Below are 56,605 nucleotides of genomic sequence, written 5' to 3'. Positions count from 1 at the left end.
CCGCGCGGGCAGCCGAGACCGCCCGGGCAGCCGTGGCGTTCCGGCTCCGTACGGCTGGGCCTCGTACGGCCGCGGCGTCCCGTACCGCCGTGGCATTCCGTACCGCAGCGGCATCCCGCGCCGTGGCGTCCCGCATTGTGGCGCTCTCCGGGATGGCACCTTGCGCGGTGGTGGCCGGCAGGGCTGCCACGGGCAGCGCGGCCAGGAGTGCCACCGCGAGTGCGCGTGGCAGACGTCTGGGGTGCGGCATCGGTGCTTCTCCAATGACGACGGGGAGGACGGGGACAACGGGGACGACGGGGAGGAGGGCGGGACTGGTGCGTGCGGCCGGGGACGGCAGGGACGAACGGGGCCGGCACGGGCTAGCGATTTAGGTAAGGCTAACCTAAGCTAATCGCGACTCATGCGGAACCCCCCGGTTCCGGCATTCCACGTGAAAGGCGCAGACGTGCATCAACGACCCCGCGTTCTCGGGGCGTTCGCCGCCGCACTCGCGCTGGCGCTCGCCCTCACCGGCTGCGGCGGCTCAGGAGAGGACGCCAGTACGGGAACCCCTGCGGGCGGGCAGCCCGGGGCGCGTTCGGCCGCGACCGCCGACCGCGCCGAGCCCCTGGCCGGCGCTGCGCCCCGGCCGCGACTGCCCGCGCACTTCACCTCGGCCGACGGGCACAAGGTCACGGTCAGCGACGCCAGGAGAATCGTGCCGCTCACCGGTTCGCTCTCGGAGATCGTCTACAGCCTCGGCCTCGGGAAGCGCGTCGTGGCCCGCGACATCACCACCACGTTCACGCAGGCCGAGAAGCTGCCCGTCGTCACGCGCGCGCACGATGTCTCGGCCGAGAGCGTCCTCTCCCTCAAGCCGGACGTCGTCCTCGCCGAGACCACCACGGGGCCGGCGGAGGCCATCGACCAGATACGCGAGGCGGGCGTCCCGCTCGTCGTCCTGGACCCCGCACGGAAGCTGTCCGATGTCGACACCCGAATCACCGCCGTCGCCACGGCACTTGGTGTACGGGAAGCGGGCGACCGGCTGCGGAAACGGACGGACGACAGAATCGGCGCCGTGCGCGAAGAGTTGCCCTCCGGCCGCGAGCGGCCACGCGTCGCCTTCCTCTATCTGCGCGGCTCCGCCTCCGTCTACCTCCTGGGCGGGGCACGTTCCGGCGCCTCCTCCCTCATCGAGGCGGCGGGCGGCATCGACGCGGGCAAGGAATCCGGGCTCAAGAAGGACTTCACCGCCATCACCAGCGAGTCCCTCGCCAAGGCGGCGCCCGACGTCATCCTCGTCATGTCCAAGGGCCTGGAGTCCGTCGACGGCGTCGACGGACTCCTCAAGATCCCCGGCGTCGCCGAGACCCCGGCCGGCCAGGACCGCCGCATCGCCTCGATCGACGACGGCATCCTCCTCAACTACGGCCCCCGCACGGACCAGGTGCTCAAGGACCTCGCCCGGCAGCTCCACAAGGGCCCCGCCTCATGACGGCCCCCATCAAGGCCGCCGCCAAGGCCCCCGTCAAGACCCCCGTCAAGGCGTCTGCCTCCGCGCCCGACGACGGTGCCAGGACCGGTCCGCCGCGCGCCGCCGACGGCGGCAACGCGGGTCCCGCGCCGGGCGGGAGCCCCGGCCGTTCCGTGCCCCGTGTCCGGCGCGGTGCCGCCGCGCTGCTCACCGCCGGGCTCGTCGCCGCGCTGGTGCTGCTCGCGTTGGTCTCGGCCGGGATCGGGGCCTACGAGATCCCGGTCACCGATGTGCTGGGGTCCGTCGCGCACCGTGCGGGGCTGGGGGGCTCGGCGCTGGACCGGGTCGCGGAGAGCGTGCTGTGGAACGTACGGCTGCCGCGCGTCGTCCTCGCCCTCCTCGTCGGTGCCTCGCTCGGCTGTGCGGGCGCGCTGATGCAGGGGGTGTTCGGCAACCCGCTCGCCGAACCCGGTGTCATCGGCATCTCCTCGGGCGCGGCCGTGGGTGCCGTCGCCTCCATCGCGTTCGGGCTGAGCTTCTTCGGCAACTGGACGGTCACCGCCTGCGCGTTCGCCGCCGGGCTCGCCACCGTCGTGCTCGTCTACGCGCTCTCGCGCTCCGGCGGGCGTACGGAGGTCGTGACGCTCATCCTCACCGGCATCGCCGTGAACGCGTTCGCGGGCGCGCTCATCGGGCTGTTCCTCTTCTTCGCCGACAACGCCCAGGTCACCCAGATCACCTTCTGGCAGCTCGGTTCGCTGGCCCAGGCCACCTGGCCCAAGGTGCTGGCCGTGCTGCCCTGCGCACTGCTGGGCCTGGCCTTCGCACCGTTCTCCGCACGCAAACTGGACCTGCTCGCACTCGGCGAACGGCCTGCGCGGCACCTCGGCGTCGATGTCGAACGGCTGCGCCTCGCGCTCGTACTGGTCGTCGCGCTGCTCACGGCAGCCGCCGTCGCGGTCGCCGGCATCATCACCTTCGTCGGCCTGCTCGTACCGCACCTGCTGCGCATGGCCGCGGGGCCAGGCCACCGCTTCCTCGTACCGGGCAGCGCACTCGGCGGCGCCGTCGTCCTCGTCGCCGCCGACCTGTGCGCCCGTACGGTGGCCCAGCCCGCCGAACTCCCGCTCGGGGTCCTCACCGCGCTGCTCGGCAGCCCCTTCTTCTTCTGGCTGCTGCGCAGGACACGGCGCCGCCAGGGCGGCTGGGCGTAGGACCTCTCCTCGGCCGGATCGCGGCGCACCCTGTCCTCACTCGCGGCACCCCGCCGTAACGCGGCACCCGTCCGCGACCGCGGCACCCTCCCTCACCCGACGACCTCACCCGACGCACTCAACGGAAGGGACATCCCCCCTCTCATGTCACGGCTTCTCCCCCGTCTGCGCGGGCCCCTTCTGCGGCCCTTGCTGCGCGGGCCGCTTCTGGGTGGGCGGCGCGACGACCCGCCCGCGCACCCGTTGCCCGCGGGTACGCCGGCCGCCGAGGCGCGCGGGGCGAGTGTGCGGCTCGGGGCGCGTACGGTGCTCGACGGCGTCGACCTGGCCCTCCTGCCCGGTGAAGTCCTCGCGCTCGTCGGGCCCAACGGCGCCGGCAAATCCACCCTCCTCGGCGCGCTGGCCGCCGACACACCGCTGACCTCCGGCGCCGTCCACCTCGCTGGGCGCCCCGCGACCGACTGGAGCCCGCGCGAACTCGCCGCACGCCGCGCCGTCCTGCCGCAGGCCGCCGGGCTGGCCTTCCCGTTCACCGTGGAGGAGGTCGTACGGATGGGCCGTGCGCCCTGGGCCCGCACCCCGCGTGAGGAGGACGACGAGGACGCCGTCGCCGAGGCGATGGCCGCCACCGAGGTCGCCGGCTTCGCCGCCCGCCGCTTCTCCGCGCTCTCCGGCGGCGAACGCGCCCGGGTCGCGCTGGCGCGTGTACTGGCCCAACGCGCGCCCGTACTGCTTCTCGACGAGCCCACGGCCGCGCTCGATCTGCGCCACCAGGAACTCGTCCTGCGCCTGTGCCGGGAACGGGCCGCAGCGGGCGATGCCGTGGCGATCGTCCTGCACGACCTGGGCCTCGCCGCCGCCTACGCCCACCGGATCGCGCTCCTGGACACCGGTCGCCTCACCTCGTACGGCCCGCCCTCCGAGGTCCTCACCCCCGAGACCCTCACCCGCGTCTACCACCACCCGGTGGAGGTACTCGCCCACCCCGCCACAGGCGCCCACCTCGTCCTCCCGGTACGCCCGCCCCAAGGCTGACCCGGCCGCCCCCCGCCTTCCGGTTCGCCCCCTGTCCTTGGCCCTTCCCCCCTCGGCGGCCCCTGGCTCTCGCCGCGCCTTCGCTCTCGCCGCGCCTTCGCCCTCGCGGGCCCTTCGTCCCTCGCGGACCCTTCGTCCCTCGCCGGTCCTTCGCCCTCTCGCCCCTGCGCCCTCTCCGACGCTTCTTGGAACGTGGTTCCGCTATGTCAGGATGGTGCGCATGGGGACCAAGAGGCAGCGGGCCGAGCGGCGTACGGACGCGCTCTCGAAGGAGCGCATCGTCGAGGCGGCGATCGGGATCCTCGACACCGAGGGCGAGAGCGCGCTGACGTTCCGCGCGCTCACCACACGCCTGGCCACCGGGGCCGGAGCGATCTACTGGCACGTCGCCAACAAGAACGAGCTGCTCACCGCGGCCACCGACGACGTGATGGCGCGCGTCATGACCGAGGTGGTCGGGGATACGGAGCCGCGGGAGGCGATCCGGGCCGTCGCACTCGGTGTGTTCGACGCGATCGACGCACACCCCTGGGTGGGCACCCAGCTCACGCGTGACCCGTCGCAGTCCGCGATGCTGCAGTTCTTCGAGAGCATCGGCGGCCGGCTCCAGGCGCTCGGCGTCCCCGAACAGGCACAGTTCGACTCCGCGACCGCGCTCACGAACTACGTACTCGGCGTGGCAGGACAGAACGCCGCGAACGCCCGCCAGGCCCAGGAGACCGATCGGTCCGCCTTCCTCGCGACGGCAGCGGCGCGGTGGGCGCGACTCGACCCGGAGGAGTACCCGTTCCTGCGCCGGATGACGACGCAGCTGCGCGAGCACGACGACCGCGAACAATTCCTCGCCGGAATCGACCTCATCCTCGCCGGAATCGCCACCGTCCGATAGGCGGTGTCCCGGAAACCCGCAGCTCGATACGGCCTTCGTGTTCGCCGCTTTCCGGCCAACCCCCTGCGGGTTCAAGGATCTTGAAGAGAGTCCGGGTTCACACAGTCGCGCCCAGGAGAGCGACCATTTCTGATCCGGAATCAACACTGAAGATGCAGCTCCGCGGCCTGAACACGGGGTAGGCGCCGCGCAAGGGGCGGGCGATCTTCCGTTTCGAATCGCCCGCAATATACGCGCGCTGAGATACAACCCTCACCACACTCACCGCACTTCGGCCGGGAAAGTGAACGGAACACAACAATGTTGGCCCGCATGTCTTAAGGTTCGGTGAATGTCAGCGCAGTCCCGTGGGGGCGGTTTTGGGTGCGCTGTGGGGGGATTCCGCGTACCTGGGGGGGTTCATGCGGCGCGGCTCTGTGTTCGTGTCCGACCGGGGTAGACCCGCAAAAGTCGAGGTGGGGGGCGTCTGTGCGGCGCCGGCCGGGAAAGTGGAGGCGGGAAACAGGAGGCGGCACGCGGTGCCTCGGCGGAGCCGTACGGACAAGTCACGGTGGTATCGCCCCGTCGCGCTGGTGACGGACATGCTGGGTGCCGGTGTACCCGTGGCCTTCCTGTTCCAGGACGCGCGGCAGCCGCATACGCCGCTGGCGACGCTCACCGTCTGCGTGGCGTGGTTATGCGTGCTCACCGTCCATCAGCGCTACGGGCTGCGCCGGCTCGGTGAGACCCGGGGGCTGCTCCCGACCCTGCACGACTGGCTGACCCTCGTCGGACTGCTCGCCATGCTGCGCGTGGTGACGGGTGAGAGCTCGCCGCCCGCCGTCGCGCTGCTCGCGGTGACCCCGGCGCCCGTACTGACCGCGCTGTGCCGCTCCCTGACTCACCGTCACCTAGTGGCTCAGCGCCGCCAGGCACACGCCGTGCACCGGGCACTGGTCGTCGGCGAGGCGGGCCCGGTCGACCGGGTGGTCGCGCAGTTGGCGAGCCGTACGGACCATCCGTATGTCGTGATCGGTGCCGTGCATGTCGGCGAGGTCCCTTCGCACAGCGGCGTTCCCGAGGCGGGCCAGCTGGAGGCAGCGCCCAGCGGCGGGGACGGCGACGGGCAGGCCGTGCTGGCCGCGGCCCGCAGCCACAGCGCGGGCACGGTGCTCGTCGTGCCGGGCTCGCTGCTGTGCGGCGAGCGGCTGCGCGCCCTGTCGTGGGCGGTGCAGGACGCGGGGCTGCCGCTGGTCATCGCCTCGGGGCTCGCCGATGTGGCGCTGCGCAGGGTGCGGCCTGCGACGGCCGCCGGGCTGCACCTGCTGCATGTCGAGCCGCCCGTGCGGCGCGGGCCGCAGATGGTGGTCAAGTCGGCGCTGGACCGGCTGGGTGCCGCGCTCGGACTGGTGGCCCTCGCCCCGCTGTTGGGCCTGATCGCGCTCGTGGTGCGGCTGGATTCGGCAGGCCCGGCGCTCTACCGGCAGACCCGCGTCGGCCACCGCGGCGTGCCCTTCACCATGTGGAAGTTCCGCTCCATGGCGCCAGGGGCCGATCTGCTGCGCGCCGGGCTGGATGCGGTGAACGAGGTGGACGGGCCGCTGTTCAAGATGCGCGCCGATCCGCGTGTGACGCGGGTCGGCAGGGTGCTGCGGCGTACGTCGCTGGACGAGCTGCCGCAGCTCGTGAACGTACTGCGCGGCGAGATGTCGCTGGTGGGGCCGCGTCCGCCGTTGCCCGCCGAGGTCGCGGCCTACGAGAGGCCCGCGTTACGGCGCCTCCTGGTGAAGCCGGGGCTCACGGGGCCCTGGCAGGTGAGCGGGCGTTCGGACCTGTCGTGGGACGAGACCCTCGCACTGGACCTGCGCTACGCCGACAACTGGTCGCTGACCGGCGACCTCGACCTGCTCGCCCGTACGATGCGGGCCGTCGTGGACGGGCGCGGGGCCTACTGATGACGCGCACCGTGTGCGCCGGCCCGGCCGGCCGGTCGGGGAACCGCAGGTGCCCGGGCCGGCAAGGCCCCCTACTGCCGGCGCAGCCACCACTCGTACGTGGAGCGGATGCCCTCGGCGAGCCCGATGACGGGGCTGAAGCCGAGCTTCGTCAGGCGGCTCACATCGAGGAGCTTGCGGGGCGTGCCGTCGGGGCGGGAGGTGTCCCAGACGATGTCGCCGGAGAAGCCGACCACCTCGCGTACCGTCTCGGCGAGCGCGGCGATCGTCAGGTCCTCGCCGCAGCCGACATTGACCGGCGAGGCGTCGTCGTACTCGCGCAGGAGCAGCAGACAGGCCCGCGCCAGGTCGTCGACGTGCAGGAACTCGCGCCGCGGCGTTCCGGAGCCCCACAGCACGACCCGTTCGGCGCCGTCCCGCTTCGCCTCGTGGAAGCGGCGGACGAGGGCCGGGAGTACGTGCGAGGTCTCCAGGTCGAAGTTGTCGCCAGGGCCGTAGAGGTTCGTGGGCATGGCCGAGATGTACGAGGCGCCGTGCTGCTCGCGGTAGGCGCGCACCTGCGCGATTCCGGCGATCTTCGCGAGCGCGTACGGCTCGTTCGTGGGCTCCAGTGGCCCGGTCAGCAGCGCGTCCTCGCCGATGGGCTGGGGCGCGTGCTTGGGGTAGATGCACGAGGAGCCCAGGAAGAGCAGGCGGGGCACGCCTGCTGCGTGCGCGCCGGCGATGACGCTGAGCTGGATGCGGAGGTTGTCCTCCAGGAAGGGCACGGGGAAGGTCTTGTTGGCCATGATCCCGCCCACCTTGGCAGCGGCGAGCACGACCGCGTCGGGGCGCTCCTGGCGCAGCAGGTGCTCGGTGGCCGCCGCGTCCCGCAGGTCGAGCGCGGCACGGTCGCGCGTCAGCACCTCGTATCCCTCGGCCGTCAGCCTGCGGGTGACGGCGGAGCCGACGAGGCCGCGGTGGCCCGCGACGAACACGCGGGCGTGGGGCGGCAGAAGCGGCGAGGTGTCCGGGGGAGGCGTCATGTCTCCGGATTCTGCCAGCGCGATCGCACTGATGTGCAGATTGCCGACATAAGAACACAACGAACCCAACCGGCCGCATGTTTCACTCACCGAGTAGCACGGCGCCAACTCATCGAGCAGCACGGCCCTTTCACGAGCGAGGACAGCCCATGGGCAAGAGCGCACTGATCACCGGCATCACCGGCCAGGACGGCTCGTATCTGACCGAACTGCTGCTGGAGAAGGGCTATACGGTGCACGGCCTGCTGCGCCGCTCCTCGTCCTTCAACACGGCGCGCATCGACCACCTCTACGAGGACCCGCACGACGAGGGCCGTTCCTTAGTCCTCCACCACGCGGACCTCGCCGACGGTGTGGCACTCGTCAATCTGCTGCGTGACCTGCGGCCCGACGAGGTCTACAACCTGGGCGCCCAGTCGCATGTGCGGGTGTCGTTCGACGCGCCGCTCTACACCGGGGACGTCACCGGCATGGGCACGATGCGGCTGCTGGAGGCGATACGGGCCAGCGGTGTCGACACCCGCATCTACCAGGCGTCCTCCTCGGAGATGTTCGGCTCGGCGCCGCCTCCGCAGAACGAGGCGACCGGCTTCCATCCGCGCAGCCCCTACGGCTGCGCGAAGGTGTACGGGTACTGGTCCACGGTCAACTACCGCGAGGCGTACGGCCTGTTCGCGGTCAACGGCGTCCTCTTCAACCATGAGTCGCCCCGCCGCGGCGAGACCTTCGTGACCCGCAAGATCACCCGGGCCGTCGCCCGGATCAGGGCGGGCCTCCAGGAGCATCTGTACCTCGGCAACATCGACGCCGTACGCGACTGGGGCTACGCGCCCGAGTACGTCGAGGCCATGTGGCGGATGCTCCAGCACGACACCCCTGACGACTATGTCGTCGCCACCGGGGTCGCCGCCACCGTGCGGGACTTCCTGGGCGAGGCGTTCTCCGCCGCCGATCTCGACTGGACCGAGCATGTGCGGTTCGACCCCAAGTACGAGCGGCCCAGCGAGGTGGACGCGCTCATCGGGGACGCGGGAAAGGCGGAGTCCGTACTGGGCTGGAAGCCGCGCGTCCAGTGGGCCGAGCTGGCCCGGATCATGGTCGGCGCTGATGTCGCCTCGCTGGAGGCGGAGTTGGCGGGCGCCACCGTCCGTGTCGACCGCCGCTAGGCGCCCCGAAGGGGCGCGGGGAACGGCGCGACCAGCCACGAAGCACCCGCGGCCCGCGACGCACGGACACGGACACCGGCACGGACACGGGCACCCACGCGACGCACGCCTCCGGGCCGCGGCCGAGAACGCGGGGTCACACAACAGCGAAGTGGGGGAAGCAATGGAAAGAAGCAGGTCCCGGCGCGGAGTGCGCCGGGTGGGTGTGGTGGTGACGGCGCTCGCCTTGGGCGTCGTGGCATGGGGCGGGGCAGCGCTGACGCAGAGCGCCCCGCAGGCGCACGCGCTGACGGCGCCCGTCGGAATCACGGCGGACGACCTGCCGACGTGGCAGACCAACGGGGTCGTATGGGCGGTGGCCCAGTCCAAGGGTGTCGTCTTCGCGGGCGGCACCTGGTCCTCGATCCGGCCGCCGGGCGCCTCGCCGGGCACCGGTGAACAGCGGGCGGTGAACTTCGCCGCCTTCAACGCGGCGACCGGTGAACCCACCGACTGCGGCCTGGACTTCACGGTCGGCAGCGGTACGGCGACGGTCCGCGCGCTGGCGGTCTCCCCCGACGGGGACACCCTCTACGCGGGCGGCAACTTCGCCGCCGTCAACGGCACCCCGGTCAGCAGGGTCGCCGCGATCGACATCGCCTCGTGCACGGTGAAGACGGGGTTCAGCCTGTCCGTCTCCGCCCCGGTGCACGCGCTCGCCGTGACCGGCGACACCGTCTACATGGGCGGTGACTTCACCAGCGTGGAGGGCGAGAGCCGGGGCAAGTTCGCCGCGGTCACCACGGGCGGCGCGCTCAAGCCCTGGCAGGCGGACGCCGACGACGTCGGCCGCGCCGTCGAGGTCACCCCCGACGGGCAGAGCGTGGTACTCGGCGGGGACTTCGACTACGTACGGGGCAGCAATTCGCACGCGCTGGCCGTGGTCAACGCGTCGGACGGCGCGATCAAGCGCGCGTACCCCTCGGGGTTCATCCACCGCAACTCCGTGATCCGCGGCATCCACGTCGACAGTACGGGGATCTACACCGCGCACGAGGGCACGGGCGGCGGTGTCTTCGACGGCCGGCTCGCGCTCAACCTGTCGGACTTCGGGCAGCGCTGGCGTGACACCTGCCTGGGGGCCACGCAGGACGTGACGGTGTACAAGGACGTGCTCTACAGCAGCTCGCACGCGCACAACTGCCGCAGCATGGGGCAGTTCGGCGAGCTGTACGAGCGCCAGCACCTGCTGGCACAGTCCGTCACCTCGCCCACGCCGCTGCTCGGTTGGTTCCCCGACACGGACGACGGGCCTGCGGGCGTCGAGCAGGTGGGGCCGCGCGCGATGGTCGTCGCACCGCGTGACGGCACCGACTACATGTGGGTGGGCGGCTCGTTCTCCCGCATCCAGAGCAGCGGGAACAAGCCGCAGCAGGGCCTGGTGCGGTTCGCCAACGGGCCCGACACACGCGCGCCGACCGTCCCCGACCAGGTGACAGCGGCGAACGTGACGAACGGTGTGCAGGTGAGCTGGCCCGCGAGCACCGACCTGGACGACAGCGAGCTGACCTACCGCGTGTACCGCAACGGCGAGACGCACCCGGTGCACACCACCACGGTCGACTCGGTCTTCTGGCGCAGGCCGACGATCACGTTCACCGACACGGACACGCGCCCGGGGACGGTGTACTCGTACCGCATCACGGCCAGTGACGCGGGCGGCGCGAACACCAGCTCCCGTTCGGAAGCGGCGGCGGTCACCACACCCGGAACGCCTACGGAGACCACCGTGGAACGTGAGGCCACGGCTGACGCGTACGTCAACGGGGCCTCGACAGGCTCCACCTACGGAACGCATCAGCAGCTCGCGGTGCGCGGCTCGGCCGCCTACGAGAGCTACCTGCGCTTCAGCCTGCCCCCCGCACCCAGCGGGATGGTGCTGAAGAACGCGCGGCTGACCGTCCGTACGAGCAGCGACCCCAACGCGAACACGGCCGACACCATCAGCGCCGTTCCCGTGACGGGCGACTGGTCGGAGTCGGCGGTGACGTTCGCCGACCGCCCGTCGCTCGGCTCCACACCGCTCGGCACCCTTGCCGGGGCACCGGAGGCCCAGACGGACTACGCGATCCCGCTCAGCACCAGCGGTGTGAACGGCTCGCTCGGCGGCACCTTCGATGTGGCGCTGACGAGTGCGGGCACGGACAGCCTGTGGCTGTGGGCGCGGGAGACCGGGGGCACGGGCCCCAAGCTCACGCTGACCTTCAGGAAGCCATGAACGCGCGTAAGGCCGGAACCACCGTGGCGGCCGTCGTTCTGACGGCCGTCACGGCCCTCACGGCCGGATGCGGGGGCGGCGGATGCGGGGCCGGCGACAACCGGACCTCCCGGCCCGAGCCCCGGGAGCAGAGTCAGGAACGGCGTCAGGAACAGCGCCGGGACAAGGAAGCGGGCGTCAGTACCCCCGCGCCGAAGGGCGGCGGAGACCAGAAGTCCAGGGCGAAACCGAAGGTGCCCGAGGCCCGACTGACGCCCGCGACAGGCTCGTTCACCAAGAAGCAGCGCAGGTACCTGGTCGGCCGGGTCCCCGAAGGGCTGGAGCCCGCAGCCGTGCTGGAGGCGGGCGAGGCCGCGTGCGCGCGGATCAGGTCAACGGCCGACGCGAGCGAGAAGGACGCGATCAGCGCGCTCGGAGCGGGCGAGATCGACAACGCCGTACCCGCTGTCAGGCATCTGTGCCCGACGTACGCACCGCTGCTCAAGAAGGCGGGAAAAGGAGAGTGAGCGTGAAGAAGCTGCCCGTGGTGGTCGCGATACCGACCAAGAACGAGGCCGAGAACATCGCGACGACCGTACGGTCCGTCATCGGCCACTTCGAGAAGGTGGTGGTGGTCGACTCGGACAGTACGGACGACACCCGCGCGCTCGCCAAGGCGGAGGGCGCCGAGGTGATGCCCTACACCTGGGACGGCACGTACCCGAAGAAGAAGCAGTGGTGTCTGGAGCACGTGTACCCGGACATGGACTGGCTGTTCTTCCTCGACGGGGACGAGACGCCCAGCGACGAACTCCTCGCCGAGATGCGGCGGTTGTTCGCGGGGGCCACCGAGGGCAGGACGTTACGGCCTGCTGCCTTCGACATCCCGCTGGGCTACTGGTTCGCCGGACGCCGGCTGCGGCACGGCTACACCATCGTCAAGCGGGTGCTGCTGGACCGTACGCGCTGCCGGTTCCCCGAGCCGGACGACCTGGCCGCGCCCGGCATGGGCGAGCAGGAGGGCCACTACCAGCCGCTCGCCGAGCCGGTGGTGGCCCTCTCCTCGCCCATCGAGCACCGGGACCTGGACCCCGTACGCACCTGGTTCGAGCGGCACAACCGCTACTCGGACTGGGAGGCGTGGCTGGAGCGGCACCCTGCCGTCCGGGAGCAGATCCGGATGGCCAAGACCCGGCAGGGGCGCCTCTTCCACAAGGCGCCCTTCAAGCCGCTGGTGTCCTTCGGCTACGCCTACGTCTACAAGCGGGGCTTCCTCGACGGCAGGGCCGGCTTCGACTACGCGCTCGCGATGAGCTTCTACCGCTGGCAGATCGGGCTCAAGACGCGGGAGTCGAGGGACCTGGAGCGACAGGCCCGGCAGGCCCGGCAGGGCCCGCAGCGTCGGGACCACTTGGGGAGGGACGAGCGCTGACCACGCGCGTAGCCTGTTCGTACACCCCGCGCAGCGTGTCCACGACCGCTTCGATGCTGAAGCTGTCCTGGACGAGCCGCCACGCCGCCTCGGACGCCGCGGCGTTGGCCGCGGGCTCCAGCAGCTCCAGCACCGCCTGTCCGACCCGCTCGCCGTTGTCGGCGCCGGGGTCGCTGTCCACCAGGCGCCCTGCGCCCGCCGCCGCCACGTCGGGGGCCAGTCCGCTCGTGCGGGTCACCACCACGGGCAGGCCGACCGACATCGACTCCAGCACCGAGACGGAGAACGCGTCCTTGACCGAGGGCAGTACGTACACATCGCTGGTGCGCAGCCGCTCCAGCACACCCGCGTGGTCCAGCGCTCCGACGTACTCCACCGCGTGCCCCACGCCCAGCGAACGGGCCAGCGCCAGCATGTCGTCGGCCAGCGCGCCCGTGTCGGGTCCTGCCAGCACGAACCGTGCCTCCGGGTGCTTGGCCAGCACGGTCGGCATCGCCGCGATGAAGTCGCGCGGGCGCTTGCCCTCCTGGACGCGCGCGCAGTACAGCACCGTCGGCGGCCTGCCGGGTGCGGCTGCGGCCCGCATGGACTGCGGCTCGACCCCGTTGACCAGCCGGTGCGCGGGGGCCATCCGGCCGGGTTCCGCCACGGCTGCCGTCAACTCCCGCTCCTTCGCGGTCAGATGGAGCACCGCGTCCGCCTTGCCCAGCACCCAGCGCAGCCCCAGCACGTCCACGGCCCTGGCGACCCGCTTCTCCGTCGGGTCGATCATCCCGTGCGTCTGGAGCACGAGCGGCCGGCCCATCCGTGCCGCGATCAGCGCCATCGGCAGGGTCACCAGGTCGCGCATCAGATGGACGTGCACGACGTCGGCCGAGCGCATCATGCGGCGTGCGCCCGCCAGCATCGCGGGCGAGGTGATGCCGCTCACCTCGAACCTCGGCAGCACATGGCGGGCCTGGAACAGGCGCACGGGCACACCGTCGACCTCGCGCGGCAGCTCCCCCTCGAAGCCGTCGCCCAGCGCGACGAGCACGGCCTTGTCGCCTCGCGCGCGCAACCCCCTGCACAGGTTGAGCGCGACCCGCGTCGGCCCCCCGAAGTCGTGCGTCGGTGTGTGCAGCGTGACGACGTGCAGAACCTTCACCGTGAGCCCCCCTCACAACGGCGCCCGGCACGGGCGCGTGAGGGAGAGAGTAGCGCAAACCATGAAATATGCCCCCGCCGGTCGCACGGGGCCCACCGGGTACACCGGGTACGGGCGGGCAGCCGCATGACCACCACACAGGCGTGGATACGCCGTACGGCGCCGCGCGCCGTGCTGTCGCGCGCCCTCACGGTGCCGCTGGTGCTCGCGCTGGTCGCGGTGCTCCCAGGCGCCGTTGCCGTCCAGCCGGGGCCCGGCACGCACGACGCCGCCTACTGGCTCCAGATCGTCATCTGCTGCTACTCGGGCACCCGCCTGGCCGCCATGGTGCTCAGTCCCCGACGCCGCCTGGTCCAGGGCTCGTTCTGGCTGTTCATCTACATCGCGATGGGGGTGGCGCCGCTGGCCCAGGCCGTACTGGAGCGCACCCCCACACCGGTGGTGGGCCCGAGGTCGGACACGGTGCTGGCGGCTGCGCTGGTGCTGGCCGGCATCGTCGCCTTCGACCTGGGCGCCGTGCTGGCGCGGCACAGACCGTCGCTGCGTACCAGGATGGGCGGCAACCAACGGCCCCCCGCGACGGTGCACAGGACGCGCCTGTACCTGCTGGTCCTGCTCGCCGTGGCGGGCAGCGGACTGCTGGTGACCCAACTCGGCGGCCCCGCCGTCTTCTTCAGCAACCGGCAGGAGATCACCGAGTCGGTGCAGGGCGCTGCGGGCGCCGAGGCGGCATCGGAGGCCGGCTCCGCTTTCCTGCGCGGGTTCGGTACGGTACCCGCGCTGCTCGCGCTGCTCTTCCTCACCCGCTGGCTGGTCACCTCGCGCACGGCACGCCGCAGTCCGCTCGTGCTGACGCTGTGGGTGGCGATGGTGGGCCTGAACGCGATCGTCAACAACCCGATCTCGAACCCGCGTTACTGGTTCCTGACCGTCCTGTTCTCGCTGCTGTTCACCGCGTTCCCGCGCAGCCCCGTGATGTACAGGGCCGCGCTGGCGCTGGGCGTGGCCATCGCGCTGGTGGTGTTCCCGTTCGCCGACAGGTTCCGCTACGAGGAGGGCACCGACCGGCCTCAGCCGTCGGGGTCGCTGCTGGAGCCGCTGACGATGAAGGACTACGACCAGACGGGCATGGTCGCCAACACGATCACGTTCGTCGGCACGGGCGAGGGCCACAGCTACGGCAGGCAGCTCGCGGGCACCGTCTTCTTCTTCGTCCCCCGCTCGGTGTGGACGGACAAGCCGCACGACCCGGGCACGCGGGTCGGTGAGTGGATGGGCATGCCGTACCCGAACCTGTCCTCGCCGCTGTGGGCCGAATTCTGGCTGGACTTCGGCCCGTTGGGGATGGCACTCGGCTTCGCCGGGGTGGGCTACGCCGCCGCGCGCGCCGACCGCCGCTATGTGCGGCGCACAGCCGACGACAGCGGGCCGGGCAATGTCCCGGCCGTCGTCGTGCCGCTCATCGCGGGCTACAGCTTCATCCTGCTGCGCGGCTCGCTGCTGCAGGGCATGGGGAGGGTGGGCATCGCCGTGATGTGCGTCCTGCTGGTCACGACGTTCCGCCAGGACCGCCGGAACCAGCTGCGCTGACGGCCCCGTGCCGCGGGCCGCCCTCGCGGTCCGGAGTACGGAGCACGCGCAGCACCCGCAGCCAGCTGGCCGCGCCCTTGGCCGCCGAGCCCAGTGCCAGGCCCCAGGCGGCGCCGAGTACGCCGCCGAGAACGTAGCCGCCCAGCATGAAGCCCACCGAAAGCAGCGAGAACACCAGCTGGATCGGGAGCGTCGTACGGGGCCGCAGCACCCGCAGCGTCAGCAGCCCGCACGTGCCCAGCGCCATCGCCGCGTACTGGCTGCCCGTCGCCGGCAGCAGCTGCGAGGCGGCGGCCCAGGTGTCGCCCAGCAGCTTCTCGCCGTATGTGGCGGGCAGCAGCATCAGCGCCACCGTCCACGCCGCGGCCAGCACGGCCAGTACGGAGCCCGCCGCGAAGGCCGCGCGCGAAGCGCTGCGCGGGCTGCCGCGGTTGAGGAGCGGAGGGCCGAACCCGGTCGCCGCGTTGAACAGCACGTTCATCGGTCCGTAGAGCGTCGTGGCCCCGCGCAGCGCGCCCACGGCCAGCGGGTTGGCGAGCAGACCGAGGCCGATGACGGCCAGCTGTGTGCCCGCGTTGCCCACCCCGAACTCCACGGCGAACCTGCGGCCCAGATGGCCCCTGCGCAGATAGCGGCGCAGGTCCCGGTCCGTGCCGCGCACCCGGCGCCACAGCAGCCCCAGCGCCAGCCCCAGCGCGGGCAGCGCCGACAGGCCCCACACCCCGATCAGCCGCGCCGCGCTCGCGTCGTGCGGCTGCGCCGCGAGCGCGGGCACGACGGCGGCGAGCCGCACCATGTCGGCGGCCAGGGCGTGCTGGGGCAGGCGCAGCGTCGAGAACGCGTACCGCGCCGTGTCCTGCGTCAGCACGACGGGCAGCACCAGGCCCAGCGCGGCCAGCCCCGCCGTCGTGTCGCCGCCCAGCACCCACAGGACCGCGGCGGCCGGAACCCCCAGCGCGGCCGAAGCGGTGGCCGTGAACCATACGGCCGACCTGCACGCGCCCGCCACGGCGCGGGGCTCGCCCTTCTCCAGCACCAGCGCCTGGCCCACATACGCCACGCTGAGTCCCAGCAGCACCGTGAACACCATGTAGACCAGCGAGAAGACCGCGAAGCCGGCCGCCGTCGACTGCCGTGCGGCGACGACGAGGACCGCGATGTTCGTCAGCGCTGCCACGCCTTGGTCGGCTATGGAACAGACGATGGCCGTACGGGGGCGCAGCCCTTGCGACCTGGCCGGTCGGGTTCTGCGGTGGCGGGGTGCCCTGGTCACCGGCGCCGACCTCCACGAGCGCGCCACGCTGAGCGCTCCCCGCCGGCGGTGCCGCCCGGGGTGTGTCTTCGGGTGTGTCTTCGGGGGCGGGTGCGGGTGCCGTGCGGCTTGTCGCGCCCACGCGGCGGAGCCGCCGCACTCGTCACCGTCCCGCGCGCCTGCGGGGCGCCCCCCTGGCGCCTGTCCCCCGGTTCCGGGAAGTGGGGGTGCTTCCCGGCCGGCGGCCGGGCGCGGGGGCGGGGCGCGGAAGAGAGGGGCGCGGGAGAGAGGGGCGCGGGAGAGAGGGCGCTCATCGGTCGATGACCCGTAACCCGACCGTCTCGCTGTGGTCCCGCGCAGGGCCCGGTGCGGGGCGGGAGTTGCGGTGCGAGGGCGGGGACGGAGGTGTCGGGGCGCGCTTGGTGTCGTGGGTGCCGCTGCCCTGGGAGTGCAGGAGCGCACCGAGCACGGCGCCGCCCGCACCCGCCACCAGCTCCCGTACCCGGGCGAGGTCGTCGCGCCGCACATCGCGCGGGTCGCAGACGATGAGCACGCAGTCGACGCGGTCGATGAGTGCGATGGCGTCGGCGTAGGAGAGCACGGCGGGGGCGAGGACGACGAGGACGGAGTCCTTGGCCTCGGCGTGCGCGATGAGTTGGGTGACGGCCGACGAGGTGAGCGCGCGCGGCACCTTGCTGACGCGGCGGCCGGGCACCAGGTCGAAGACGCCGGACTCCCCCGCGTCGATGGGCACACGGTGTCCGGCGGGCCAGCCGATCGTGCCGTGACCCGGTGCGCGGGCCCAGCCGGGCTGGACGCCGTCGGCCTGGCGCAGCTGGTCGGTGAGCGAGGGCGTCCGCAGATCGGCCTCGATGAGGAGGACGTCCTTGCCCATCTCGGCGAAGGATGCCGAGAGGTTGACGGAGCAGGCGAGCGCCGTCTCGATGCTGCCGCGCGGGGAGACGACCAGGACGCGGCGGCGGTGCGCGAACGTGCCGTCGTAGGCGAGACGGAACGCGACGGAACGGTACTCCTCAGCGAGCCGCCCCTCCGCCAGGAGCGAGCCCTGGCCCCCTCGCCGGGTGCGGGGCAGCGCGCCGAGTACGGGCGCGTGCAGGGCGCGTACGACGTCGCCCGGGGTGCGCACAGCGGGGTCGAACACGAGGCGGACCCAGGCGGCGAGCAGCCCGAGGCCGATGCCGACGGCGGCGCCGAGGCCGAGCATGAGGCCGAGCCCGGGGCCCGAGGGCGTGGCGGGCGGGGTGGCCCGGGTGACGACGCGTCCCGGCGTGGTGTCCTGCGCCTGGAGGTTGCTGATCCTGCTGTTGATCTCGGCGATGCTGCTGACCAGCGAGGCGTGCGCGGAGACGGTGCCGTCGAGTGCGCCCTTGTCACCGGCCCCCGCGATCTCGTCGGCGAGCCGGTCGCGCTCCTTGACCAGGGGTTTGCGCTGCTTCTCGTAGGCGGCGACCATGCGCTCGATGCGTTCGAGCGCCTCCCCCTGGCGGCTGTCGAGGTAGGCACGCGCGAACGCGTTGGCGCCGTCGGCCGCGGCCCGTGGGCCGGCGGCCGTGTAGGCGAAGCGCAGCATCTGCGTCTCGGGCGGGTTGGTGACCTGGAGGTCGGCGGCGAGCTTGGCGGGGTCGGTGCGGGACTTCAGTTCCTTCGCCGCGCGGGAGGCGACGACGCTGCTGAGCGCGGTGCGCCGCTCGGAGCCCATGCTGATCTCGCCGCGCGCCTTCTCCTCGCCCGGCGAGTCGGTGGTGAGGAGCTGCACGGTGGTCTCGGTGGCGGCGGTGTAGGAGTCGCCACCGCGTACGGCCAGCCAGCCGCCGCCGAGCAGGCCGAGCACGAGGCCGAGAAGGATCAGCAGGCGGTAGCGCAGAAGTTGCCTGAACTGGTCGCGGAGCAGGTCGGGTTCGTCGTAGACGGGGGCGACGGCCGGCTGTTCGGCGGGAGCACCGTGGCGGGCACTCATGCGGCGGCCCTGTTGTCCGGCATGCGTGGTGCGGTGAGTGCGTGCGGTGCGGCCGTGGCCAGGGCCTCGTCGAGGAGCGCCGTGAGACGGGCCAGCGCGGCGTCCCGGCCGAGGCGTTCCTCGGCGTACGCGCGTCCCGCGGCGCCGAGCGCCGCTGCCCTGTCGGGGTCGGCGGCCAGCGACCGCAGCGCCTCGGCCAGGGCGCCGGGGTCCTCGGGCGGTACGAGGACGCCGGCCCCGGCCGCGCGTAACTCGCCTGCCGTGCCGCCCCCTCCGGCGACGGAGGCGGCGACGGGACGGCCCGCCGTGAAGTACGAGGTGAGCTTGGAGGGGACGCTCATGTCGAGGACGGAGGCGCGCTGGGTGACGGCCAGGATGTCGGCCGCTGCCAGCACGTCGGGGAAGTCGTCCTCGGCGGCCGGCGGCAGCAGCTCGGCGTTGGGCAGCTGCTCGGCGAGCGCGGCGAGCCGTCGGCGCTGGTTGCCGTCGCCCATGAGGACGATCCGTAACTCCGGTGCGATCCTGGCCGTTTCGAGGAGCACGTCGAGGCCCTGCTTGAGGCCCATGTTGCCGGAGTGCAGCACGACGGTCTCGCCCTCCGCCCAGCCCAGGCGGGACCGGGTCGCGGCCCGTGGCCTGGCGGACCCGGCGATGTGGGACCAGTTGGGCACGGTGCGTACGCAGGAGCGGGGCACGCCCATGGCGGTGACGCTGTCCACGAAGCTCTCGTGGATGACACCGACGAGGGTGGCGGCGCCCAGGACGCGCCGTTCGACGGATGCGGCGAGCGCCGCCGCCCTGCCCCCGCCCCTGATGCCGCTCTGCGCCGCAGCTGCGCCCATGAGGTCCTGGACGACGGGCACGAAGGGCACGCCCGCTCGACGCGCGAGGCGCGCGCCCAGAACTCCGCCCGCCAGGCTGGGCAGTTGGGCCACGACGGCGGCCGGAGCACCGCCGGTGCGGGGCGGCGCGAGAATGCCGTGGGCGAGGATGGACGCCTCGTACAGCGCCCTGTTGAGGGCCGACTGCCGGGCGGGCACGGTGTGCCTGCGGCGGTGCACCCGTACGCCGGCGCGGTCCTCGGTCGCCCGCCATCTGCCCCCGTAGGCGGGGTCGGTGCGCCATGCGGGATAGTGCGGCATACCGGCGAGCACATGGACGTCCAGGTCTCCGCGTGCCGCCCAGTGCTCGGCGAGTTGTGTGGCGTACGGGCCGATGCCCGCCTGCTCCGGTGCGTAATTCGTCGATACGAGCACCAGACGCCGTGCGGGCGCAGCACTGTGTTTCCCCATACGTCCCCCCTCGTTCCCCTCGCGCAGCCTAGCGCCTGCCGTACATCGCTTCCCCAACATGTCCCCGTTTCGGCGCCGTTGTGGTTGCATTCAGCCGACGCGGGGCCGGGGAGGGCCCCGCGCACCCGTCGGCGGCCTTGAGTGGCGCCGCGCAACCACCGGTTTCCGTCCTGGGGGGACACGCATGACCCATACCGTCGGCTACGCGCCCGGCGCCTACGACCTGTTCCACGTAGGGCACCTGAACCTCTTACGGCACGCCCGTTCCAAGTGCGACTACCTGGTGGCGGGCGTGGTCTCGGACGAGATGGCCGAACGCGCCAAGGGGCGTGCGCCCGTGATCCCGCTCGTGGAGCGACTGCAGATCGTGCGCAGTGTCCGCTTCGTGGACGCGGCGTTCGTGGAGACCGTTCCCGACAAGCTGGAGACGTGGCAGCAGGTCAGGTTCGACGTGCTGTTCAAGGGGGACGACTGGCGCGGTACGCCGAAGGGCGACCGGCTGGAGGCGGACTTCCGTACGGTCGGTGTGGAGATCGTCTACTTCCCCTACACCATGCATACGTCCAGTACTCAGCTCCGCCGTGTCCTCGACGCGCTCGCCGAACCCGCCGCCGCGCCGGTCAGCCGGGGGACGGCTCCGAGGAAAGCTCCCGGAACCATTTAGCGAGGAAGGCGACGAGGAAGAGCGCGTAGCACCCGAACAGCAGCGCGTAGGCGGCGCGGAAGAGGCCCGCGCCGCCGAACAGCAGGAAGACGGCGCAGAAGACGCCGTAGTCGACGGGCAGCAGCGCCAGGGACCGAGCCGTCGAGGGTGCCGGTGGCGCGGTCCCCGCGGTACGGGGCGCGCGCAGCTTGTCGGTGAGCAGACCGCCGAAGAAGATCAGTACGGCCACCGCCTGGAAGCCGAGCGGCAGCAGCAGCCAGCCGTCTCCCGGAAGGTCGGCGAAGCGGTGGAAGGAGATCAGCACGGCTGAGTGCAGCGCCACGATCTTGGCGCAGTCGACGACATGGTCGAGCCACTCACCCGCCGGGCTGCCCCCGCCGCGCAGCCGCGCGAGCTGTCCGTCGGCCGAGTCGAGCGCGAAGCCGAAGGCGAGCGCGAGGTAGACACATACGCCGAGCCCCCAGGAGGGGTGTACGAGCGCGATAGCGGCGATCCCGGCGAAGCTGCACACCGCGCTCAGCAGCGTGACCTGGTTCGGGCTGAGCCCGACGCGGTACGCAGCCGCGGCGCACACCCGTCCTGCCGGGCGGTTGACGTACCGCGAGTAGAGCGAGACACCCTTCGCCGTCTTCTGCGCCGTGCGTAACTGACGCAGCGCCGTGCCGAAGCCCGTCTCCGTGCTCATGCGACCCCCAAAGGTCTTCACCGGGCCCTCGGCCCAACTGCCCCACCTGCCGCGCATACTCTGTCAGCCACCGCGCACCGCGCCAGACCCCGCGCGGTAAGGTGCCTTCGCGCGACAGCACCGGGGAGGATGGAACAGGTGAAGGGGTTGCAGGCGTTGAGGGCTCCGCTGGCGCGGCCCGCAGCCGTGGTCACGGCGGCGGCACTCCTCGTGACGCTGACGGGCTGCATGACGGTGCACGGCGAGAAGGCCGTGATCCCCGCTGTCGGCAAGGACGAGGCGGCGAAGGTCCTCAAGAGCTTCACGGCCAGGAACAACCGAGCCAACACCGCCTACGACGCCAGGCTGAACGCCCAGATCGAGTCCGGCGCGCTCGGTGCCATAGACCAGGCGGGGCTCACCTCCCGCAAGAAGGTCGACCCGAAGGGCAACCCGGACTACAACCGCCTCGAACTGACGGACACCCGCTATCTGATCCCCAAGCAGGCGGGCTGGCCCAAGTTCTTCGCCACCGACTCGAAGAGCAACCGCAAGGGCTCGGGCCGCTGGTTCTTCGTCTTCCAGCGCGACAGGGCGCACGGCCCGTGGAAGGCGTCGTATCTCTCGGTGCTCCAGCCCGACGAGATACCGCAGTTCGCGCGCGACAAGGACGGTTACGTCAAGCCCGTTCCGACGGGCGGCGACGCGAAGCTGGCCATCTCACCGGGCAAGCTCAGCCGGACCTACACGCGCTACCTCCAGGAGGGCACGGGCGACGAGTTCGCCGGAGGGCCGCACACGAGCGCGCTGCTGGAGCGGCGCGAGAAGCAGCAGAAGCAGACGAGCGTGCGCAACGAGTTCGTCGACCAGGCCGCGCAGCCACCGCAGTTCGTACCGTTCGGGCTGCGCACCAAGGACGGCGGCGGCCTCGTCTTCTTCGCCTCGCACCACCACCACAAGCAGACGCTGCCGCGCGGCTACACGCCCAAGATCAAGAACCCGCTGGTCAAGGCGCTGATGACGGGGAAGCCGAAGCAGTCGGTCACGTTCAAACGCGTCTCGTCCCAGGTCGTCAGCGTGCCCGCGGAGAGGGAAGGCGGCGAGACCACCTTCCTCAACCGCATCGAGGGCCTGACGGCGGCACGCGGAGAGTAGAGCGCACGCGCTCTGACCGACGCGCGAACTCCCGTCGGTGCGTGAACTCCCCTCGGGCGTGAACTCCCGTCGGGCGTGAACTCCAGTCGGCGCGCGCGGTGTTGCGGCGTTGCTGTGGCTCGCCGTTACGCGTGACTGCCTTACGTGCGGGCTGCCGCCGCGCTCACCGTACGAGCCGCGCGCTCACCGTACGGGCCAGGGCGCCGGCTCCTCCGCGCTGTCGACGCTGACGGCGTACTCCGAGAGCGTCTCCAGCAGCACCAGCGGCTCGGGCAGCGTGGCGCCCGGCTCTGGGGACCTGAGCCATCTGACCTCCTCGCCGTCCGGCAGCTCGGCGGGAGGCATCAGCACATAGCTGCCCCGGCAGTGCCAGCGCAGCCCCGGGTGCTCGTCCAGCGTCTCGGGGTGGCAGTCCAGCTCGCAGGGCCACCACTCGTCCTCGTCCTCGGGTGTGCCCCGCGTCGCGGTGAAGAAGAGCATCCGGTCGCGTCCGGAGAGCGCGACGGGGCCGAGAACGGGCTCCGCCGGATCGGGACTCGTCTGCCGCTCCTCCGCCTCAAGCCGCTCCAGCGCCGCGTGTCCCGCAGCGACGGGCACATCGAGGACGTCATGGCTGCGGCCCGTGGCGGTGATGAAGTTCGCCTGCGGCTCGGCGCGCAGCCACCGCTCGATCTGGGCCTGGTCGGTGGTGGCCTGGGTCTGCCAGGCGAAGGAGACGGGGTGCCTGCCCGGCGTGGGACAGCCGATGCGTACGCAGGAACAGCCGTATCCGGAAGGGTGCGCGGCGGGCGCGAGCGGGAATCCCGCAGCCGCGGCCGTGAGCAGGAGAGCCTCGCGGTCGCGTGCCGCCTCGGCCACCGCTGCCGGGTTCGCGCCGCGCGCGCCGCCCCAGCGGCGGGTGCCGGTCCCCTTGGCCGGGCCTGAGCGTGCTGCCTTACGGCGCAACCACTGGGCGATCCTGCTCTCGCTCTCCATCTACCGCCTCACTCCGCTACACGGGAACCGTGCATTCCGAGGGTACGCAGCGATAAGGCACGCTGAGGCCGGAATCCACGGAACACGGATGTCTCTCCTCTATCCTGCGCCCTTTCACGCCCCGTTCGGTACGCGGGGGTCCACCACGTCACTCAACCGTGCCACCCAGCCGGACTCTCCGCCCGGCAAATCCTCATATAGGCATCTAGCTTGGTGGGCATGGTCACAAAGACGGTCCTCGTCTCTCTGGTGTCCCTGGCGCTCGGCACGGCCCCCGCGAACGCCTCGCCGGTTCCGGCAGCCGCGAACGCCTCGCCGGTTCCGGCTTCCGCTTCGCACACCGACAGGCCCTCGCGCGTCGTCTACATCGCACATCGCGGCGGCGCCCTTGAGGTGCCCGAGAACAGCATGCAGGGCCTCACCGCCACCCACAGACGGGGGCACGCGTCCCTTCTCGACATCGACGTCCGCGTGCTGCGCGACGGGACGCTCGTCGCGATGCACGACGCGACCCTCGACCGCACGACGAACCGCAAGGGCCCGGTCAAGGCGCTGGACCGCAAGGGCTGGGAGAAGGTACGGCTCGTCCCGCCGGCCGGCCTGCCCGGCAACTGGCGCCGCGAGCGCCCGCCGACGGTCCCGGAGATCCTGGACCGCTTCGGCGGACGGGCGGGACTCGTACTGGAGCTGAAAGACCCCGCCGGGCTCCCCCACCTGGCCAGGACGCTGCGCGAGCGGAAGCTGACGCGCTCGGTGTACGTGCAGACGAACCGGCTGCGGCTGGCCGTCACCTCACACAAGATGGGGCTGCGTACGGCCGTATGGCGCTCGGCGAGGCAGATGCGGCTCGACCGTCCCGAGCGCTGGAAGCGGAACGTGGACGTGCTCAGCGTCGACCACCGCGCCCACCCGCGCCACGCGCGCAGGGCCGTGGCCTCGGGCATCCGGCACGTGTGGTCCCACACGGTCAACACCCCGTCCGACCGCGACCGCATGCTGCGGCTGGGCTGCGCAGGCATCGTCACGGACGTCCCCAGCCGGCTCGCCGCCCGCTCCTCGTCCCGCGCACCGCTCGCACGCTAGGCCGTTGCGACGGGCGACGGGCGACGGGCGGCGGGCGGCGGGCGGCGGGCGGCGGAAAGCATGCGACCGGAGAGCGCGCCCTTCAGCGGAAGGCGCGGAGGGCCATTTCGACCAGCCGGTCGGTGAACTCGTAGGTCAGGGGCCCCGAGCGGGTGAGCCAGCGCTGCTGGAAGGGGCTGAGGAGCAGTTCGACGGCGAGGTGCAGGTCGAGGTCCTCCGCGATCTGACCCGCCTCCTGGGCCAGGCGCAGCCGGCGGATGTAGACCTCAAGGCCGGGCTCCTGGAGCCGCTCGACGAACTCCTGGGCCAGCTCGGCGTCGGCGGCTCCGGCCACGGCGAGGGCACGGTAGGGGGCCTCGAACCCGGCGTCGGTGAACTCGTCGGCGGTGGCGCGCAGGACGGCCTTGAGGTCGGCCTCCAGGTCGCCGGTGTCGGGGATGCCGTTGTCGTACCCGTTGTCGTGGACCACCGAGAGGAAGGCGTCGAGCAGCACGGCGGCCTTGGAGGACCACCAGCGGTAGATCGTCTGCTTGCCGACGCCCGCGCGGGAGGCGATGGCCTCGATGGTCAGCCTGTTGTAGCCGACCTCACCGACCAGTTCCATGCTGGCGTCGAGGATGGCCTGCCGGGAGCGCTGGCTGCGCCGGGAGGCGTCCGGGGTCTTGGTGGGCGCGGCCTTCGCGGTCCTGGCCGCCTGTGGAGTGGACATGTTCCGAATCTAGCAGCGCCTGAGACGAGACGAACCGTCTTGACAAGACGGTTCGTCTCGCCCATGCTCGTTCCGTGAGCGAGACGCAGCGTCTCGCTCTTCCTTACCGGTGACGTGTCGGCGGTGTCTCGGCGACGCATCGACGATGCATCGGTGAGGTACCGGCGATCGAAGGGAAGCCCATGAGCAAGGGACGAGCGGACAACATGCTGGGAGTCGGGGGCACGCGCTCACAGCTGTCGCGCAAGAAGATGCGCGGCAACCGGAACGCCGGCGGATACGGGCCCGGCGGTACGGCGGACCCGATGGCCCAGAAGCGCGAACTGCTGCGCAAACTGCGGGAGTCACGGGAGTGAGCCCGTCCTCCCTCAGGGGAGGTCACCGCAATCCAGCCGGAAGAGCTCCTCACGGAGGACCATGGGCGCACTCATGCGCACCGACCCCGTGAGGAGCCTTCGTTGTACGCACCCCGTCACTACCTGATGTGCCCACCGGCTCACTTCCGTGTCACGTACTCCATCAACCCCTGGATGGACCCCGGTAAGCCGGTGGATCTTCCCCTCGCGCTGGCGCAGTGGGAGACGCTGCGCGACCGTTACCGCTCCCTCGGGCACACCGTCGACATCCTCGACCCCGTGCCCGGCCTGCCCGACATGGTCTACGCGGCCAACGGTGCCACCGTCGTCCAAGGGCGGGTGCTGGGCGCGCGGTTCGCGCATCCCGAACGCGCCGACGAGGCCGCCGCGCACCGCGAGTGGTACCGCGCGAACGGCTTCGCCGATGTGACCGAGCCCGAGCACATCAACGAGGGGGAGGGCGACTTCGCCGTCACGGCCGACTGGCTCCTCGCCGGGCGCGGCTTCCGCAGCAGCCCTCTCTCGCACGGCGAGGCACAGGAGTTCTTCGGGCGCCCCGTCATCGGCCTCGATCTCGTCGACCCGCGCTACTACCACCTGGACACGGCGCTGTGTGTGCTCGATCCGGAAGGCGGTGAGGGCAACGGCGACGTCATGTACTACCCGCCCGCCTTCTCCGCCGGCAGCCAGGCCGTTCTCGCGCGCCTGTTCCCCGACGCGCTGGTCGCCGGGGAGCCGGATGCGCTCGCGCTCGGGCTCAACGCGGTCAGCGACGGCCACCATGTGCTGCTGCCTCAGGCCGCCGCCGGTCTCTTCGCGGCGTTGCGTGCCCGCGGGTACGAGCCGGTTCCGGTTGACCTCACCGAGTTGTTGAAGGGTGGCGGTAGCGTCAAGTGTGTTACGGCGGAGCTGCGTTCGTAGGGGCCGGCGCCTGGTCCTGTGCTGGCGCCCGGCCTGTGCCTGCGGCCGGTCCTGTGCCGGTGCCCGGCCTGTGCCTGCGGCGCCCCGGTCCCGTGCCTGCGGCCGGTCCTGTGCCTGCCGTTGTCAGTCGGCCGGGGGCGGCCATGGGGCGCCCCAGGGGGTGTTGCGGGCCGCTCGGTAGCGGGGGGCGTCGCGTTTGGTGATCGTGCGGCGGGCCAGGGAGCCCGATTCCTCGCACAGGTCGAGGATCACCTGGCCCTTGCGGAGGAGGGGTTTGCGGATCACCCGGGAGTGCGCCGGCTCGCCCGGGTCTCCCCGTACCGCTGCGACGTAGCTGAACTTCTCGTCCTCGTAGGCGAGTTCGCCTCCCTTCACCCTGCGGTGGAGGGAGGAGCGGCTGACTCGGGTGGCGAAGTGGCACCAGTCCTCGCCGGGCACGATGGGGCAGGCTGCGCTGTGCGGACAGGGCGCGAGGACGCGCAGCCCGGCGGCGATCAGCGCATCGCGTGCCTCGATGATCCGCAGGTAGCCGTCGGGGGTGCCGGGCTCCACTAGGACGACGGCCTGTCGGGCCGCGCTCACTGCCGCTTCCACGGTTGTGCGGCGGTCCTCGGGGGTCAGTTCGCCGAGTACGTAGGAGAGGGTCACGAGGTCGGCTCCGGGCAGTGCGCGCGCTGCCGCTGCGGCCTGCCCTCCCTGTGCGCCATGTCCCTCTGCCGCACCCTGCGCCGCGTCCGCTGTGCGGCCGGCGGCGCGCAGGGAGCCGCGTTGCCAGTGGGCCTTGCGGAGGGTCTCGGCTTCGGCGCGTGCGGCCAGTTCGCGGCCGAGGGCGAGGGCCGGCTCGGCCCAGTCGAGCACGTGGGTGGTGCGGGGCGTCGGCCATACGGCCTCGGCGGCCCATACGGCGGCGCCGGTGCCGCCGCCTACGTCCAGGTGGCTGGCTGGTGTCCAGCCGGGGGTGCGTTCCGCCAGCGCGTCCAGGGCCGCCGTCGCTGCGGCGAAGGTCGCGGGCATGCGGTAGGCGGCGTACGCCACCACGTCCGCGCGGTCCCTGAGTACGGGGGTCGTGGTGGGGGTGGTTCCCCGGTAGTTGGCGATCAGCCGCTCCACGGCGGCGGTCGCCTGCCGCGCGGGCAGCTCTTCGGCGAGAGCGGCTAGTGCGCCGCGCAGTTCTTGGTCGATCACTGGGTCAGTGTAGGAAGGGGCGGTACCGGGGTTGCGGACAGGACCCCGGTTTCCGTTCCTAATGGGGGCTTCGCCCCCTTGCCCCCGTTGGCCTCGCCGGCCGGGCGTCTGGGGGCTCCGCCCCCCGACGGCCCCCCGCCAAAAGGGGCTCCGCCCCCTCTGGACTCCCCCGCCCGCGTGGGGGCCAGCCCTGGAGTTGAGGGGGCCCCTTCAGGGGCGCGGGGAACTGCGCGACAAGCCACGAAGTAGCCGCGGACTGCGACACACAGCACGGGGCATCCCCGGCACAGCTCTCGGTTTGGGTGGGGGCATCCCGTGTGCAGCAGGTGGGGTGGGGCGGCGTTTTATAGGACGGCTTGGGCCAGTCGGGTCGCGGCTGCGGCGCGGGGGTGGTTGTCGGGCGGGCGTCTTACGGGGTGGACCGTGTTGGCCAGGAGCACGAGGAAGGTGTCGGTGACGGGGTCGAGCACGAGGCTCGTTCCCGTGAAGCCGGTGTGGCCTGCGGCCCGGCCTCCGGAAGTCGCCAGGTCTCCCATGAACCACTCGGCCCCTACCTGGAAGCCCAGCCCTGGCGGCTCCAGCAGCATCGCCACCGACGAGGGTGCCAGGATCCGGGCCGGGCCGTAGGCGCCGCCCGAGAGCAGCGTGCGGCACAGCACAGCCAGGTCGTACGCGGTGGAGAAGAGCCCGGCGTGGCCGGCGATGCCCGCCATCGCGTAGGCGTTCTCGTCGTGGACGCGACCGTGCACGAGGCCCCGGTTGAGCTTGGCCCAGGGCTTGCGCTGGTCCTCCGTCGCCGCGATACGGGGGCGCCAGTTGCGGGGCGGGTTGAAGCGGGTGCGCTCCATGCCCAGTGGCCTGGTGATGCCCTCGCGTACGAGCGCGTCGAAGGGCCGCCCCGTGACGCGCCGCAGCACCCGTTCCAGGAGCAGCGGGTTGAGGTCGGAGTACAGGTGGGTGGTGCCGGGCTCGGTCAGGGGTTTCTCCGACCACAGCAGGGTCGTGTGCTCGGCGGTGTTGTGCTCGTAGAAGGGCAGTTCGGGGCGCAGGCCCGAGGTGTGGGTGAGCAGATGGCGCACGGTGATGCCGTGGTCCACGACGAGTCCGGAGCGCGGATCGGCGTAGACGACCGCGGGCGCGTCCAGATCGAGCGTGCCGCGCTCGGCCTGCTGGACGGTGGCGATGGCCGTGAACAGCTTGGTGAGCGAGGCCAGGTCAAAGACGGTGTCGGCGCGTACGGGCAGCCACTGCTCGCGCGGCAGTTCGGTGCCGCGCCCGGTTTCGGGGTCGTAGGCGCCGTAGCGCAGTGCCCATCCCGTCGGGTGCTCGACCGCCACGAAGGGGCCGCGTCCTGCCAGGACGACGGCCCCCGCGCACCACCCGGTACCGGGCAGTGCGTCGGTCTCCTCCGCCAGCGCGGCCAGCCGGCCGGCGTCGAGCCCGGCCTTCTCCTGGAAACGGCGCCGCTTGTCCGGGCCGTCGGAGGGGGCCGGGCGCCTCAGTCGCGTACGCGCCATGGACGGCAGAGTCCCATGAAGGCGAGCATGGCGAGCAGCACCGCGCTGAGCTGGGTGACGGCCATCGGCACGGCCGTCTTCTCACCCGCGATGCCGACGAGCGGTGAGGCGACGGCACCGATGAGGAACTGCGAGGTGCCCAGCAGCGCTGAGGCCGAACCGGCGGCGTGCGGAGTGCGCATCAGGGCCTGGGAGTTGGCGTTGGGCATGATCAGGCCCATTCCCGACATCAGCGCGCACAGCCCGACGGCGAGCGGAGCGAGGCCGATGTGCCCGAAGGCGCCGGTGGTCATCAGCACCAGCGCGACGGCCGCCACGGTGACCATGCCCAGGCCGAAGGCCAGGACGCGGTCCAGGGAGACGCGGCCGACCAGTACCTTCCCGTTGAGCTGGCCGAAGGCGACGATGCCGATCGAGTTGATCATGAACAGCAGGCTGAAGGTCTGCGGCGAGGCTCCGTAGATCTCCTGGATGACGAACGGCGAGGCCGAGACGTAGGAGAAGAGCGCGGCGAAGGCGAGGCTGCTCGCGAGGAGGTAGCCGGTGAAGACGCGGTCGGCGAGGAGCCCGCGCATGGTGCGCAGCGCCTCGGGGAGACCGCCCTTGTGCCGCTCGGCCGGTGGCAGGGTCTCGGGGAGCTTGCGCAGTACGACGAGGACGAGTACCAGGCCGATGGCGGCGAGGATGACGAAGACGCCGCGCCAGTCGGTGAAGCGCAGGACCTGGCCGCCCAGTACGGGGGCGAGGATCGGTGCCACGCCCGATATCAGCATGAGGGTGGAGAAGAACCGGGCCATGGCGAGCCCGTCGTACATGTCGCGGACGACGGCGCGCGCGATGACGACACCGGCGGCGCCCGCCAGGCCCTGGATGAGCCGGAAGACGGTGAGCGTCCCCGCTGTGGGCGCGAGGGCGCAGGCGACTCCGGCGACCACGTAGAGGGTCATTCCGATCAGCAGGGGTGCCCTGCGTCCGAACCTGTCGCTCATGGGCCCGGCGATGAGCTGCCCGACGGCGAGCCCGAGGAGGCACGCGGTGAGGGTCAGCTGCGCCGTGGCCGCCGGGATGTGCAGTGCCTCGCCGACCTCGGGGAGGGCGGGGAGGTACATGTCGAGGGAGAGCGGTGGAAGCGCCGTGAGGCCGCCGAGTATGAGCGTCAGCAGCAGTCCGGCACGGCGGCGCGTCAACTGCGGGCTCGCCGCCGGGAGCCCGGGGGTGGCGGTTTCCGGTGTGGCGGATTCGGATGGGGCGGATGCCCGGGTGGAGGGCTCTGCGGATTCTGCGTGGGGACCGGATGGGGCGGCCGGGTTACGGGGGCCGGGCTTGGTCATGCACCTCTCCAGGAGTTTGTCAGTGGCTCGAACATTCTCCCAGGGATTCCAACCCCGGCCCATACATTTGTTCCCCTGGCCGACTTGATCGACCGTCCCGCGACCCTCCCTCCTGCCGGCCGGCGCTCGGCCGCGGCACCTGTCCTGGCCCTTCGCCGCGGCATCTGCCCCGTGCTCTGCCGGCCCCGCCGTGCCGTTCCCGCCGTCCGTCAGACGGGCTTGAGGCCGGGGTCACCGTTGAGCGAGAAGAAGGATGCGGCCGTGCCGACGGGCGCTTCCGGCGTGGTGACGCCCGTGACCGTACGGAAGTCGGCGCGCACGCGCTCCTGGTCGAGGGTGACCAGGAGGTAGCCGCGGCGGCCGTTGTAGAACTTCAGATGCGGGTTGGCCTTCATGAAGACATCCCAGTTACCTGGCTTGTCCGCACCGTTGCCGTCGCTGGAGACCGAGGTGGTGACCAGTTCCACACCGAGGTTGGCCGAATCGGGACTGTCGAAGTCCTCCTTGATGTCGAATCCGTAGTTCACGTGCACGTCGCCCGTGAGCACGACGAGGTTCGAGACCGCCCCCGTCGCGCTGGTCCGCGTGGCACTCGCCGCCTTCAGGAGCCGGTCGCGGGCCGCCGGATAGCCGTCCCAGGCGTCCATGGACAGCGGATACGGGCCCGAGGTGCGGTTGTGCCTGCGGCTGAGCACGACGCCCTGCGCCAGTACGTTCCACACGGCCTGCGACGCCTCCCAGCCCTTGGTGAGCCAGCTCTCCTGCTCGGCGCCCAGCAGCGTGCGCGCCTTGTCGTTGGTCTCGGCCGTCGGCACCTTCCAGCCGTCGCCGTTGGACTGGTCGTCGCGGTACTGGCGCCCGTCGAGCACATCGAGCTGCACCAGCCGTCCGAAGGCGAGGCGCCGGTAGAGCGGCAGGTCGGGGCCCGTGGGCCGCTGCGCTGGGCGCAGCGGCATGTTCTCGTAGTACGCCTGGTAGGCGGCGGCCCTGCGCACCTTGAACTTCTCCCGTGAGGAGCCGTCCGAGGGGATGTCGGCGGCGTAGTTGTTCTCCACCTCGTGGTCGTCCCAGGAGACGATCCACGGGTGTGCCTCGTGCGCGGCGCGCATGTCGGGATCGGTGCGGTAGAGGGAGTACCGCAGCCGGTAGTCCTCCAGCGTGACCGCCTCCTTGTTGAAGAGCGCAGGGAGCTTGAGGTCAGGGTCCTTGCGCTCGCCGCCCTGCGCGCTGACCGGGTACTCGTACAGCCAGTCGCCCAGGCACAGCACAGCCGCCACGTTCTCCTCGGCCGCCAGATGCCTGAGCGGCGTGAAGTACCCGTGGTGGTACGCCTGGCAGGCGACGACGCCGAAGCGCACCGTCGTCGTCGCCGGGTCGCTGTCGGCCGCAGGCGCCGTACGGGTGCGGCCCGTCGGGCTGGTCCACTCGCCGGTCTCCCCCGTGGTGCGGAAGCGGTAGTAGTACGTGGTCGCGGGGGCCAGCCCGCCCGCCTCCACGTGCACGGAGTGGTGTTCCTCGGGGAGCGCGCTGACCTGCCCCGAGCCCACGGGTTCGGTGAACCCGGCGTCCAGCGCCGCCTCCCACAGGACGGGGACGGGCTCGGCGGGTAACCCGCTGGCGGGTGCGTACGGTTCGGGCGCGAGCCGGGTCCACAGCACGACGGAGTCGGGCAGCGGCTCACCGGAGGCGACGCCCAGTCTGAACGGTTCCTTGTCGATTCTCATGGCGTCGAGAGTGGCCCCGAACGGGGGTGTTGGAAAGGTGCGCGGACACCGCGCGCGTACCCTGCGCGCATGACGCAGGACACCAAGGCAGCGCACACACCGCACGCCGAAGCGCACGAGCCGCCCTCGCCCCGGGTCGCCGTCGTCACCGGCGCCGGCTCCGGAATCGGCCGTTCCGTCGCGCTCACGCTCGCCGACGCCGGATGGTCCGTCGCGCTCGCCGGCCGCCGTTCAGGACCCCTTGAGGCCACGGCAGGGCTGGCGGGCAACGGAGTTTCCGTGCTGTGCGTACCCACCGACGTCACGGACCCCGAGGCGGTGACCGCGCTCTTCGACGCCGTGCACGAGCGCTTCGGGCGGCTCGACATGCTCTTCAACAACGCGGGCGCCTTCGGTCCCGCGCTGCCCGTCGAAGACCTCACCTACGAGCAGTGGCGCGGCGTCGTCGACGTCAACCTCAACGGCGCCTTCCTCTGCGCCCAGGCCGCCTTCCGGCTCATGAAGGACCAACGCCCCCAGGGCGGCAGGATCATCAACAACGGCAGCATCGCGGCACACTCACCGCGCCCCGACACCACGGCCTACACCGCCACCAAGCACGCGATCACCGGCCTCACCAAGTCCCTGTCCCTGGACGGCCGCCGCCACCAGATCGCCTGCGGCCAGATCGACATCGGCAACGCCGCGACCGACATGACCGCCCGCATGAGCGAGGGCATCCTCCAGCCCAACGGCACCCGCGTCCCCGAACCCACCATGCACGCCTCCGACGTGGCCCGCACGGTCCTCCACATGTGCGAACTGCCCCTGGAGGCCAACGTGCAGTTCGCCACGGTCATGGCCACCAACATGCCCTACATCGGCCGCGGCTGACCCCGCCGGAACGCCGGACGGCGCGCGGGCTCAGCTCATGCAGTCCTTCAGCTCCCCGGTCTCCAGCACCACACCCACGGGCTCCGGCAGCACGAGCCGCTCGCCGAGCCCCGACGAGATGACTTCCACTGAAATCAGCACTCCGGAAGCATCGGACCACTCGCCTCGGCCGTCGCAAGGGCCGGTCGCGCGGCTTCCGCACTCGACAACCCGTGCGAGTGAGCTTCGGGCACGAGTGAGCTTCGGCCGCCGGGCCGCCGGCTGAGGCGGAGATCACGTGGTGGTTCCCGGACCCGCTGTGGTCCCCGGCGGCGGGGCGGAGCAGACTCGGCGCGCAGCGATCGTAGAGGAGCACACCGTGACCGAGCCGCAGCAGCCGCACCCGGCGGCGGACGCACTCCCGCACACGTCCGGCAGCGCGCACGCGCCCGCGACACCGGAGAGCGCGCACGCGCCCACGGGCACACCGGGGAGCGGGGGCGTCCCCGGTGCCGGGCCAGGACCAGGCGCCGGCCCCGCGGCGGCGCCGCCTGTGAACTTCGCGAACTATCAGAACGAGATCTACCTGCACGGTCTGGAGGGACGCGTTCCGCCCTTCACCACCGATGCCACGGCCCTCGGCGCCTCGGCGCGCGACCACCTGGACGCCGGGGCCTTCGGGTATGTCGCCGGATCGGCGGGTTCCGGGGCCACGCACCGTGCCAACCGTGAGGCGTTCGACCGCCACCGGCTCGTGCCGCGCATGCTCACCGACGCGACGGACCGCGATCTGCGCACCACCGTGCTGGGCACCCCGATGCCGGCGCCCGTCGTGCTGGCGCCCGTCGGCGTCCAGTCGATCGTGCACCGCGAAGGGGAGCTGGCCACCGCGCGGGCCGCGGCCTCGCTGGGGCTGACGATGACGCTGTCCACCGCGTCCTCGTACACCACGGAACAGGTCGCCGAGGCGAGCGGACCCGGCAGCCCGCGCTGGTTCCAGCTGTACTGGCCCAACGACGACGACGTGTGCGCCAGCCTCCTCGACCGGGCACGCCGTGCGGGCTTCACCACCCTCGTCGTCACCCTCGACACCTGGACCCTGGCCTGGCGCCCGCGCGATCTGGACCAGTCGTACCTGCCGTTCATCCGGGGCGTCGGTACGGCCATCCCGTTCTCGGACCCCGCCTTCCGCGCGGGCCTGGCGAAGCCGCCGGAGGAGGACCTGGACGCGGCCGTGCTGCGCTGGGTGCCGATGTTCACCGGCACGGACAAGTCGTGGTCCAGGCTTCCGTTCCTGCGCCGGCACTGGGACGGGCCGATCGTGCTCAAGGGCATCCAGCACCCCGACGACGCACGGCGCGCTGCCGAGGCCGGCATCGACGGGATCGTGGTCTCCAACCACGGAGGCCGCCAGGTGGACGGCGCCGTCGCCTCCCTCGACGCGCTGCCCGGCATCGCGCGCGCCGTCGAACGTACGGGCTCCGGCATGGAGATCCTCTTCGACTCCGGCATCCGTACCGGCTCCGACGTCCTCAAGGCACTCGCGCTGGGCGCCCGCGCGGTCCTCGTGGGACGCCCGTTCGCGTACGGGCTGGCACACGGCGGCGAGGACGGCGTACGGCATGTCCTGCGCGGGCTGCTCGCCGACCTGGACCTCACTCTGGGCCTGTCGGGGCACCGCTCGCCGGCGGAGCTGACCCCTGACGACCTGTGGCACCGCCCGTGACCCGCGCGGCGGCTGCGCGCCTGAGCAGCAGCCCGGCGGCGCCGGCCGTGAAGTACATGACGATCCCGTAGACGGCGCTCGGCACGGCCATCCTCGTGCTGTCGAGGAGCGAGGGGCTGAGCGCGATGGTGAGGGACAGCGAGGTGTTGTGCATGCCGATCTCCATGCACACGGCCACCGCCTGCCCGTGTCCAGCGCTCGCCAGCCGTGCCGCGCCGTACCCCACCGCGAGCGAGACACAGCTGAACGCGAGCACGGCCAGGCCCACGTCCAGCAGGTAGCCCCCGACGCTGCCCGCCTCGGCGACGACGGCGCCCACGATGATCAGCGCGAGGACGACCAGCGACATCACCTTCACCGGCCTGTCGGCCCTGTCCGCGATCCGCGGGCGCCGGGCCCGTACCCACATGCCCACGGCGACGGGCACCAGTACGACGGCGAAGACCTGGACCGACTTCTCGAACCGCAGCCCCACGTCACGCCCGTCGGCCACGCTGAAGTAGGCGGTGGCCAGGTTCACCACGAGCGGCAGCGTGAAGACGGCCAGCACGGAGTTGATCGCGGTCAGCGTGATGTTCAGGGCCACGTCGCCGCCGAACAGATGGCTGTACAGGTTCGCCATGGTGCCCCCGGGCGAGGCCGCGAGCAGCAGCATCCCCACCGCGAGCGCCGGCGAAAGGCCGAGCCACACCACGAGCCCGAAGCACACGGCGGGCAGCAGTACGAGCTGACAACCGAGCGCCACCAGCACCGTCTTCGGGTACTCCCGCACCCGCCGGAAGTCACCCACCGTAAGACTGAGCCCGAGCCCCAGCATGATCACGGCGAGTACGGCAGGCAGCATCACGGTCACCAGAGGCGAGTCCACGCCGCACAGGGTGGGCCCGGCGGCCGTAAGAGTCCACAGGCGCGTGCGCGTAGGATGGCGGGTACGGCGGACGAGCCGGCCGGGCGGTCGCGTCGGGGGGTGCCTCGCACTCTCCGCCGAGGAACGTCCGGGCTCCACAGGGCAGGATGGTGGGTAACGCCCACCCGGGGTGACCCGCGGGACAGTGCCACAGAAAACAGACCGCCGGGGCCGTCTCCGTACGGCACCCGGTAAGGGTGAAACGGTGGTGTAAGAGACCACCAGCGCCCAGGGTGACCTGGGCGGCTAGGTAAACCCCATCCGGAGCAAGGTCAAAAGGAGCCGTGGGTTCACGGCTCTGCGCGGACGACCGAGGGCTGCCCGCCCGAGTCCGCGGGTAGACCGCACGAGGCCGGTGGCAACGCCGGTCCTAGATGGATGGCCGTCTCTCCGGTCCAAGACCGGTAGACAGAACCCGGCGTACAGGCCGACTCGTCCGCCCCCACCTGCACTTCCCTTCCCTGGGGTTCTGGGGCTCGCCGAACACCACTCCCGGCAGTGCCAACGGCGATCCCAGGGTCAGGAAAAGCTCGACGCCCACGTCCGGGGTGCTGTGCAGGGCCTCGTAGGCGACGACCGATCCGAGCGAGTGAGCCACGACCACCACACGGGGCCGCTGCCGTACGAGACGGGTCGCCACTTCCTCGCGCGCCGCGACGCGCTCCTTGCCGTCCACCGCTCGCAGATAGGTCGCCACCTCGCTGAAGAACAGCCGTACGAAGATCCGCAGCGGCCCCTCGTCGAGGTCGGACCGGCGTGCCAGTCACGCCGCCAACTGGCGTACGGGGAGGGAGAGATGACCCTGGGCGACGGGCCGGGCGATCTCGGGCGGCACCTCCTGAGGCAGCCGGACCGCCGAGCCCGCACGGGTGTGCCCCTCGTACGAGGGGTTGGGGAAGAACGGGAGCCGGACGTCGACATGGCCGGGGACGAGGCTGGTGAGGATGTGCTGCACAGGCCCACGGTCGAGATCCACGAGCCGGCTCACCACCCGCTCGATCTCCTGGTACACGGTCTTGGCCGGGATGTAAGGGAGCGAGGGGTCGATACGTAACTCACCGTCCAAGTACCCGTGCAGCACTTGGGCCGCGGCCTGAGGGCGTACCGGCGGGAAAGGTCAGCGTTCCCGCACGGCACTCGACCGGCTCGGCAACGACGTCACGGCCCCGGCGCGCGGCCACCACCCCGGGCTGCGCCGCGGACCCCCTGCGGCGCGGCCCGGGACCGTCGTTAGGGTGACCAAGAGGGACCTTGCACACATCGCGGCCTGCGGGAGGACGAGTGGGATCAGCGGATCCCCCGGCCGTACGCGTGCCCGTGGGGCCGGATGCCGAGCGGTGGGTGAGCCGGGAGGCACCGCGCCGGGTACTGCTCGTGGTCCACAACGTCACCTCGGCCGGGCGGCTGCTGGATGTTCTGCCGCTCTTCCACGACGACTTCCGTGTGCAGTTGCTGGTCACCTCGACGGAATCCTCCGCGTTCCAGAGCGGGATCCATGAACTGTTCGGCGAGTTGGGCCTTCCCGTACTCCCTTGGGAACAGGCCGTCTCCACCCCCGTCGACCTGGCGATCTCCGCGAGCTTCGGGGGCCAACTCCACCTGATAAAGGGGGAGTTGGCCGTCTTGTCCCATGGGGTCGGATACACTAAAAGGCTGGCCAGCCGGGAGCCGGGAGCCGGGAGCCGGGAGCCGGGAGCCGGGAGCCGGGAGCCGGGAGCCGGGAGCCGGGAGCCGGGAGCCGGGAGCCGGGAGCCGACGTTCGGGTTGGCGCCCGACTGGCTGCTGGTGGACGGTGTGCCGTTCGTGGACGCGCTCGTGCTGTCCCATCCCGAACAGCTTTCGCGGTTGCGGCGTGCGTGTCCGGAGACGGCGGGTTCCGCCGTCCTCGCGGGCGACCCCTGTTACGACCGCATGCTGGCGGGAAGCCCCTACCGGCAGCGGTACCGGCGCGCTTTGGGGGTGCGGCGCGGGCAGCGGCTCGTCGTGCTGAACTCCACGTGGAACCCCGAGGGGTTCTTCGGCAACGGCGGCGGCGCTGATCTGCTGCCCAGCCTGTTGCCCCGGCTGGCCGCCGAGCTACCTGCGGACGACTACCGGGTGGCGGCCGTACTGCACCCCAACATCTGGTACGGCCACGGTCCTGGCCAGGTGCGCGCGTGGCTGGACAGAGCCCGGCGCAACGGGCTGACTCTTGTCGATCCGCTGCACGCCTGGCGGCAAGCGCTCCTGGCCGCCGACATCGTTGTGGGCGACTTCGGCGCGGTCTCCTACTATTCGGCCGCCCTGGGCATCCCGGTGCTGCTCGCGGCGGCCGGTCAGGAGCGGCTGGACCCCGAGGCCCCGCTCGCGGACTTCGTACGGACAGCGCCGCGGCTCGATCCGCATGCCGCCCTGCGGGAGCAACTGGAGCGAGCGCTGGCCGCGCACCGCCCGCTCACCGGCCCCGCGGAGTTCACCAGCTCTGCCCCGGGTGAGTCGGCGGCGCTGCTGCGCCGGAGTTTCTACGCGCTGCTGGGTCTCTCCGAGCCCCCGACTCCCGCCCTTCTGGAGCCCCTTGCGCTGCCACCGTACGAGCCACCCCGGCGCACCGCGCCGTTGCACGTGCGGACGTGGGTGCGGGGGCGGCGCGTCCGTGTCGAGCGCTCCGCCGAGCACCCGTACGGGGCGAGCGGCGAGACACATCTGGCGGCGCACGAGGACACCCGCGATCCCGGCGATCTCGCCGTGGCCGACGTGATCGTACGGGAGGGAGAGCGGAACGATCCCCGGCTGGGCGGTCCGGCCGCGTGGGCGGCCGAGGTGCTGAACCGGTATCCGCAGTGCGCGCTCGCCGCCTATGTCACCGGGCCTGACACCTGCACCGTTCACGCAAGGGAGCACGGTCTGCTCCAGCTCTCCGGCGTGGCCGACGCCGACGCCGACCCTGCCGCCTATGCCTCGGCGCTGCACGCCTGGCTGGCCGGCGGCCGTTCCCTGCCGCCGGGCGGAACGACGCTCCTGCTGCGCGCCGCGGGCCGGACCCACCCGGTGCGGGTGGAGTCCGCTACCGGTCCGCCTCGCAGCGGCACCGCAGGTTCGTGAGATACCGCAGGTGCGGCGCGGCGTCGGCGGGAAGCAGCCGCTCGGCCTCCGCGATGTGGGCCAGCGCCTCGGCGTTGTCCCCGGCGGCGTGCGCCGTCTCGGCGAGATCGGTGAGCGTACGGGCCAGGTTGTAGCGCTCGCCCTCCCGCTCGAAGTGCGCGCGGGCCGACTCCAGTTGGGCGCGTGACTCCGTGAGCGCCCCCATTACCCACAGGGCGCGTCCCCTGTGGCGTTCCAGGAGGGCGAGGGCCCGCCGCAGGTGGCGGTCCTCCTCCCCCTGGGCGCTCACAATGCGCAGGTAGCAGCGCCTGGCCTCCGCGAACCGCTCTACGGCCGCCTCTCCGTCCAACTGGTAGAGGTGCAGCAGGCCCAGATATTCGATGCTGGATGCCTCACCGAGGAGGTGCCCGGCGTGCCGCTCGTGCGCGACGGCGGTCAGCGCCTCCCCCTCTGCCTCCTCCCAGCGGCGCAACTGACCCAGACAGTGCGCGAGTTGGAAGTGCAGCGCGGCAGACGTGCGGGACTCCGGCTGCCACTCGTCCGCACAGCGGGCAGCGGTCCGGAGCGCTGACAGCGCCTCGGCCCAGTGACCGGCCTTCAGTACGAGGGGCCACAGCGCGCGTGCCAGCCGCAGACAGGTTTCGACATGCTGGTACTCCTCGGCGACCGGGACGGCCCGCAGCAGGTTCGCCCGCTCGGCCACCAGCGCGGCCAGTCCCTCGGCCTCCCCCGCGTACGGTTCGCCCTGCTCCGGCGCTTCGGCGACCCGCCAGCTCTGCGGCAGCGCCGCGTGCGCGGCGTGCTCGGCCTGCCGCAGCAGACCGGTCAGCATCCGGGCAACCGCTGCCGAACACGCGGGAACACCCAGCTCGGGGCCCGCCGTGTCAGCGAAGTAGCGGCACACCTCGGGGCGGAACCGGTAACGGCCGTCGCCCAGCGGCTGGATCAGCTGTGCGTCCGCTGCCTCGGCGAGCATCGGCGCGGCGTCGTCCGGGGAGATGTCCGCCGCCCACCCGGCGAGATCGGCGTTCACAGCGGGCCAGTTGCCCAGCGCGACCAGTCGGCACAGCCGCACCGTCGCCGGTGGCAACCCGGCGCAGACCGCACGTACCGTGCTGCGCACGGGGTCCGGGGACCGGGGCCGGTCCAGCGGCCCGGCAAGCGGCGTCCGCACGGCGAGCAGCCGTGCCGCCGCCGCGCGCAGCGCGTAGCCGTTTCCCGCGCAGCGCTCCAGGATCCCCGGCAGTCGCGCCTTGGCCAGCGCCACGCTCTCCGCTCCTGCCGCCCTCTTGAGCAGTTCCTTCGCGTCGCGGTCCGTCAGCGGGGGCACCTCGATACGCTGCGCGTCCAGCGCGAAGGGCGGGCCCGAGGCGACGACCAGCAAGAACAGCTCCGGCGTATTGGGGATGAGGGGACGCACCTGCGCGGCGGACGTCGCGTGGTCGATCACCACAAGGGCCCGGCGGCCGTTCGTCAGACGACGGTAGAGATCCTGGCACCCCGACTCGGTGGCGGGCATGTCGTCCGGCCCCACGTTCATCTCGCGCAGCACCCGCTGGAGGACGACAACGGGCTCCACCGCCTGGTCTCCGGCCACGTCACGCAGATCGACGTAGAACTGCCCGTCCGGGTGGAGGGCGGAGTGCTCGGCCGCGAAGTACAGGGCCGTCACACCGCAACCGATTCCCGGCGGACCCCACAGCAACGCCGCCCGCGATCGCCCCTTCGCGGGACGCGTCGCCTCACGCTTCAGCTGCCTGACGACGGTGAGCCGGTCCGTGAAATCGCGGGGCGGCGGTGGCACCCCCGCTCCGGGGGACAGCGTGCTCGCGGAGGGCGTGCTCTCCAGGAGCAGGGCCCACTCACGGGTGTCCCGACGGCCAGGCTCAAGCCGGGAGTTGATCTCCCGGCCCAGCATCAGCAACCCCGGCTCGGTGGTCGGCAGCGGCGCCGGCCGACCCAGGGTCCGCCCGATCTGCGCCCCGGTCGACAGCAGTAACTGCTTCCCCATCTCTCCGGCAGCGCCGTTGAGCACAGCAGTCACAAACGCTGTGATCGCACTCGCTGTGACGACCTCGATCACTCCACCGCTCCCCAAGTCCGGTCCCCGCCGACTGTATCCACGCAACACCGCGGAAGACAGTCCGTGCTGGGCTGCGGCCGGAGGGTTTCACGCCAGGGGCCCTGCGCAGGAGGCCGACGGGGCCTACCCGCACAGGAAGCTCAGCGGCGACCTCGCCGCCGGTCACTGGCCGACGGCCCGTCCCTGGGCGGGGAACGGTCACCGGTCGGCGGCCCGTCTCCGACCGGCGAACGGACACTGGTCGACAGCCCCTCTCTGGGCGGCGAACGGACACTGGTCGGCAGCCGGTCGCAGCCGGGCGAACGGTCACTGGCCGACGACCCCTCTCTGGGCGGCGAACGGTCACTGACCAGCGAACGCTCACTGACCGACGGCCGGTTGGGTCCCGCTTTGCCGTCGGCAGATGGCCGCTCCTACGGTCGCCAGTGCCAGGAAGGCGCCCATCACGAGCGCCATGGGGGCGGCGCTGCGGGTGCCGAACAGGCCGACGAGCGGGGAGGCGGCGGCGCCGAAGGCGAATTGGGCCGCGCCCAACAGCGCGGACGTAGCTCCTGGGGCGTCCCGCCCACGGCTCTGGCCCACCGTGGTCAGGGAAGGGAAGAGGAACCCGAAGGACGCGACCGACACCAGCAGGCACCCCCACGTGGTCCACAGACCGCTGCCGGCCGTCGAGACAAGGGCCAGCAGGACCAGTTGGCCCGCGAGCCCGGTCGCCGCGCCGGCGACCATCAGCGTCTCAGGACGCCGCCGGCGGGCCAGTCGCCCGTAGAGCAGTGAACCGCCCAGGTTGCCGAGCGCGTTCACCCCATACACGACGCTGCTCATCGCGGGTGACAGGTGCAGCAGGTCGTGCAGGACGAACGTCGCCCCAGCGATGTAGGCGAAGGTCGCCGCGCCGGTGCAGCCCATCGTCAGCACCGGTACGAGCACACCGGGTCGTGCCGCCACCCTGCCGGTGGCCCGCAGCGCCCCGGCGACCCCGCCTCCCGTACGCCGCTCTCGCGCGAGCGACTCCGGCACACCGCGTGCGATTCCCACGGTGAGCACGGCGCCCGCGAGCGCCAGCGCCACGAAGACGAACCTCCACGGGGCCACGGCCAGCAGTCCCCCGCCCAGCACGGGCGCCAGCACCGGCCCGAGGGCCCCGATGCCCGACAGGACCGCATACACCCGGGACAGCTCGGCGCCGTGGAACAGGTCGACGAGCACGGCCCGCCCGACCACGATGCCCGCCGCCCCCGCGAGGCCCTGCCCGAAGCGCAGCGCCGTCATCGCCTCGATCGTCGGCGCGAGGGCACATCCCAGACCGAACAGCGCGAACGCGGACGTGCCCGCCAGGAGTACGGGCCTCCGGCCGACCATGTCGCTCATGGGTCCCAGGACGAGCTGTCCGACGATGACGCCCAGCAGGAACGCGGTGAGGGACAACTGCGTTCCCGCACTCGTGGTGCCCAACGAACGTGCCATGTCCGGCAGTCCGGGCACATACATGTCCGTCGCCAGCGGACTGGCAGCGCCCAGTCCGGCCAGGACCGCCAGGAGCAGCCCATGGGACGCCACGGTCCGCTCCGCTCCGACGTGCCGCGGCACCTGTGGCGCCGGTCGCGCCTGCCGCACCCGGCGCGGGCTCACAAGGGCCCCGCTGTTCCGCGCCGCGCCGCCCCTCCGTCCGCCTGCTCCTGGCCTGCCGGCGACTCGGCTTCCACATCCGCCAGTTGCTGCATGAGGGGACCGGCCAGCCGCAACAGCCCACGCTCGGCAGGAGACAGCCGCTGTGCGAGCGCCGCCGCCAACCACGCGTTGCCGTCCCGCACATGGTCACGCAACGCCTGCTCGCCCGCCGCCGTCAGCACGATGTCCTGGCGGCGCCTGTCGGTGCTGCTCCGGCTCCGCCGCACGCTGTCCTGCCGCTCAAGGTCCCGCAACACCCGGGTCAGCGACTGAGCCTGCACCCCCTCGATCGCGGCCAGCTCGCTGACCGCCAAAGGCCCGCTGTGCTTGAGATGGGACAGCAGCGAGGCGGACAGCCGGGTCAGCGGCTGAGCGCTTCCCGGCTGTTCCGCGCGAAGCCGGGAAGCCAGTCGTGAGATGCCCCACCTGAGCTGCTCGGCGGTGTCCAGATCGTCGTCACTCGCACCCATGAAGCCAAGCTAACGCTTGGGACCTGTTCGAGAAAAGCCAAGATGGAAGCAGATAAATACCAAGGCTCTACTTCTTTCCTCTGAACGGGGAGAGGACGTGCGCGGCATGGTGACGCCGCCTCCGTGTCTCGCGTCGTCGCCCGTTCGGGGCTCACCTTCTCGTTCGAGTGGTCCAGTGGCATGTGCCGTTTCGCCGCGGGAGAGTCCGGCCACGTGACCGCTTGACTCCAACTGGCAGGAGCCGCCGTAGGGTTGGGCGACTCATGTGGCCAAGGCGCATGGCGTGGAGGGCTGATGAACCCGAGCCGTATGCGGAAGTTCCGGCATGATCCACTCGGATTCATCGAGGATCTCGCCCGCCGCGCCCCCGAGGGGATGTTCCGGCTTCCCTGGGGCGGCTGGTGTGTGAGCGATGCCGACCTGGCGCTCAGCGTGTTGAGCGAGCCGGACTTCAACTCGGGGAGGTCAGCGTTCTTCCGGGACCTCCTGCCGTCCCGCGCCGCGCAGGTGATTCTCGGGCGCGCGGTACGTCACGCGCTGGACGCCTACGCGGGCGACTACCGCGACAACATGGTGCGGGCGGTCGCCCAATTGCCCGCGGCCAGCCCCTGGCCCGTCACCGGCCCCGACCTCGTCTTTCTGAGCACGGCTGACTTCCTGCTGCGGCCGGAAGCCGACCCGCCGCTGCGGCGGATGATGCATCAGGCGGTGCACAACGGGTTGCTGGTGCGCTCGCCGCACATGCGCCGGCGGGCGCGGGCGGAGATGATGCGCCTCAAGCTGGCGGAGGCAACGCTCGCGCACGTCAGGGAACGCCGGCGGCAGGGCCGTCCCCCGGAGCCGCCGGACCTGCTCGACACCGTGCTCCACGCCTGTCCCGCCGAGTCCGGCGACCGGACGGTCGCCGAGCTGTACCTGCTGCTCCACCAGTCCATCGTGCGCAACGTCGGTTACGCGCTGGCCTGGTCACTGCTGCTGCCCCGCCTCCACGGCACATCTGGCCCACCATGGTCCTGGCCGACCGAGTGGGCCGTACGCGAGGCGGCGCGGTGCCGCCCGATGGTCTGGATGGTCGGACGCGATGTGCCCCGCCGCATGGAGATCGGCGGCGTTACCCTGCGGGCCGGCACCACCCTGTCGGTGAGCCCCTATCTGCTGCATCACGACGAACAACGGTGGACCGACCCCAGGTCCTTCCGCCCCGAGCGGTGGTCACAGCCACACGCGTGCGGACCGTATCTGCCCTTCAGCGCAGGCCCGTTCACATGCACAGCGGCGGCGGTCGCCCACCGCATGACCGGCGAAGCGCTCGACCGCGTCGGCGGCGGAGCACACCTCAGCGTCTCCGGCGGTGTCACGCACCCCACGGTGACCGATGCCGCCGTCCCCGGCCCCTTCGTCCTCCACCGCGTCACCACGTCCCCGGCCCCGTAATCGGAAGGAGGTGAACAGCCATGCTCACAGTTGCCCGGCGCATTCTCCGGAACAAGCCGTCCCGTCGCTGGAACTGGTAACGGGTCCGGCCCCGTCAAGTGGCCCGGTGCGCCGGCCGACCCGCCGCACCGGGCCACGCTGCCGGTCACGCCCCACGGGCGGTCACGCCTCTCGGGCGTTGGCGGGTGCGGTGCGGCAGCGGGGGCAGTGGCACGGTGGGTAGCCCGGTGACGCGGGCGGCCCGGTGGCGTCGGGCGCGACGGTGACCGTCTTCGTCCACGTACGCCCGCCGTCCCGCGAGACGCGGATCGTCATCACGCCGACCGTCACGACACGGCCCTCGCGTTACGGGCCGCGATGAACTCGGCGCGCGCCGCACGGTACGTGTCCGCTTCCGCTTCCGTGGCCGCCTCCAGATCCGGCAGCGGCGCCGTCCACTCCATGCCCTCGGCGCTGCGTAACCGCGCCTGCCGGTGCGAGCGGGCGGTGTGCCCTTCGAAGAGGGACAGCACCTCGCCTGTGCGCCGCGTACCGCGTGCCGTAGCCACGCTGCCGGTGCTGAGCGTTGCCAGAGTCGTCTGCATGCCGGTGCCCTCGATCGGCGCTCGCGGGGTACCGGACGCGTGACGCCTCCGGCGACCCCTCGGTGATCAACTGGTAACCGAACGTAGAGCGGTCGGGGGCTTGGTCGCCATGGTGCTTTCGCCGGGATCAGCCCTGAAGTACCCATTCGCTCTACAGCGGCACACCCACCGCGTCGGCAAGGGACCGCATCTCGACCGTCAGTTTCCGCCGCTTGCCGATCACGTCGGTCATGATGTCCCGCGCATACCGTTGCTGAGCCAGCCATTCCGGCTGTGCCCCGCGGATCTCCGACAGCACCTCCACCGCCTCGTGGTAACTCCGGACCATCACGTACGCACGCGCCACGTCGAGCCGGTGCCGGAGATAGTCCGTCTCCTGGCCCGCCCCGGTTCCCGCGAGGCGTCGCCCGGCCGACAGCACCTCGTCGGGGCGGTCGAGGATCACGCCGCGCTCGGCGACCTTGTACGCCACGACCACCGGCCCCCACGGGTCAGGCCGCGTACTGCTCGGCGTGATCGTCCCCGTGACGGTGGCCGCCGCCCGGGCGAGGCGCATCATGTCGTCAGCCTCGCCGTCGCGGGCGTCCCGCAGACTCGCCGATGCCCCGTGCAGAAGGAGCCAGCCCCAGGCCGCCACGCTCTCCACGGGGGCGCGGGACAGCCTCGGTTCGGTGTCGTCGGCCCAACGCTGGGCCATCTCCCGCGCTTCTCCCAGCCGCCCCTGGCGCATCAGGAGCCACGACCAGGTGGTGACGACGGAGGCCGCACGCAGGCGGTCGGGCGCCTCCTCCAGTGCCCGGCGCAGCGCTGTCTCCGCGCTCTCGAACTGGCGGGCCTGCGTCAGCAACGCGCCTGCCATGTGCAGGAGTTGGGCACGTACGCTGCGTACCTGGGGAGTGGAGCCGAGCGCGTCGGCGTCCCGGATGAGCGGCGCCAGCATGGCGGTCTCGTCCGCCATCCGCTTGGCTGTGTGCAGCCGCCGTACCTCTACGAGCCCTCCGGACACCCCGCCGAGCGTGGGCGCCTCGCCGTCCGTCCCGCACGCCGGCGGGGCCGCCACCGCAAGACGCAGACCTCGCCAGGGAGTCGGGTCGGGCGCGTCTGCGTCCGGCGGGTCGCGGTGCAGCAGGGACGTGGTCGCCACCCGGAGCGCGGAGGCCAGCGCCCGCGCGGTCTCCATCCTGGTGCCCCCGGGGTCGCCCTGCTCCAGCCGTCTCACGGTCGAGAGTGACACCCCTGCGGCCTTTGCCAGTTCGCGCTGTGACATACCGCGACGCTTGCGCAGCTCCCGGAGCCTGGAGCCGATGTCAGTGCTTTCAGGCATACCTGCTCCCGTTCTGACCTGGACACTCAGAACGGTACGCCTGCCGGGGCACCCGAGGCGACGTACACGGCCCCTGCTCCCCCTGGAAAAGCGGCCGTTGACGTGCCGAAGGGGTGCGCTGCGCGCCGTTCAGGGCGTGGCCGTACCGGCGGGGCGTACCGCGCGGCCGACCTCCGCGCGCAGTTCGGTGAACTCGGGCAGGGCGCGGGTGGCGATCTGGTCGCGTACGGGGGGCAGTTCGACGGGGAGGTCGGCGCGGACGTGGCCGGGGCCCGGGGCGAGGACCACGACGCGGTCGCCGACGTAGACGCTCTCGTCGATGTCGTGGGTGACGAACAGGACGGTCAGGCCGCCTTCCCTGTGCAGCCGCAGCAACAGGTCCTCCAGGTCCTCGCGGGTCTGCGCGTCGAGCGCGCCGAACGGCTCGTCCATCAGCAGCAGCGCCGGCCGGGCCGCCAATGCGCGGGCCAGCGCGACGCGTTGCTGCATGCCGCCCGAGAGCTGCCAGGGGTGCTGCTTTCCGGTGCCGGCCAGGCCGACCTGTTCGAGCATCAGCGCCGCCTCCTCGTGCCTGCGGGCGCGGCCGAGGCCCTGGCGGCGCAGCGGGAGGGAGACGTTGTCGCGGACGGTCAGCCAGGGGAAGAGGGAGCGGCTGTAGTCCTGGAAGACGACGCCGAGCCGGTCGGGGACCCGGTCAACGGGTTCGCCGTCCAGGGTGACGCGGCCCTCCGCGGGCCGGGTCAGACCCGCGACGCAGCGCAGCAGGGTGGACTTGCCGCACCCGGAAGGGCCCACGAGGGTGACCAACTGGCCGTCAGGGACGGTCAGTTGGATGTCCGCCAGCACCGGAGGGCCGACGCCGTAGCGGTGGCCGAGGTGGTCGATGTGCAGCATGTGCGCGGTCACCCAGCCTCAGTGCGGCCGGGCGCGTCCGCGCCGTACGGCGCCCCGGTGCGGTCCGGCACCGCAGTCCCGGACGGCGCCCCCGTGCGGCCGGGCACCTCCACGCCGGACGGCGCCCCCGTGCGGCCGGGCACCTCCACGCCGGACGGCGCCCCCGTGCGGCCGGGCACCTCCACGCCGAACGGCACCTCGGCACTGTCCGACACGGCAGAACCGGACGGCGCCCCCGTGCCCCGCGACAGCCCCGTGCCCCGCGACGCCCCGGCGCCGTCCGGCGTCCCGGTGCCGTACGGCGGGGAGTCGTCGGCCGGTACTCGTACGTGCAGCAGGAGCGGGCCCTCGTCGTCGCCGGGTGCGAGGGCACGGTCGAGCGCGGCGGGCAGTGCTGCCGGGTCCTCGACCAGTTCGCCGGGGCAGCCGAACGACGCGGCGAGCAGCGCGAAGTCGATGCCGCCGATGTCGGTACCGGGTACGTCCCGGATGGCGAGCCTGCGTGCCAGGCCACGGACGGCGCTGTAGCCGCCGTTGTCCAGCAGCAGGTAGGTGACGGGGGCCCGGTGCCGTACGGCGGTCCACAGGGCCTGCACCGAGTAGAGCGCCGAGCCGTCCCCGAGCACGCACACCACCCGCCGCCGGTCGGCGAGCGCGCGGCCGACGGCCAACGGCAGGCCCCAGCCCAGTGCGCCGCTGCCGGTGGTCAGGAAGCGGCCCGGGCCGCTGACGGACAGCCGATCGTGCAGGATCTCGCGGTGGCTGGGGGTCTCCTCCACCAGAACGGTGTCGCGCGGCAGCCGGTCCGCGAGCAGGTCGAACAGCGCCTCGACGGTGATCCGCCCGCCGACCGGGGCCGGGGCCGGGGACGGGGACGGGGCCGTGCCCGTGACCGTGACCGGGGCCGGGGCCGGTGCCCGCGTTGGTGCGGGGCGCGGCGCTGGTGCGGCGCGGTCGGCCGCGCGGACGAGTCCGGCCAGCGCGCCGACGGCGGGCCGCAGGGTGGTGACGACGCTGGTGCCGACCGGCAGCCAGGCGGCCTGCGCCGGGTCGCAGTCCAGGTGCCACAGCTCGGTGCCTGCCGCCAGCGGCGGTCCGCCGGTGTCCACGTGGTAGGTGAACAGCGGTGCGCCGAGCGCCACCACGAGGTCGTACGGGGCGAGTTGGGCCGCGAGCCGGTCGGGTACGGGTGGCAGGAAGCCCTGGAAGAGCGGGTGCCGTTCGTCGAATCCTGAGCGCCCTGACAGCGGGCTGATCCACACGGCGGCGCGGGTCCTTTCGGCGAGTTCGGTGACCTCGCGGGTGGCGTGCTCGTCGTCCACGCCGGGGCCGACGACCAGCGCGGGACGGGCAGCGGTGTCGAGCCGGTGGGCGAGCCGGGCGAGGACACCGGGGTCGGCGGTGTGCGCGCTGTACACCGTACGAGGGGGCACGTAAGCGGCCGGCCGGTCCCAGTCGTCCTCCGGTACGGACAGGAAGACCGGCCCGCGCGGGTGCGACATGGCCACCCGGTGCGCCTCGGCGAGCGCGGCCGGCACGTCCGCCGCGCGCTCGGGCTGGCGCGCGAACTTCACGTACGGCTCGGGGAAGCGGGTCGGCTCGTCCGCGCCGAGGAAGGGCCGCAGCGGGAGCAGCGCGCGGGTCTGCTGGCCCGCGACGACGACCACGGGCACCCGGTCGCGGTAGGCGTTGAAGACCGCGCCGAGCGCGTGCCCGACCCCGCCGGCCGAGTGCAGGCTGACCAGCGCTGCGCGGCCCGTACCCAGCGCGTGCCCGGCCGCCATGGCGACGGCTGTGGACTCCTGGAGGCCCAGCACGTAACGGAAGTCGTCCGGCCAGTCGCGGAACATCCGCAGTTCGGTGGAGCCCGGGTTGCCGAAGACCGTCGTCATGCCGGTGTCCCGGCACAGCGCGACGACGGCCTCGCGAACGGTCGGGGGCACGGCCATGAGGGCCACCTCCTCAGGTGCGTACGGGGTTCTCTGATGCGTACGGGTTCGGTGCGTACAGGGTTCTCGGGTGCGTGCGGGGTTCTCGGGTGCGTGCGGGTTCGGTCGTGCGGGCCGGGGGCGAACGGGGCGGTGGTGTACGGGACTTCCGGGGTCACGGCGCTGTGTGTACGAGTCGTTCGAGGGCGAGCAGCAGGGTGTTGAGCAGATGGCCGAGTACGCCGAGGAACAGCAGGACGGCCCAGACGGTGAGCAGGTCGGAGCGGGTCTGGGCGTCGACGAGCTGGAAGCCGATGCCGTCGGCCGTGCCGGGCAGCAGTTCGGAGAAGACCATCAGGATCAGCGAGAGCGCCAGGCTCAGCCGCAGCCCCGCGAAGATCCGGGGCAGTGCCGAGGGCAGGTACAGCAGCCGGATCCGCGCGGCGAGCGGCATCCGCAGCACCGCAGCGACGTCCAGCCGCAACGGTTCGACGCCGCGCACCCCGTCCGCCGTGTTGATCAGTACGGGCCATACCGCGCTGAAGACGATCGCGGCGAGCTGCATCGACGTACCGAGGTCGAAGAAGACGACGGACACCGGAACCAGCGCGGGCGGCGGCACGGCCCTGGCGAACTGGAGCACCGGGTCGCACAGCGCGTACGCCGTACGGGAGCGGCCGAGCAGCAGCCCCAGCACGATTCCCGCGAGCGCGGCCAGCGCGAAACCGGCGAGCACCCGGCCGATGCTGGGCAGCAGATTGGCGACCGCGTCGTCGGTCAGGAACAGCCGCCGGGCCGGGCCCGAGAACCACAGGTCGTACGCGTGCGCCACGATCCGCGCAGGCGGCGGGAAGAACACGCTGCCGTGCGCCTCGGCCGCCACCTGCCACGCGGCGACGGCCGCGACGGGGACGCCGAGGTGCAGCAGGAGCGTACGCGGCAGGGAGCGCGTACGCGTGCGCCGGGAGCCGGGCCCCGGTGCGGCCCCAACCCCCGCTCCAACCCCGGCTCCAGCTCCAGCACCAGCTCCGACACCGGCTCCGGCACCGACACCGACACCGGCTCCGGCTTCAGCTCCGGCCCCGGCTTCAGCTCCGGCACCCGCTCCGGCACCCGCTCCGGCTGCACGCTCCGTGCTCCCGGTGGCCGGGTGTCCGCCGGTCATGCGCGGCGTGCCCGGTGGTCGGGGGTCCAGGGGAAGAGGCGGCGTTCGGCGCCCACGAGCAGGGAGTTGATGACGAGCCCGAGCAGCCCGGCCCACACCACTCCGGCCAGTACGTCGCGGGTGCCGTCGGTGGCGGTGCCCGCCTGGGCGACGAAGATGCCGAGCCCCTCACCGAAACCGGCCAGTATCTCGGTGGCCACCGCCAGGATCAGCGCGGTGGCGGCCGAGATGCGGATACCGGCCGCGATGAACGGCGCCGCCGACGGCAGCGCGACCCGCAGCACCACGGCGAACCGCCCGAAACCGAAGGCGCGCAGCGTGTCCTTGGCGACCGGGTCGGTCTCCCCCATCCCGTAGACCGTGTTGAACAGGATCGGCCACACCGCCGCGTAGGTGACCAGCGTGACGGTCGTCGCGGTGCCCGAGCCCAGCAGCAGCGACACCAGCGGGATCAGCGCGACGGACGGGACCGGGCGCAGGAACTCGATCAGTACCCGCGCCGCCGTGTTCGCCGCGGGAACGCTGCCGAGCAGCAGCCCCAGCGGTACGGCCAGCGCGCAGGCCAGCCCGAGCCCGCCGGCCCACGCCTGGAGGGTGGCGGCGACGCCGTCCAGGAAGGCGGCCTGGCCGCCCAGTTCGACGGCGCGGGCCAGCACCTCGGAGGCGGGCGGCAGGTCGGCGCTGGGCACCAGCCCGGTACGGCTCAGCGTTTCGCAGACGGCGAAGGCGCCGGCCGCCCCGGCGCAGCCCAACAGCGCCTCGCCGCGCTTCACTTACCCGGCTCGTACAGCACGTCGGAGGCGGCCAGGTCCTTCTTCAGCAGGTCCTGGTCCTTCATCAGGGCGATGAGCCGGTCGAGTTGGCCTGCCCCTGGCCGGTCGGGGAAGGCCGGCAGCCCGATCGCCGACGCCTCCGCCGGCTTGATCTTGGTGTAGGAGGGCAGCGCCTTCTCGACGGCGCCGCGGTCCTTCGCAGCGACGGCCTGCGCCTTGTTGATCGCGCGGGCGAAAGCGGCGGCCGTACGGGGGTTCTTCTCGGCGAACCCCTCGGTGGTCGCGTACCCGCTGAGCGGGATGGCATCGGCGGGCCGAGCGGCACCGTCCACGACGGTACGGGCCTTCAGCTCGCGCTTGAGCGCCGTACGGAACGGCTCCGCCACGTGCACGGCGTCCACCTGGCCGCGCTTGAGCACGGTGCCCATCTGCGGGAACGGCACCTGCCGGTACTCCGGGCGCCCCGCGCCCTTCTCGCGCAGGATGCCGTTGAGGGTGAGCGACTGGATGTTGTTGAGGATGTTGACCGCGACGCGCTTGCCCTTGAGGTCCTTGGCGCTGCGGATGTCCGAGTCAGGGGGCACCAGGACGTCCATCATGTGCGGCGCGTTGCGCGCGGCCTCGGCGAGGAAGAGCGTCTTGAGGGTGCCCTTCTCCCTGGCCTGGAGGAAGCTGACGTAATTGGCACCCGCGATGACGTCCACCTGCCCCTTGGCCAGCGCGGGCAGCGCCTGGACGCTCTGCTGCACGGGCTGGACGCGGACGCTGAGCCCTTCCTTCTCGAAGAGCTTCCTGTCGAGGGCGATCTGCAGGCCGGCCGCGTCGGCGAGCGGCAGCGCGGCGACGGTGAGGGTCTTCTTCTCCGGCCCGTCCCCCGCGTCCGACGTGCTGCCGGAGTCGCTTCCGCAGCCGGTCAGCAGCAGGGCGGAGAGCGTCACAGCGGCGGCCAACCGCACCTGAAGCGTGCTGAGTCGGATCCTCATGGCACGGCAGCTTACGACTCACGCCCCGGAGTCACCATGCCACGGACCGCAGTGGCGGGAAACGCCGTACCCGCTGTACGCGTTGTCCTTATGGAGTCGCTGTGGCGCGAAGCCCCTGCCCTGACAGGGGCCGCGCCGCGCCCAACTCGGCGCGCGGGGCCCGCTCTCAGCCGGCGCGCGGTGCGCGCTCTCAGTCGGCGCGCTGTTCGTTGGAGTCGAGGATGGAGGTCTCCAACTTGCGCAGCAGCCTGGCCAGTTGACGGCGCTCGGACGGTGAAAGGCCCTGGAGCATGTGGTGTTCGTTGTCCAGGTGCTCGGCGAAGACGGTGTCCACCGTCTCGCGCCCCTTCTCGGTGAGGCACGAGTAGACGACCCTGCGGTCGCCGGGTTCGCGTTCCCGGGTGATCAGGCCGTCCTTCTCCAGGCGGTCGATCCGCAGCGTCACGCCCGCGGACGAGACGAGCCCGGAGTCGGCGAGCTGCCCCGCCGTCAGCCGGTACGGCTCGCCCGACCGCCGCAGCGCCGTGAGCACGTCGAAGCCCGCGACGGACAGCCCGTGGCTCTCTATCGAGGCGGTCAGCCTGGCGCTGTAGCGCAGGAAGGAACGGTGGAGCCGGGCGAGAACCTCCAGCGGGCTCGTGTCCAGCTCGGGCCTCTCGCGTGCCCAGTCCTCGATCACCTTCGCAACGGCGTCCGGTGCCACACGCCTTGATCCAGCCATCCTCGTCCCCTCGCCAGGCTCCGACCCGGTTTCTCACGTGCCTGAGAATCTTACCCCTGAGGGGATGAGGGGCATGTACGCCGCGAACGGGGTCCTCTCCCCGTGGACGGGTGGGGTCCTCTCCTCGTGAGCGGGCCGGGTCCTCTCCCCGTGAGCGGGCGGCGGAGGGGACGGTGTCCCGGAGCCGCGAAGGGCACGGGCACGGGGCACCCCCTCCCGTTCCTCCTCCCGGCGTGGCCGACGGGGCGGCGTCGGGAAAGGCCGTCAGGAGTTGAGCTGCTCCAGCGTCTTGCCCTTGGTCTCGACGGCGCACAGCGCGATGACAGCGCCGATCCCCGCCACCACGGCGAGCTGCGCGAAGACGAGTTCGAGGCCGCCGCCCGAGGCGGTGATGGCGCCGACGACGATCGGGCCGACGATGACGCCGACGCGGTTCCACAGGCCGCCGAAAGCGGCGCCCTTGGCCCGGTTGGAAGTGGGGTACAGCTCGGGCGAGTACAGATAGAGCCCCGCATTGACCGCGTACAGGCACATGGTCGTGCACGAGGCGAAGAGGGCGACCTGGCCCCCGGAGACGGCGCCGGCCAGCGCGAGCACCCCCAGGAAGAGCGTGGCTCCGCTCAGCGCGGCCACGAGCGCGGGGCGGCGGCCGATGCGGTCGATCACCATGGCGGCCACGAAGGTGCCGAACACGCCGGTGATGTTGCTGAGCAGGGTGTAGACGAGCGCGGTGGTCAGGTCCAGGCCGAACCGGTCGGTGTAGAGCGAAGGCAGCCAGGTGGAGATGCCGTGGTTGAGGTAGTAGGCGACGAACCACAGGCCGGAGAGCACCGCCGTACGGCGCAGATAGCGCCCCCTGAACAGGTCGCGCAGCCTGCCCTGACCCGTCTCGTCGGGGATGTCGGCCGTCGCGGCAGGCAGCGGCGCGGCCGTATGGCGGGCGACCTCCACCTCGATGCGCGCGATCTCCCGCTCGGCATCCTCGGTCCTGCCACGGGAGAGCAACCAGCGTGGTGACTCGGCCACATGACGCGGCAGCAGGACGGCGATCACCACGGGAAGGGCGCCGATGACGAACATCGCACGCCAGCCGAGGTTGGGCACCACCCAGACGGCGACCAGGCTGGCAGCGGCCAGCCCCGCGGGGAAGATCATCTCGTAGAGCAGGACGAACCTGCCCCGCTTGTCGGAGCGGGCGATCTCGTTGATGTAGGTGGCGGCGACGGGTACGACGCCGCCGATACCGAGGCCCTGGACGAACCGGAAGAGCGAGAAGCTCTCCAGCCCGCCCGCGAGGGCGACGGCCAGGCTGGCGAGGCCCGTGACGGCGACACCGAGCGCGACGGTACGCACCCGCCCGATCCTGTCCCCCATCCAGCCGGCCGCCAGCGCGCCGAGCAGCATGCCGACGGAGCCCGAGGACACGGCGAGCGTCGCCTGCCCCGTGGTCAGGTGCCATTCCTTCATCAGGACGGGCAGGGCCGAGGCGGCCAGCAACTGGTCGAACGCTTCGAAGAAGGTGACGGCGCCGATCAGGAATCGGACCTTGACGTGCCAGCGCGAGTGCGGGAGCCGTTCGAGCCGTGCGGCGATGGAGCCAAGGGCTGGCTTGCCGGCCACGGTTGTCATGGAGGAGTCCTTCCGCGGACAGAGAGGTTGCGGAGACAGTAGGAGCCAGCATCTAAGCGGTCAATGGTTAAGGGCTTAGCGGTATTGACTGTCCACGTATTGCCCCGCTTCACGCGTCAACGGCCGCCACCGTGGCCGGAGTCCGCCCTCACCCTCCTCGCACGGGGTCTTGCGCAATAAAACTTAAGCGCTTAGCTTTCTAGGACTTCGACGCCACAGAAGTCGCGGCGCCGGTCGGGCCACCGCCCGCACGCACCGTGAGGGCCACCGCCCGCACCGGCACGCACACGGACATGTCCACCGCCACCGACGCGTGCACAGCCCTGCCGTGCGGCGTACGGAGCGCGCGGAACGTACCGCCCGTGAACTCCCCGTCCCCCACCTCGCCCGGAGGTCCAGCCGTGCCGCACCTTCCCACCGACATCCTGATCGCGGGCCAGTGGCGGCGCGGTGCGGGCGAGCCGCTCGACTCGGTCGACCCGGCCACCGGGCACGTTCTCGCCACCCTGCACACCGCATCGGCCGACGAGGTCGGCGAGGCGGCAGAGGCCGGGGCGCGGGCGGCGGCCGACCCCGGCTGGTGTGCGCTGCTCCCCCATGAGCGGGCCCGACTGCTGTACCGGATGGGCGAGTTGACCGAGCGGTCGGCCGACGAGCTGTCCGCGCTCCAGACCGCCGACACCGGCAAGACCCGCGCCGAGACCCGGGCCCTCGCGCTCAGTGCGGCCGGCACGTTCCGCTACCTCGCTGCCGTGCTGGAGACGGCCGAGGACACACTCACCCCTTCGCGTGGCCCGTACACCACCATGAGCGTGCACGAACCGATCGGGGTCGTCGGCGCGATCAACCCCTGGAACTCCCCCATCGTCAGCGACGCGCAGAAGATCGCCCCCGCGCTCGCAGCAGGCAACGCGGTGCTGCTCAAACCGGCGGCGTGGACACCCCTGGTGTCCCTCGCACTCGGCCGTCTCCTCACCCAGGCCCTCACGGAGTTCGGGCTGCCGACAGCGCTGCTCTCCGTGCTGCCCGGCAGCGGACGGGTGGTCGGCGAGGCGGTGGTGCGGCACCCCCTCGTCGGCCGTATCGCCTTCACCGGCGGCACCGAGACCGGCAGATCCATCGCCAGGGTGGCGGCGGAGAAGCTGATCCCCGCCTCCCTGGAACTGGGCGGCAAGTCACCGACTGTCGTGCGCGCCGACGCCGACATCGAACAGGCGCTGGCCGGTGTGCAGTTCGGGGTCTTCTCGTCCAGCGGCCAGTCCTGCGTGGCCGGTTCACGGCTGTTCGTCGCCCGGGAGATCTACGACAGCTTCATGGAACGGCTCGTGGAGCGGGTGCGCGGGCTGCGCGTCGGCCCTGGCACCGACCCCGCGACGCAGGTCGGCCCGCTGGTGCACGCTCGCCACCGCGACGCGGTCGCCGCCTACGTCGACCTCGCGCGCTCGGAGGGCGCCCGCGTCCTGTGCGGCGGCGGCGCACCCGGGGGCGAGCGGTACCAGGACGGCGCCTACTACCTGCCGACCGTGCTCGAAGGGCTGCCGAACACCGCCCGCACCTGCCAGGAGGAGATCTTCGGCCCGGTACTCGTCGCACTCCCCTACGACGACGAGGACGACCTCGTCCGGCAGGCCAACGCCTCGGTCTACGGGCTGGCCTGCGGCATCTGGACCCGTGACGCGCGGGCCGCCTGGCGTATCGCGCGCCGCGTCGACGCCGGAACCGTCTGGATCAACACGTACAAGCAGTTCAGCGCCTCCACACCGTTCAGCGGTTGGAAGGACAGCGGCCTCGGCACGGAGAAGGGCCGGGAGGCGATCCGCGCCTACCAGCGGCAGAAGTCCCTCTACTGGGGCACCTCCGACGCACCACTCGCCTGGGCCGGTTGAGACACCGCACGCACACCCTTCGCCCTGACCCAGCCCCCGTCCGTCTGCACGCCCCCGCACGCTCCTGGAGTAGCTCATGCATCCTCCGCCCCACGGGCCGATCGCCCGGCTCCGCTCCCTGCGCTACGTCGAACTGCACACCCCCGCCTTCACCGAGGCCGCCGACTTCTACGAGGAGGTCTGGGGGCTGGAGACCGTCGAGTCCGACGACGGAGCGCGCTGGCTGCGCGCCACCGGGGACGAGCACCACGTGCTCCAGCTGACGCGGCGCGACCGCGTCGGCCTCGGCCGGCTCGCGTTCGCCGTCGCGACCCCCGCCGAGGTCGACGAGGCCGCACGGCGCCTCCAGGCCCGCGGCATCGTGCCCGTCGCCGGGCCGGGGCCGCTGGAGCAGGCCGGCGGCGGATACGGGCTCCGCTTCACCGACCCGGAACAGCGGCTCATCGAGATCAGCGCCCATGTCGAGGCGGTGGCCCCGCGCGGCCGGGACGGCTCCGTACCTGTCGGCGTCACCCATGCCGTGCTCAACACCACGGACATCGACGCCGCCGTCGCCTTCTA

General features: G+C 72.1%; 48 protein-coding genes, 1 other RNA gene and 1 pseudogene (2 of these 50 running past the window's edge). 22 read left to right on the top strand and 28 right to left on the bottom strand.

Annotation, left to right across the window (positions count from 1 at the left end):
* On the bottom strand, window positions 1–250 hold the 5' end (the start) of the coding sequence (locus NMN56_RS16315; protein ID WP_274039552.1) for an HtaA domain-containing protein. Its footprint begins 1,346 nt before the window's first position; 250 of the gene's 1,596 nt are visible here — the first part of the coding sequence; its start codon is at window positions 248–250; its stop codon lies beyond the left edge, outside the window.
* Between the two features lie 153 nt (window positions 251–403).
* Here NMN56_RS16315 and NMN56_RS16310 point away from each other — a divergent pair, with 153 nt between their 5' ends.
* The 5 genes from NMN56_RS16310 to NMN56_RS16290 all read left to right on the top strand — a co-directional run bounded on the left by NMN56_RS16310 (window position 404) and on the right by NMN56_RS16290 (window position 6,531).
* Window positions 404–1,480 (top strand): heme/hemin ABC transporter substrate-binding protein, encoded by a 1,077-nt coding sequence (locus tag NMN56_RS16310; protein WP_430542598.1) that lies wholly within the window; start codon window positions 404–406, stop codon window positions 1,478–1,480.
* The gene (locus NMN56_RS16305; RefSeq protein ID WP_274039554.1) at window positions 1,477–2,673 is read left to right on the top strand and encodes a FecCD family ABC transporter permease; all 1,197 of its coding nucleotides are present in this window, start codon (window positions 1,477–1,479) and stop codon (window positions 2,671–2,673) included. The genes NMN56_RS16310 and NMN56_RS16305 overlap by 4 nt, the downstream gene beginning before the upstream one ends.
* Before the next feature lie 144 nt (window positions 2,674–2,817).
* Entirely contained in the window at window positions 2,818–3,708 is an 891-nt protein-coding gene (locus NMN56_RS16300; RefSeq protein ID WP_274039555.1) for a heme ABC transporter ATP-binding protein, read from the top strand.
* A gap of 220 nt (window positions 3,709–3,928) precedes the next feature.
* Window positions 3,929–4,597: a TetR/AcrR family transcriptional regulator gene (locus tag NMN56_RS16295; protein ID WP_274039556.1), complete on the top strand. Its 669-nt coding sequence runs from the start codon at window positions 3,929–3,931 to the stop codon at window positions 4,595–4,597.
* Window positions 4,598–5,178: 581 nt separating this feature from the next.
* Window positions 5,179–6,531, top strand: a complete 1,353-nt coding sequence (locus NMN56_RS16290; RefSeq protein ID WP_430542601.1) for a sugar transferase — start codon at window positions 5,179–5,181, stop codon at window positions 6,529–6,531.
* Between the two features lie 71 nt (window positions 6,532–6,602).
* Here the strand turns inward: NMN56_RS16290 and NMN56_RS16285 are convergent, their stop codons facing one another.
* Window positions 6,603–7,556, bottom strand: a complete 954-nt coding sequence (locus NMN56_RS16285) for a GDP-L-fucose synthase family protein (RefSeq protein ID WP_274039558.1) — start codon at window positions 7,554–7,556, stop codon at window positions 6,603–6,605.
* A 149-nt stretch (window positions 7,557–7,705) separates the two neighbouring features.
* On the opposite strand from NMN56_RS16285, the gene gmd reads away from it, so the two are divergent.
* The 4 genes from gmd to NMN56_RS16265 all read left to right on the top strand — a co-directional run bounded on the left by gmd (window position 7,706) and on the right by NMN56_RS16265 (window position 12,390).
* Window positions 7,706–8,722 (top strand): GDP-mannose 4,6-dehydratase, encoded by a 1,017-nt coding sequence (gene gmd / locus NMN56_RS16280; RefSeq protein ID WP_274039559.1) that lies wholly within the window; start codon window positions 7,706–7,708, stop codon window positions 8,720–8,722.
* 163 nt (window positions 8,723–8,885) lie between these two features.
* Entirely contained in the window at window positions 8,886–10,979 is a 2,094-nt protein-coding gene (locus tag NMN56_RS16275) for a CBM96 family carbohydrate-binding protein (RefSeq protein WP_274039560.1), read from the top strand.
* Complete coding sequence (locus NMN56_RS16270; protein WP_274039561.1) at window positions 10,976–11,485, top strand: hypothetical protein; 510 nt, start codon at window positions 10,976–10,978, stop codon at window positions 11,483–11,485. Before NMN56_RS16275 ends, NMN56_RS16270 begins: the two co-directional genes overlap by 4 nt.
* A 2-nt stretch (window positions 11,486–11,487) precedes the next feature.
* Window positions 11,488–12,390 (top strand): glycosyltransferase family 2 protein, encoded by a 903-nt coding sequence (locus tag NMN56_RS16265; protein WP_274039562.1) that lies wholly within the window; start codon window positions 11,488–11,490, stop codon window positions 12,388–12,390.
* On the opposite strand, the gene NMN56_RS16260 is transcribed toward NMN56_RS16265, so the two are convergent.
* The gene (locus NMN56_RS16260) at window positions 12,296–13,537 is read right to left on the bottom strand and encodes a glycosyltransferase (RefSeq protein WP_274039563.1); all 1,242 of its coding nucleotides are present in this window, start codon (window positions 13,535–13,537) and stop codon (window positions 12,296–12,298) included. The two genes, NMN56_RS16265 and NMN56_RS16260, sit on opposite strands and share 95 nt — an antisense overlap.
* 126 nt (window positions 13,538–13,663) lie before the next feature.
* On the opposite strand from NMN56_RS16260, the gene NMN56_RS16255 reads away from it, so the two are divergent.
* Window positions 13,664–15,127 (top strand): O-antigen polymerase, encoded by a 1,464-nt coding sequence (locus NMN56_RS16255; RefSeq protein WP_274039564.1) that lies wholly within the window; start codon window positions 13,664–13,666, stop codon window positions 15,125–15,127.
* Here NMN56_RS16255 and NMN56_RS16250 read toward each other — a convergent pair.
* From NMN56_RS16250 to NMN56_RS16240, 3 genes are all read right to left on the bottom strand, one after another.
* Entirely contained in the window at window positions 15,087–16,349 is a 1,263-nt protein-coding gene (locus tag NMN56_RS16250; RefSeq protein WP_274039964.1) for an MATE family efflux transporter, read from the bottom strand. The two genes, NMN56_RS16255 and NMN56_RS16250, sit on opposite strands and share 41 nt — an antisense overlap.
* A 340-nt stretch (window positions 16,350–16,689) precedes the next feature.
* Window positions 16,690–18,357 carry a lipopolysaccharide biosynthesis protein gene (locus NMN56_RS16245; protein WP_274039565.1) on the bottom strand — a complete coding sequence of 556 codons (1,668 nt, stop codon included), beginning with the start codon at window positions 18,355–18,357 and terminating at the stop codon, window positions 16,690–16,692.
* Window positions 18,354–19,649, bottom strand: a complete 1,296-nt coding sequence (locus NMN56_RS16240; protein ID WP_274039566.1) for a glycosyltransferase family 4 protein — start codon at window positions 19,647–19,649, stop codon at window positions 18,354–18,356. The genes NMN56_RS16245 and NMN56_RS16240 overlap by 4 nt, the downstream gene beginning before the upstream one ends.
* A 184-nt stretch (window positions 19,650–19,833) precedes the next feature.
* Here NMN56_RS16240 and NMN56_RS16235 point away from each other — a divergent pair, with 184 nt between their 5' ends.
* The gene (locus NMN56_RS16235) at window positions 19,834–20,313 is read left to right on the top strand and encodes an FAD synthase family protein (protein WP_274039567.1); all 480 of its coding nucleotides are present in this window, start codon (window positions 19,834–19,836) and stop codon (window positions 20,311–20,313) included.
* Here the strand turns inward: NMN56_RS16235 and NMN56_RS16230 are convergent.
* Window positions 20,270–20,998 carry a CDP-alcohol phosphatidyltransferase family protein gene (locus NMN56_RS16230; RefSeq protein ID WP_274039568.1) on the bottom strand — a complete coding sequence of 243 codons (729 nt, stop codon included), beginning with the start codon at window positions 20,996–20,998 and terminating at the stop codon, window positions 20,270–20,272. The two genes, NMN56_RS16235 and NMN56_RS16230, sit on opposite strands and share 44 nt — an antisense overlap.
* Window positions 20,999–21,127: 129 nt before the next feature.
* Here NMN56_RS16230 and NMN56_RS16225 point away from each other — a divergent pair, with 129 nt between their 5' ends.
* Window positions 21,128–22,132, top strand: coding sequence for an SCO2278 family lipoprotein (locus NMN56_RS16225; protein ID WP_274039569.1), 1,005 nt, complete (start codon window positions 21,128–21,130; stop codon window positions 22,130–22,132).
* A gap of 183 nt (window positions 22,133–22,315) precedes the next feature.
* On the opposite strand, the gene NMN56_RS16220 is transcribed toward NMN56_RS16225, so the two are convergent.
* Window positions 22,316–23,107 carry a bifunctional DNA primase/polymerase gene (locus tag NMN56_RS16220; RefSeq protein ID WP_274039570.1) on the bottom strand — a complete coding sequence of 264 codons (792 nt, stop codon included), beginning with the start codon at window positions 23,105–23,107 and terminating at the stop codon, window positions 22,316–22,318.
* A gap of 219 nt (window positions 23,108–23,326) precedes the next feature.
* Here NMN56_RS16220 and NMN56_RS16215 point away from each other — a divergent pair, with 219 nt between their 5' ends.
* Entirely contained in the window at window positions 23,327–24,190 is an 864-nt protein-coding gene (locus NMN56_RS16215; protein WP_274039571.1) for a glycerophosphodiester phosphodiesterase, read from the top strand.
* An 82-nt stretch (window positions 24,191–24,272) separates the two neighbouring features.
* On the opposite strand, the gene NMN56_RS16210 is transcribed toward NMN56_RS16215, so the two are convergent.
* A complete protein-coding gene (locus NMN56_RS16210; protein ID WP_274039572.1) occupies window positions 24,273–24,899 on the bottom strand; it encodes a TetR/AcrR family transcriptional regulator in 627 nt (208 codons plus the stop codon).
* Between the two features lie 182 nt (window positions 24,900–25,081).
* On the opposite strand from NMN56_RS16210, the gene NMN56_RS16205 reads away from it, so the two are divergent.
* Window positions 25,082–25,255: a DUF6243 family protein gene (locus NMN56_RS16205; RefSeq protein ID WP_274039573.1), complete on the top strand. Its 174-nt coding sequence runs from the start codon at window positions 25,082–25,084 to the stop codon at window positions 25,253–25,255.
* Between the two features lie 102 nt (window positions 25,256–25,357).
* On the top strand, window positions 25,358–26,176 hold the full coding sequence (gene ddaH / locus NMN56_RS16200) for a dimethylargininase (RefSeq protein ID WP_347178599.1): 819 nt from the start codon (window positions 25,358–25,360) through the stop codon (window positions 26,174–26,176).
* Window positions 26,177–26,299: 123 nt separating this feature from the next.
* On the opposite strand, the gene NMN56_RS16195 is transcribed toward ddaH, so the two are convergent.
* The 4 genes and pseudogenes from NMN56_RS16195 to NMN56_RS16180 all read right to left on the bottom strand — a co-directional run.
* Complete coding sequence (locus NMN56_RS16195; RefSeq protein ID WP_274039574.1) at window positions 26,300–27,361, bottom strand: small ribosomal subunit Rsm22 family protein; 1,062 nt, start codon at window positions 27,359–27,361, stop codon at window positions 26,300–26,302.
* Between the two features lie 344 nt (window positions 27,362–27,705).
* Window positions 27,706–28,878 (bottom strand): serine hydrolase domain-containing protein, encoded by a 1,173-nt coding sequence (locus tag NMN56_RS16190; RefSeq protein WP_274039575.1) that lies wholly within the window; start codon window positions 28,876–28,878, stop codon window positions 27,706–27,708.
* On the bottom strand, window positions 28,860–30,209 hold the full coding sequence (locus tag NMN56_RS16185; protein ID WP_274039576.1) for a Bcr/CflA family multidrug efflux MFS transporter: 1,350 nt from the start codon (window positions 30,207–30,209) through the stop codon (window positions 28,860–28,862). Before NMN56_RS16185 ends, NMN56_RS16190 begins: the two co-directional genes overlap by 19 nt.
* A 209-nt stretch (window positions 30,210–30,418) precedes the next feature.
* Window positions 30,419–31,948 (bottom strand): annotated as a pseudogene (locus NMN56_RS16180) (alkaline phosphatase D family protein); the annotation flags it as partial.
* A gap of 54 nt (window positions 31,949–32,002) precedes the next feature.
* On the opposite strand from NMN56_RS16180, the gene NMN56_RS16175 reads away from it, so the two are divergent.
* Both NMN56_RS16175 and NMN56_RS16170 read left to right on the top strand, forming a co-directional pair.
* Entirely contained in the window at window positions 32,003–32,806 is an 804-nt protein-coding gene (locus NMN56_RS16175; protein ID WP_274039577.1) for an SDR family oxidoreductase, read from the top strand.
* A gap of 532 nt (window positions 32,807–33,338) precedes the next feature.
* The gene (locus tag NMN56_RS16170) at window positions 33,339–34,511 is read left to right on the top strand and encodes a lactate 2-monooxygenase (protein ID WP_274039966.1); all 1,173 of its coding nucleotides are present in this window, start codon (window positions 33,339–33,341) and stop codon (window positions 34,509–34,511) included.
* Here the strand turns inward: NMN56_RS16170 and NMN56_RS16165 are convergent.
* Window positions 34,441–35,379, bottom strand: coding sequence for a bile acid:sodium symporter family protein (locus NMN56_RS16165; protein ID WP_274039578.1), 939 nt, complete (start codon window positions 35,377–35,379; stop codon window positions 34,441–34,443). The genes NMN56_RS16170 and NMN56_RS16165 overlap by 71 nt on opposite strands.
* Window positions 35,380–35,450: 71 nt before the next feature.
* Between NMN56_RS16165 and rnpB the strand changes: the two genes are divergently transcribed.
* Window positions 35,451–35,857, top strand: an RNA gene (gene rnpB, locus NMN56_RS16160) — RNase P RNA component class A.
* 324 nt (window positions 35,858–36,181) lie between these two features.
* Here the strand turns inward: rnpB and NMN56_RS16150 are convergent.
* On the bottom strand, window positions 36,182–36,484 hold the full coding sequence (locus NMN56_RS16150) for a hypothetical protein (protein ID WP_274039579.1): 303 nt from the start codon (window positions 36,482–36,484) through the stop codon (window positions 36,182–36,184).
* A gap of 215 nt (window positions 36,485–36,699) precedes the next feature.
* Between NMN56_RS16150 and NMN56_RS16145 the strand changes: the two genes are divergently transcribed.
* A complete protein-coding gene (locus tag NMN56_RS16145) occupies window positions 36,700–38,499 on the top strand; it encodes a hypothetical protein (protein WP_274039580.1) in 1,800 nt (599 codons plus the stop codon).
* Here the strand turns inward: NMN56_RS16145 and NMN56_RS16140 are convergent.
* The 3 genes from NMN56_RS16140 to NMN56_RS16130 form a co-directional block, all read right to left on the bottom strand.
* Window positions 38,462–40,510: a tetratricopeptide repeat protein gene (locus tag NMN56_RS16140; protein ID WP_280842610.1), complete on the bottom strand. Its 2,049-nt coding sequence runs from the start codon at window positions 40,508–40,510 to the stop codon at window positions 38,462–38,464. The genes NMN56_RS16145 and NMN56_RS16140 overlap by 38 nt on opposite strands.
* A gap of 432 nt (window positions 40,511–40,942) precedes the next feature.
* A complete protein-coding gene (locus tag NMN56_RS16135; RefSeq protein WP_274039582.1) occupies window positions 40,943–42,142 on the bottom strand; it encodes a multidrug effflux MFS transporter in 1,200 nt (399 codons plus the stop codon).
* A 68-nt stretch (window positions 42,143–42,210) separates the two neighbouring features.
* Window positions 42,211–42,723, bottom strand: a complete 513-nt coding sequence (locus tag NMN56_RS16130; RefSeq protein ID WP_274039583.1) for a MarR family transcriptional regulator — start codon at window positions 42,721–42,723, stop codon at window positions 42,211–42,213.
* Between the two features lie 294 nt (window positions 42,724–43,017).
* On the opposite strand from NMN56_RS16130, the gene NMN56_RS16125 reads away from it, so the two are divergent.
* Complete coding sequence (locus tag NMN56_RS16125; protein WP_274039584.1) at window positions 43,018–44,157, top strand: cytochrome P450; 1,140 nt, start codon at window positions 43,018–43,020, stop codon at window positions 44,155–44,157.
* Window positions 44,158–44,319: 162 nt separating this feature from the next.
* Here NMN56_RS16125 and NMN56_RS16120 read toward each other — a convergent pair whose 3' ends face one another.
* The 10 genes from NMN56_RS16120 to NMN56_RS16075 all read right to left on the bottom strand — a co-directional run bounded on the left by NMN56_RS16120 (window position 44,320) and on the right by NMN56_RS16075 (window position 54,158).
* Complete coding sequence (locus NMN56_RS16120; protein WP_274039585.1) at window positions 44,320–44,472, bottom strand: hypothetical protein; 153 nt, start codon at window positions 44,470–44,472, stop codon at window positions 44,320–44,322.
* An 11-nt stretch (window positions 44,473–44,483) separates the two neighbouring features.
* Window positions 44,484–44,741 (bottom strand): hypothetical protein, encoded by a 258-nt coding sequence (locus NMN56_RS16115; RefSeq protein WP_274039586.1) that lies wholly within the window; start codon window positions 44,739–44,741, stop codon window positions 44,484–44,486.
* Window positions 44,742–44,892: 151 nt separating this feature from the next.
* Entirely contained in the window at window positions 44,893–46,065 is a 1,173-nt protein-coding gene (locus NMN56_RS16110; protein ID WP_274039587.1) for a helix-turn-helix domain-containing protein, read from the bottom strand.
* A 129-nt stretch (window positions 46,066–46,194) separates the two neighbouring features.
* Window positions 46,195–46,959, bottom strand: coding sequence for an ABC transporter ATP-binding protein (locus NMN56_RS16105; protein WP_274039967.1), 765 nt, complete (start codon window positions 46,957–46,959; stop codon window positions 46,195–46,197).
* Window positions 46,960–46,967: 8 nt separating this feature from the next.
* Window positions 46,968–48,908 carry a benzoylformate decarboxylase gene (gene mdlC / locus NMN56_RS16100; protein ID WP_274039588.1) on the bottom strand — a complete coding sequence of 647 codons (1,941 nt, stop codon included), beginning with the start codon at window positions 48,906–48,908 and terminating at the stop codon, window positions 46,968–46,970.
* Window positions 48,909–49,062: 154 nt separating this feature from the next.
* A complete protein-coding gene (locus NMN56_RS16095) occupies window positions 49,063–50,052 on the bottom strand; it encodes an ABC transporter permease (protein ID WP_274039589.1) in 990 nt (329 codons plus the stop codon).
* On the bottom strand, window positions 50,049–50,825 hold the full coding sequence (locus NMN56_RS16090) for an ABC transporter permease (protein WP_274039590.1): 777 nt from the start codon (window positions 50,823–50,825) through the stop codon (window positions 50,049–50,051). Before NMN56_RS16090 ends, NMN56_RS16095 begins: the two co-directional genes overlap by 4 nt.
* Window positions 50,822–51,808: an ABC transporter substrate-binding protein gene (locus NMN56_RS16085; RefSeq protein ID WP_274039591.1), complete on the bottom strand. Its 987-nt coding sequence runs from the start codon at window positions 51,806–51,808 to the stop codon at window positions 50,822–50,824. Before NMN56_RS16085 ends, NMN56_RS16090 begins: the two co-directional genes overlap by 4 nt.
* A gap of 190 nt (window positions 51,809–51,998) precedes the next feature.
* Window positions 51,999–52,529 carry a MarR family winged helix-turn-helix transcriptional regulator gene (locus tag NMN56_RS16080; protein WP_274039592.1) on the bottom strand — a complete coding sequence of 177 codons (531 nt, stop codon included), beginning with the start codon at window positions 52,527–52,529 and terminating at the stop codon, window positions 51,999–52,001.
* A gap of 264 nt (window positions 52,530–52,793) precedes the next feature.
* Window positions 52,794–54,158, bottom strand: a complete 1,365-nt coding sequence (locus NMN56_RS16075; RefSeq protein ID WP_274039593.1) for an MFS transporter — start codon at window positions 54,156–54,158, stop codon at window positions 52,794–52,796.
* A gap of 401 nt (window positions 54,159–54,559) precedes the next feature.
* On the opposite strand from NMN56_RS16075, the gene NMN56_RS16070 reads away from it, so the two are divergent.
* Window positions 54,560–56,044 (top strand): aldehyde dehydrogenase family protein, encoded by a 1,485-nt coding sequence (locus NMN56_RS16070; RefSeq protein ID WP_274039968.1) that lies wholly within the window; start codon window positions 54,560–54,562, stop codon window positions 56,042–56,044.
* A gap of 76 nt (window positions 56,045–56,120) precedes the next feature.
* Window positions 56,121–56,605: the 5' portion of a VOC family protein gene (locus NMN56_RS16065; RefSeq protein WP_274039594.1), read on the top strand. Its footprint extends 460 nt past the window's final position; the window shows 485 of its 945 coding nt (coding positions 1–485); it begins with the start codon at window positions 56,121–56,123; its stop codon lies off the right edge, out of view.

The sequence above is a fragment of the Streptomyces iconiensis genome (assembly GCF_028657195.3).
GTDB lineage: Bacteria > Actinomycetota > Actinomycetes > Streptomycetales > Streptomycetaceae > Streptomyces > Streptomyces iconiensis.
Note: the sequence above shows the minus strand (reverse complement) of the source record. Positions and strands in the feature narration are given on the sequence as shown.

Excerpts from the sequence above, each read along its gene's own strand:
- NMN56_RS16310 (WP_430542598.1), top strand. The coding sequence starts at position 404 with ATGCGGAACCCCCCGGTTCCGGCATTCCACGTGAAAGGCGCAGACGTG.
- NMN56_RS16305 (WP_274039554.1), top strand. The coding sequence starts at position 1,477 with ATGACGGCCCCCATCAAGGCCGCCGCCAAGGCCCCCGTCAAGACCCCC.
- NMN56_RS16300 (WP_274039555.1), top strand. The coding sequence starts at position 2,818 with ATGTCACGGCTTCTCCCCCGTCTGCGCGGGCCCCTTCTGCGGCCCTTG.
- NMN56_RS16295 (WP_274039556.1), top strand. The coding sequence starts at position 3,929 with ATGGGGACCAAGAGGCAGCGGGCCGAGCGGCGTACGGACGCGCTCTCG.
- NMN56_RS16290 (WP_430542601.1), top strand. The coding sequence starts at position 5,179 with ATGCTGGGTGCCGGTGTACCCGTGGCCTTCCTGTTCCAGGACGCGCGG.
- NMN56_RS16285 (WP_274039558.1), bottom strand. The coding sequence starts at position 7,556 with ATGACGCCTCCCCCGGACACCTCGCCGCTTCTGCCGCCCCACGCCCGC.
- gmd (WP_274039559.1), top strand. The coding sequence starts at position 7,706 with ATGGGCAAGAGCGCACTGATCACCGGCATCACCGGCCAGGACGGCTCG.
- NMN56_RS16275 (WP_274039560.1), top strand. The coding sequence starts at position 8,886 with ATGGAAAGAAGCAGGTCCCGGCGCGGAGTGCGCCGGGTGGGTGTGGTG.
- NMN56_RS16270 (WP_274039561.1), top strand. The coding sequence starts at position 10,976 with ATGAACGCGCGTAAGGCCGGAACCACCGTGGCGGCCGTCGTTCTGACG.
- NMN56_RS16255 (WP_274039564.1), top strand. The coding sequence starts at position 13,664 with ATGACCACCACACAGGCGTGGATACGCCGTACGGCGCCGCGCGCCGTG.
- NMN56_RS16245 (WP_274039565.1), bottom strand. The coding sequence starts at position 18,357 with ATGAGTGCCCGCCACGGTGCTCCCGCCGAACAGCCGGCCGTCGCCCCC.
- NMN56_RS16240 (WP_274039566.1), bottom strand. The coding sequence starts at position 19,649 with ATGGGGAAACACAGTGCTGCGCCCGCACGGCGTCTGGTGCTCGTATCG.
- NMN56_RS16235 (WP_274039567.1), top strand. The coding sequence starts at position 19,834 with ATGACCCATACCGTCGGCTACGCGCCCGGCGCCTACGACCTGTTCCAC.
- NMN56_RS16230 (WP_274039568.1), bottom strand. The coding sequence starts at position 20,998 with ATGAGCACGGAGACGGGCTTCGGCACGGCGCTGCGTCAGTTACGCACG.
- NMN56_RS16225 (WP_274039569.1), top strand. The coding sequence starts at position 21,128 with ATGGAACAGGTGAAGGGGTTGCAGGCGTTGAGGGCTCCGCTGGCGCGG.
- NMN56_RS16220 (WP_274039570.1), bottom strand. The coding sequence starts at position 23,107 with ATGGAGAGCGAGAGCAGGATCGCCCAGTGGTTGCGCCGTAAGGCAGCA.
- NMN56_RS16215 (WP_274039571.1), top strand. The coding sequence starts at position 23,327 with ATGGTCACAAAGACGGTCCTCGTCTCTCTGGTGTCCCTGGCGCTCGGC.
- NMN56_RS16210 (WP_274039572.1), bottom strand. The coding sequence starts at position 24,899 with ATGTCCACTCCACAGGCGGCCAGGACCGCGAAGGCCGCGCCCACCAAG.
- NMN56_RS16205 (WP_274039573.1), top strand. The coding sequence starts at position 25,082 with ATGAGCAAGGGACGAGCGGACAACATGCTGGGAGTCGGGGGCACGCGC.
- NMN56_RS16190 (WP_274039575.1), bottom strand. The coding sequence starts at position 28,878 with ATGGCGCGTACGCGACTGAGGCGCCCGGCCCCCTCCGACGGCCCGGAC.
- NMN56_RS16185 (WP_274039576.1), bottom strand. The coding sequence starts at position 30,209 with ATGACCAAGCCCGGCCCCCGTAACCCGGCCGCCCCATCCGGTCCCCAC.
- NMN56_RS16175 (WP_274039577.1), top strand. The coding sequence starts at position 32,003 with ATGACGCAGGACACCAAGGCAGCGCACACACCGCACGCCGAAGCGCAC.
- NMN56_RS16140 (WP_280842610.1), bottom strand. The coding sequence starts at position 40,510 with ATGGGGAAGCAGTTACTGCTGTCGACCGGGGCGCAGATCGGGCGGACC.
- NMN56_RS16130 (WP_274039583.1), bottom strand. The coding sequence starts at position 42,723 with ATGGGTGCGAGTGACGACGATCTGGACACCGCCGAGCAGCTCAGGTGG.
- NMN56_RS16125 (WP_274039584.1), top strand. The coding sequence starts at position 43,018 with ATGAACCCGAGCCGTATGCGGAAGTTCCGGCATGATCCACTCGGATTC.
- NMN56_RS16120 (WP_274039585.1), bottom strand. The coding sequence starts at position 44,472 with ATGACGATCCGCGTCTCGCGGGACGGCGGGCGTACGTGGACGAAGACG.
- NMN56_RS16115 (WP_274039586.1), bottom strand. The coding sequence starts at position 44,741 with ATGCAGACGACTCTGGCAACGCTCAGCACCGGCAGCGTGGCTACGGCA.
- NMN56_RS16110 (WP_274039587.1), bottom strand. The coding sequence starts at position 46,065 with ATGCCTGAAAGCACTGACATCGGCTCCAGGCTCCGGGAGCTGCGCAAG.
- NMN56_RS16105 (WP_274039967.1), bottom strand. The coding sequence starts at position 46,959 with ATGCTGCACATCGACCACCTCGGCCACCGCTACGGCGTCGGCCCTCCG.
- mdlC (WP_274039588.1), bottom strand. The coding sequence starts at position 48,908 with ATGGCCGTGCCCCCGACCGTTCGCGAGGCCGTCGTCGCGCTGTGCCGG.
- NMN56_RS16095 (WP_274039589.1), bottom strand. The coding sequence starts at position 50,052 with ATGACCGGCGGACACCCGGCCACCGGGAGCACGGAGCGTGCAGCCGGA.
- NMN56_RS16085 (WP_274039591.1), bottom strand. The coding sequence starts at position 51,808 with ATGAGGATCCGACTCAGCACGCTTCAGGTGCGGTTGGCCGCCGCTGTG.
- NMN56_RS16080 (WP_274039592.1), bottom strand. The coding sequence starts at position 52,529 with ATGGCTGGATCAAGGCGTGTGGCACCGGACGCCGTTGCGAAGGTGATC.
- NMN56_RS16075 (WP_274039593.1), bottom strand. The coding sequence starts at position 54,158 with ATGACAACCGTGGCCGGCAAGCCAGCCCTTGGCTCCATCGCCGCACGG.